The sequence below is a fragment of the Streptomyces sp. NPDC086077 genome, from assembly GCF_040686175.1.
GTDB lineage: Bacteria > Actinomycetota > Actinomycetes > Streptomycetales > Streptomycetaceae > Streptomyces.
This window is the reverse complement of the sequence record NZ_JBFBJT010000048.1, coordinates 1-47,738: the sequence shown is the minus strand read 5'-3', so window position 1 is coordinate 47,738 and position 47,738 is coordinate 1. Positions and strand designations below refer to the sequence as shown.

The following is a 47,738-nucleotide window of genomic DNA, read 5'->3' as shown; positions in this document are numbered from 1 at the left end:
GGGAGTCCTGGGGGACTCCAGGCGCCGGGCCGTCGGCGTCCCACGAGCCCGCCCCGCCCCGGTCCCAGACCCCGCGAGCCCGGTCCGCCCCGCACGGCGGATTCACTCCCACGGGTGACATGTGCGGCGGCGACGTACTCTGGAGACCCCCGGCCCGCACCGCGTGTCGGGTGGTTCGCGTTGCCCGCCCCGGACTCGGCCGACCACTCGTCCCGAGTCCGGTCAGTCATCAGCCCCTGTCATCCCGGACGGAAAGCCCCCCCATGAGCCTGCACGGTCTGCTCGACGCCGTCGTCAAGGACGCCGCACTCGCGGAAGCGATCAAGGCGGCCACGGACGGCAACCGGACGCACGTCGATCTGGTCGGCCCCCCGGCGGCCCGCCCCTTCGCCGTCGCCGCGCTGGCCCGCGAGAGCGGCCGCCCGGTGCTGGCGGTGACGGCGACCGGCCGTGAGGCGGAGGACCTCACGGCGGCCCTGCGGACGCTGCTGCCCCCGGACGGCGTCGTGGACTACCCGGCGTGGGAGACGCTCCCGCACGAGCGGCTGAGCCCCCGCAGCGACACCGTGGGCCGCCGCCTCGCCGTGCTGCGCAGGCTGGCCCACCCCCGCCCCGACGACCCCGAGACCGGCCCGGTCTCCGTCGTCGTGGCACCCGTGCGCTCCGTGCTCCAGCCGCAGGTGAAGGGCCTGGGCGACCTGGAGCCGGTCGCGCTGCGGAGCGGGCAGACCGCCGACCTGAACGAGATCGTCGACGCCCTCGCCGCCGCCGCGTACGCCCGCGTGGAGCTGGTCGAGAAGCGCGGCGAGTTCGCCGTACGGGGCGGGATCCTCGACGTCTTCCCGCCCACCGAGGAACACCCCCTGCGCATCGAGTTCTGGGGCGACGACGTCGAGGAGATCCGCTACTTCAAGGTCGCCGACCAGCGCTCCCTCGAAGTCGCCGAGCACGGCCTGTGGGCCCCGCCCTGCCGTGAGCTGCTGCTCACCGACGACGTGCGCGCCCGCGCCCGTGCCCTCGCCGAGGAGCACCCCGAGCTCGGCGAGCTGCTCGGCAAGATCGCCGAGGGCATCGCCGTGGAGGGAATGGAGTCGCTCGCACCGGTCCTCGTCGACGACATGGAGCTGCTGCTCGACGTGCTGCCGAAGGGCTCCATGGCCGTCGTGTGCGACCCGGAGCGGGTGCGCACGCGTGCCGCGGACCTCGTGGCGACCTCGCAGGAGTTCCTCCAGGCGTCCTGGGCGGCCACCGCGGGCGGCGGCGAGGCGCCCATCGACGTCGGCGCGGCGTCCCTGTGGTCCATCGCGGACGTCCGTGACCGGGCGCGCGAGCTGGACATGATGTGGTGGTCGGTGTCGCCGTTCGCCGCCGACGAGGAACTGGACGCGGCCACCCTCAAGCTCGGCATGCACGCCCCGGAGACCTATCGCGGCGACACCGCCAAGGCGCTCGCCGACACCAAGGGCTGGCTCGCCGACGGCTGGCGCACGGTATACGTCACGGAGGGCCACGGCCCGGCCGCCCGCACCGTCGAGGTGCTCGGCGGCGAGGGCATCGCGGCCCGGCTGGACACGGACCTGGGCGACATCTCCCCGTCCCTGGTGCACGTGGCGTGCGGCTCGATCGACCACGGCTTCGTCGACCCGGCACTCCGGCTCGCCGTGCTCACCGAGACCGACCTGTCGGGCCAGAAGGCCGCCGGACGCGACGGCCAGCGCATGCCCGCCCGCCGCCGCAAGACCATCGACCCGCTCACCCTGGAGGCGGGCGACTACATCGTCCACGAGCAGCACGGCGTGGGCCGCTACATCGAGATGGTGCAGCGCACCGTGCAGGGCGCGACCCGTGAGTACCTGGTCGTGGAGTACGCCCCCGCCAAGCGCGGCCAGCCCGGCGACCGTCTCTACATCCCCACCGACCAGCTGGAGCAGATCACCAAGTACGTCGGCGGCGAGGCGCCCACGCTGCACCGCCTGGGCGGCGCGGACTGGACGAAGACCAAGGCGCGCGCGAAGAAGGCCGTCAAGGAGATCGCGGCCGACCTGATCAAGCTCTACAGCGCGCGGATGGCGGCGCCCGGGCACGCGTTCGGCACGGACAGCCCCTGGCAGCGCGAGCTGGAGGACGCGTTCCCCTACGCGGAGACGCCGGATCAGCTGACGACCATCGCCGAGGTCAAGGACGACATGGAGAAGTCCATCCCGATGGACCGTCTGATCTGCGGCGACGTCGGCTACGGCAAGACGGAGATCGCGGTCAGGGCCGCCTTCAAGGCCGTGCAGGACAGCAAACAGGTGGCGGTCCTCGTGCCGACGACGCTGCTGGTGCAGCAGCACTTCGGGACGTTCAGCGAGCGGTACGCGCAGTTCCCGGTGAGCGTGAAGGCGCTGTCCCGGTTCCAGACGGACACCGAGGCGAAGGCGGTTCTGGAGGGACTGCGGGAGGGCTCGGTGGACGTCGTCATCGGCACGCACCGCCTGTTCTCCTCGGAGACGAAGTTCAAGGACCTGGGGCTCGTCATCGTCGACGAGGAGCAGCGGTTCGGCGTCGAGCACAAGGAGCAGCTCAAGAAGCTGCGCGCCAACGTCGACGTGCTGACGATGTCCGCCACCCCGATCCCGCGCACCCTGGAGATGGCGGTCACCGGCATCCGCGAGATGTCGACGATCACCACCCCGCCGGAGGAACGGCACCCGGTGCTGACCTTCGTCGGCCCCTACGAGGAGCGCCAGATCGGCGCGGCCATCCGCCGTGAACTGCTGCGTGAGGGCCAGGTCTTCTACATCCACAACCGGGTCGAGTCCATCGACCGCGCGGCGGCCCGGCTGCGCGAGATCGTCCCCGAGGCGCGGATCGCCACCGCGCACGGGCAGATGTCGGAGACGGCGCTGGAGCAGGTCGTCGTCGACTTCTGGGAGAAGAAGTTCGACGTGCTGGTGTCGACGACGATCGTCGAGTCCGGCATCGACATCTCCAACGCGAACACGCTGATCGTCGAACGAGGGGACACCTTCGGCCTGTCGCAGCTGCACCAGCTGCGCGGGCGGGTGGGGCGTGGACGCGAGCGCGGGTACGCGTACTTCCTGTACCCGCCGGAGAAGCCGCTGACCGAGACCGCCCACGAGCGGCTCGCCACCATCGCCCAGCACACCGAGATGGGCGCGGGCATGTACGTGGCCATGAAGGACCTGGAGATCCGCGGCGCCGGAAACCTCCTCGGGGGCGAGCAGTCGGGCCACATCGCGGGCGTCGGCTTCGACCTGTACGTCCGGATGGTCGGCGAGGCCGTCGCGGACTACCGGCGGCAGCTGGAGACCGGCGGGATCGAGGAGGAGCCGCCGCTCGAGGTCAAGATCGAGCTGCCGGTCGACGCCCACGTCCCGCACGACTACGCGCCGGGCGAGCGGCTGCGTCTCCAGGCCTACCGCGCGATCGCCTCCGCCAACTCCGAGGAGGACGTCAAGGCCGTACGGGAGGAACTCACCGACCGGTACGGCAAGTTGCCCGAGCCGGTGGAGAACCTGCTCCTGGTGGCCGGTCTGCGGATGCTCGCGCGCGCGTGCGGCGTGGGCGAGATCGTGCTCCAGGGGAACAACATCCGGTTCGCGCCGGTGGAGTTGCGCGAGTCCCAGGAGCTGCGGGTCAAGCGGCTCTACCCGGGGACGGTCATCAAGCCGGCGGTGCACCAGGTGCTGGTGCCGCGTCCGAAGACGGCGAAGGTCGGCGGGAAGCCGTTGGTCGGGCGGGAGTTGCTGGGCTGGGTCGGCGAGTTCCTGGCGTCGGTCCTCGGCTCGTAGGTCCTCGCCGAGCAGGCCCTCGGCTCGTAGGGGGCGCCGGTCCCGCGGTGCCCGTACCACGCACCTGGAGCCGTCCGCGGTCGTGGTGATCCGCGGACGGCTCTGCGTCCAGGTGGTTCAGCGGCCGGCCGGCGGGGCCCGCGCCCCTCGCTCGGCCCGGTCGCCTCAGTGGGACTTCGGGCCTACGGACGGTCGGGCCTGTCGTGGTCCATGCCGAACCTGCCCTCGATGTTCTGCTGGGCGGAGTCGACCTGTTCCTCGTACTTGTTGCCCGTGCGTTCGTTGGCCTTCTTCTCCGCGGCGTCGGACATGTTCTTCGCCTTGTCCTGCGCCGCCTTGTTCTTGAACCTGTCGAAGATGCCCATCCAGAGCTCCTTCCGGAGTGACTCAGAACCGACGATACGCCCGACTTGTGAGGTATGCAGAGTTGGGCACCGTATGGTCTGGACCTCTCGGGCGCTACCGTTGCGGCAGGCACAACCGCCCGTGCCCGGGCGAACGGAGCAGGCGAGGGGGAGGGCGCACCGTGATGCGTCTCAGGGGTGGGGCCGCGGCCGCCGCCGTGGTGATGTTCGCCGTGGCCGGCTGCACGGAGCGGACCACCGGCACCGACGGCCCTGGGGGGACGGCGGGAGGTGGAGGTGCGGCCCTCACGGCCGCGCGGTCGCTGCCCGTGAAGGGGCGGGCGCCCAGGACGGGTTACGACCGGGACCGGTTCGGCTCGCCCTGGGCCGACACCGACTCCAACAGTTGCGGCACCCGCGTTATCTCTATGGTTCGCGCTGTGGTGGGGCTGTTCTCGCAGCGTATGCAGGGTGTGGTCGCCTGTGCGTAGTGAGAGGCACATGAGCCACAGGCCGCTGTGTACGCGCGGGAAGAGGGTCGTCCTTACGGTCACCGTTGCCGTCACGCTCGTTGCAGGCTGTGATGGTTTGGAGCCGGGCGGAAGCTCCGCGGGATCCGGACCGGACGCCGCTGCCGGGCGGGCGGCGAGCCCGCTGACGAATACGGACGGAACGAAGCCGGGGCTCGGGGCGCTCGCGTCGGAGGCGGACAAGGCGAACGCGCGCAAGCTCGTCGACAAACTCACAGTCAAGGGGCGTGGGCCGAAGACGGGCTACGAACGGGACAGGTTCGGCTATGCGTGGATGGACACCGCAGATGGGGTGCCGCTGGCGAGGAACGGTTGTGACACCCGGAACGACTTGCTGAAACTTCATGGACACGACGTCGAGTTCCGTAGGGGTTCCGACTGCGTGGTCGTGTCGATGGACCTGTACGACCCCTACACCGGCAAGGACATCGCTTGGAAGAAGGCCAAGGCCACCGAGGTACAGATAGACCACGTGGTGCCGTTGTCGTACGCCTGGCAGATGGGTGCCTCGCGTTGGAGCAGGGAGAAGCGGCAGCGGCTGGCCAACGACGTGCTGAATCTTCTGCCGGTCTCGGGCTCCACGAACTCCGCCAAACGCGACTCCGGTCCGGCGTCCTGGCTACCGCCGAACAAGTCGGTCCGGTGCTCGTACGCAGTGCGGTTCGCCCAGGTGGCCCTCAAGTACGACCTCGCGGTGACGGCGGCGGACAGGGCGACGATGTTGAAGCAGTGCCAGGGCTGACAGCATCCCCATGGCTGTCCCGGCCTCGGCGTTGCGGGTTCTCTCTCGGACGTGGTGGCTAAGGTGCGCTGTTATGGACGCTGCCGATCTCGACCGTCAGGCCCGGACCTTGTCCGGGTGTATTCCTCCACTCCTGGTCTCCCGGCTTCTTGAGATCGGCCACAGTGATGAGGTGGAGGCCCAAGCCCGTCGCGGGGAATGGTTCTGCGCGCGGGCCTGGGCGCAACTGCTCAGTGACCAGGGTCGGCAAGCCGAGGCGCTGGAGGTGCTTTCTCCGTACGTTGCCACTGGCTGGTGGTCGGCAGCACGGACCCAGGCGGAGCTGCTGGAGAGCTGGGGGCGGGCAGAGGAAGCGATTGCGCTGGCCCTGCCGTACGCGAGCACGGGAGGGCTCCCGTCGGAGTATTACGCGCGCCTGCTGGCGCGGCACGGTCGTACGGACGAGGCAGTTACTCGGCTGAGCGCAGGAATTGAGGACCGGCTTCTTGCCGCCGCTCTGGTCGACGTCGCCGAGGGAGCAGGCCGGGACGAAGACATCGCCGCGCTGCTGGCTGCCCGTATCCCGGACCAGCACCGCTGTGACAGTCCATGGTGCTGCCACGGTATCGACCCCGACGACGCCATCGGGCTTCTTGCCACGATCCGCGAACGCCAGGGCCGCGTCGACGAAGCGATCACCCTGCTGCGCACCCGGCACATCACCTCGGTCAACAACCGGGATCAGCTGGCCGACCTGCTGGTGAGACACGGTCGGATCGAGGAACTGCGCGCGTACGCGGTGACCGATCGTCTCGGTCACGCCGCGCAGCGTCTGGCTGAGGCACTGGAGGAGTGCGGTGACGTGGAAGGCGCGATCGCCGTGTACCGGCAGTCGGGCGACTCGCAGGACTTCCGGTGCCACGGCACGGTGCGACTGGCGGAGCTCCTGGCACGGCATGGCCGAGGGGGCGAAGCGGTCGATGTGATGCGAGTCCTGGCCGAGGCCCACGACGGGGACGACTGGATCCTGCATACGTGGTCCAACCTGTGTCTCGCACAGGGCCGCCCCGAGGACGGCCTGGCGCACCTCGACGCCCTCGCCGCCGCCCGCGGGGGTGAGGAGGACTGGGACCTGTACTGGATACGATTGCCGCTCATCGCCGCTCGCGACGGCGTCGATGCAGCGGTCGCACAGGCCTGCTCCCACCCCGAGGGATCCACCTCATACGCGGCGCCGCACATCGCCGAGCTGCTCGTCGGCGCCGGACGCCCCGAGGAAGCTGTTGCCGTTCTCGAACAGCACGCCCCCAAGAACAGCAATGAACTTGCCCGCCACCTCATCGACCTGGGGCGCATCAACGACGCCGTCGCACTCCTTCAGCAGCGTGATTCCGAGCCGGTCTCACCTGTCCGGACCGGGTCGTTCTTCAACGATCCCCCATTCTGATTCCACCTCTCACGGCTGCCCGGCAGACAAGACTCAAGCCGGACAGCCGCAGGTCGTGGTGGAACGCGAGCTACGGGGACGGAACAGTCCGCATGGCACGGCGCAGACTGGCTCGCGCGGCGGTGAGGTCGTCCTCCGCCTCAAGCAGTTGGCCTTCCAGGGCGGCGATCCGATCCCTGGCCTCTGACAGCGCTTGCTCCAGCACGGTATTCCGCTGCTCGATCTGCTGTACCCGCTCGATCAGCTCGTACTGGTTCACGCCCTCCAACTCGGCGCCGAGAGAGAGCCTGACCCGGTTACGGAGCCGATCGCGCTCCTTCTTGAGGTCCTGGATCTCTTCGCGGGCCAGTGCAAGGTCCGTCCGCAACCCGGCCGGAGACATCGTCGCGCACGCGCACAGCGTCCCCTTCGCGCTCGACGCCGACGGCCGCGGCGAGCTGCCGGCCCGGGGCTGGGACGAGGTGCTCGGGTGGGCGTTCTCCGACCTGCGCCGCGGCGTCCGCCCCGACACCGTCAGTGCCGTCTCCGTCGTCGTCGCCCCACACGCCCAGGGGCACGGCCTGTCCGGCCGGATGCTCGCGGCGATGCGTGCCAACGCCGGCGCCCTCGGCTTCCGCGAGGTCGTCGCCCCCGTCCGCCCCAGCGCCAAGCACCTCGAACCCCGGACGCCCATGGAGGAGTACGCCCGCCGGGTCCGCCCCGACGGGCTTCCGCACGACCCCTGGCTGCGCGTGCACGCCCGCGCGGGCGCTACGTTCCACTCCGTGGCACCTGCCTCGATGACCGTGGCGGCCCCGCTGGAGGACTGGCGCCGCTGGACCGGGCTGCCCTTCGACGCGGCGGGCGACATCGAGGTGCCCGGGGCACTGGTACCGGTGCGGTGCGAGCCGGAGCACGGCTACGCGGTGTACGTCGAGCCCAACGTGTGGATGCGGCACTCTCTTTGAGCCACGGGCACGCCCGGAGGGGGCACGCTCCTCGCGCGAAGTGATCAGTGTGGCAACGGTTCGGTACAACCCGTGACGGGTTGTCGGTGTCGGGCTATACGCTCGAAGCGACCCTCTCACGACCGGCGTCGCCCGACGCCGGCCGACTTCGTCACCGCACTTCAGGCACCAGGAGCAGCCATGCATGGCCACGGCTACACGCAGCCGGTGAAGCAGCCGCCCCCGACGGCGTGGCTGGTGCTCGTGCGTGTGCTCTTCGTGGCGATCTCCGTCCTCAGTCTCGGCTTCCTGACCTGGACGATGCTGCTGCGCCTGGCCATCGTCACCCGCAGGCCGCTGGACTGGGGCCTGTTCGCGGCCGTGCTGGCCATCGACATCCTCGCCGTGGTCCTGCTCGGCACCGAACCCGGCGACGAGATCCACACCCCGGGCGGCTGGACCGGCCTCGCGCTGCTCCTGGGCACGCTGGTGGCGGTGCTGGCGTACTACCTCGCCGCGGAGGTACGCCACTTCCACCAGCTCCGCCACGGCGGCGGACACGCACCCGGGCCGGCGCGGGCGTACGGCTACCCGCAGCCGCCGTACACCAACGCGACGACGGTGCCGCAGACGTCGGTCCGGACCTCGCCGCCCCACCCCCCGCTCGGTCCGCACACCCCGCACCCCCAGCCCCCCGTACCCGCCCGGCCCCCGATACCCGCCCAGCCCCCGCAACGCCCGGCCCCCGCCCGCATCGACCAGGTCCGGGCCGAACTGGACGAGCTCAGCGACTACCTCCGCAAGCAGGACGGCCGACGCGACGGCGAGCACGAGGGCGGAAGGTGACCGTGACGACAGGACGTGTCGTCGCCGACCGCTACGAACTGGCCACGCTCATCGGGCAGGGCGGCATGGGCCAGGTCTGGACGGCGTACGACCGGCGGCTGGACCGGCGCGTGGCGGTGAAGCTGCTGCGGCCCGACAAGGTGGCCGGACAGGAGGCCGACGAGCTGCGCCGGCGCTTCGTGCGCGAGTGCCGGGTGACCGCGCAGGTCGACCACCCCGGCCTGGTCACGGTGCACGACGCGGGCAGTGAGGCCGAGGAGCTGTTCCTCGTCATGCAGTACGTCGACGGCGTCGACCTCTCCGGCCATCTCGCCGGGCGCGACCCGTACCCGTGGCAGTGGGCGGTTGCGGTCGCCGCGCAACTGTGCGCCGTGCTGAGCGCTGTGCACGCCGTGCCGATCGTGCACCGCGACCTCAAGCCGCGCAACGTGATGGTGAAGCAGGACGGCACGGTCACGGTCCTCGACCTGGGCGTCGCCTCGGTCATGGACACCGACACCACCCGCCTGACGCACACCGGCTCGCCGATCGGCTCGCCCGCCTACATGGCGCCCGAGCAGGCGATGAGCGGCGCGGTCGGCCCGTACACGGACCTGTACGCGCTCGGCGTGGTCCTGCACGAACTCCTCAGCGGCGAGGTGCCCTTCGCGGGCTCCACGGCGCTCGGGGTGCTCCACCGCCACCTGTACGAGCCCCCGGTGCCCGTGCGCAGGCTCCGCCCCGAGGTCCCCGAGGCCCTCGAAGCCCTGGTCCTGCGCCTGCTCGCCAAGGACCCGCAGCACCGGCCGGGCTCCGCGCAGGAGGTGTACGAGGACCTGTCGCCGCTGCTGCCCGCGCGCGGCACCCCCAGTGGGGCGGCACTCGACCCGACGCGCCCCTTCGTACGCCCGCACGCCCCCTGGCCGGACCGCGCCCGCACGCCCGCGCCCCAGCCCGCCCCCGTCCCGCCGGCCACCGGGAGACCGGACGTCGCGCGCGCTGTCGACGAGGTCAAGCGGCTCCTCGGCGAGGGCCGGATCACGCAGGCCGTCGACATCCTGGGTGCGATCCTGCCGACCGCGGCCGAGCAGCACGGCGAGCACTCCCCGGTCGTGCGCACGCTGCGCAAGCAGTACGCCGCGACGCTCATGGACGACGGCCAGTACCGGCGCGCGCTGCCCGAGCTGCGCCGCCTCGCCGACGAACGCGCCGCCGAGGCCGGCCAGGCCGACCCGCAGTCCCTGCGGTTCCGCTACGAGGCAGCCCAGTGCCTCGAACAGCTCGGCGAACCGGCGGCCGCGCTCGCCGCGTACCGGTCGCTGCTGCCGTACTACGAGAACCAGTACGTCTCCGGCGACCCCCAGCTCGCCCACGACGTCCGCCGCCGCATGGGCCACCTCCTGCTGGCCCTCGGGGACCGCGCAGCCGCGCACGACACGCTGGCGCGGCTGCTGCACGACGTCGAACGGACGAGCGGTCTCGGGCACCCGCTGGCGGTGGAGGTTCGGCGGACGCTGCAATGGCTGGGACAGGTGCGCGGATAGTCCCCCGGCAGCCGGATGGCGCGGCGGTGCCCGAAGTCCTGGTGAATCGTTGGTCGAATGGGTTGGCCAAAGCCGGACTGCTGCCTACCATCGATCACCGCAAGACTTTGTGCACCGCCGCACAATCTCCTCGGGAGGTTTCCTTGCACCGCCGTCGTCGCCGCACCGCGCTTCTCCTCTCCGCCGCGATCGCCTCGGCGCCCGCCCTCGCCGCCTGCGGGAACGACGCGCATCCCGGCGCGGCCGCCGTCGTCGGCGGTCAGCGGATCACCGTGTCCCAGCTGGAGACCCGGGTCAACGAGGTGCGCGAGGCGCAGCGGGCGGCGGTGGGCGACGAGGCGCAGTACGCGCAGGTGATCGCCAAGACCGGCACCCTGACCCGCGACACCCTGCACGGGATGGTCCTCGACCGGGTGCTGCACCGCGCCGCCCAGGACGCCGGCATCTCCGTCAGCCGCAAGGAGGTCCAGGAGATGCGGGGCGGTCTGCAGGAGCAGGTCGGCGGCGCGAAGGCGCTGGAGACGACCTGGCTGCAGCAGTACGGGGTGGCGCCGGAGCGCCTGGAGGAGAACCTCCGCCTCCAGCTGGAGGCCCAGAAGCTCGCCGCGAAGCTCGGCACCGACACCAGCCAGCCCGCCTTCTGGAAGGCCCTCTCGGACGCCTCCGAGAAGCTGAACGTCGACCTCAACCCGCGCTACGGCAGCTGGGACGTCCAGAAGAGCAGCCGGGTGGACGCGAAGACGCCGTGGGTACGGGAGATCACCGCCGGGCAGCAGCCCGCCTAGAGGGCCTGTCGCCGGGGGCGGCGGACAACCGCCCGCGGACGGCCGCCCGCGGGCGGCTCACGGGCCTGTCGGCGGCGTGGGTTACGTTCGGATCGTGAACGCAACCAGCTTCGACAGCGCTCCCGACGCCGGGCGCAGTGCCCCCACGCCCCCGGAGACCGGCCGCATCGTCCTGCTCACCACCAGCCACCGTGTGGCCCCCGGCCTGCTCTCCTGGCCCGCGTGGCAGGCGCTGCACGCCGCCGACCGCGTGCTGTGCGCCGACGGGGCCCACCCGCAGCTGCCGTATCTGCGGGAGGCGGGCATATCGGTGGAGGAGGCCGCCCCGACCGCCGAGGAACTGGTCGACGCGTGCGCCGGCGGGCGGACGGTGGTCGTCGTCGCCACCGGCGAGGGCGAGCCGGCCCTCACGGACGGCCTGGCGCGGCTCGCCGGCAGCGGGCGCTTCCACATGCCGGAGCTGGAGCTGCTCCCCGCCTCCTACGACCTGCCCGGCGCCCGCCTCCTCGACCTCGTCCAGGTCATGGACCGCATCCGCGCCGAGTGCCCCTGGTCGTCCCGGCAGACCCACCAGGGCCTGGTGAAGTACGGCATCGAGGAGGCGTACGAACTCGTCGAGGCGATCGAGGAGGGCGACCGCGACGAGCTCCGGGAGGAGCTGGGCGACGTGCTGCTCCAGGTGGTCTTCCACGCCCGGATCGCGGAGGAGGACCCCGACGCCCCGTTCTCCATCGACGACGTCGCGGGCACCATCGTCGCCAAGCTCGTCCACCGCCACCCGCACGTCTTCGGGGAGGAGAGCGCCGCCACCCCCGAGGAGGTCAAGGAGCACTGGCTGCGCACCAAGGCCGAGGAGAAGCAGCGGACCTCGGTGACCGAGGGCATCCCGCTGCACCAGCCCGGCCTGGCCCTCGCGGCGAAGCTGGCGTCCCGGGTACGCACGGCGGGCCTGGACGTGCCCCTGCCGGCGGGCGAGGGCGTCGGGTACGAGCTGCTGACGCTGGCGATACGCGCCGAGGCGGAGGGCGCGGACCCGGAGGCGGCCCTGCGCGCGGCGGCCCGCGCCTACCGGGACGCGGTGCGCGCGGCCGAGGGGGCCGAAGCCTAGGGTCGTTGCCCGAACGGGCGGGCCCGAGGTGTGGGGGCCGGAGCGGCAGGGGAGTTGGAGCTGCTCAAGGAGGCGCCGCTGCGGGCGGCCGGCGCCCGCGCGGCACGAGGACGGCGCCGCCGGATACCGTCAGGGAGTGACCGACCAGCACCACCCCGACATGGACGCGCCCGCCCCCACCCCGGCGCCCGAACTCTTCACCTGGGAGTTCGCGACCGACCCCTACCCCGCCTACGCCTGGCTGCGCGAGCACGCGCCCGTGCACCGGACCAGGCTGCCCAGCGGGGTGGAGGCCTGGCTGGTCACCCGTTACGCCGACGCCAAGCAGGCCCTCGCCGACCAGCGGCTGTCCAAGAACCCGGCGCACCACGACGAGCCCGCGCACGCCAAGGGGAAGACCGGTATCCCCGGCGAGCGCAAGGCCGAGTTGATGACGCATCTGCTCAACATCGATCCGCCGGACCACACCCGTTTGCGGCGGCTGGTCTCGAAGGCGTTCACCCCGCGCCGCGTGGCCGAGTTCGCACCGCGCGTGCAGGAGCTCACCGACGACCTCATCGCCCGGTTCGCCCGCGACGGCTCCGCCGACCTCATCCACGACTTCGCCTTCCCGCTCCCCATCTACGCCATCTGCGACCTGCTCGGCGTCCCCCGCGAGGACCAGGACGACTTCCGGGACTGGGCGGGCATGATGATCCGGCACGGCGGAGGACCGCGGGGCGGGGTCGCGCGGTCCGTGAAGAAGATGCGGGGCTATCTCGCGGACCTCATCCACCGCAAGCGCGAGTCCCTCCCCGCCGAGCCAGGGCCCGCCGAGGACCTCATCTCCGGCCTCATCCGCGCCTCCGACCACGGCGAGCACCTCACCGAGAACGAGGCGGCGGCGATGGCGTTCATCCTCCTGTTCGCCGGTTTCGAGACGACCGTGAACCTCATCGGCAACGGCACCTTCGCCCTTCTCACCCACCCGCGCCAACGCGCCCTCCTCCAAGGGTCGTTGGCGCGCGGCGAACGCGCCCTGCTGGAGACCGGCGTCGAGGAACTCCTGCGCTACGACGGTCCCGTCGAGCTCGCCACCTGGCGCTTCGCCACCGAGCCGCTCACCATCGGCGGTCAGGACGTCGCACCCGGCGACCCCGTCCTCGTCGTACTCGCCGCCGCGGACCGGGATCCGGAGCGGTTCGCGGACCCGGACACCCTCGACCTCGCCCGCCACGACAACCAGCACCTCGGCTACGGCCACGGCCTCCACTACTGTCTCGGCGCGCCCCTGGCCCGCCTGGAGGGCCGGACCGCGCTCGCCACTCTCCTCACCCGTCTCCCGGACCTGCGGCTCGCGGTGGATCCGGGCGAACTGCGGTGGCGGGGCGGGCTCATCATGCGGGGACTGCGGACGCTGCCGGTGGAGTTCACGCCCGTGCGGGAAACGTGACGCACTTTCAACTATGTGATCTTCACGTGATCTGTGCGGCATTAACTTGTGACAAGTGATCGTCTGCCTATACGTTCACCCATCAGCGCGGCCTCCCGGCTTCACCGGCCGCGCAGGTCCCCGCCGTCACGCGAAAGGTCCCCGCATGCTCTCCGGGAACGGTCGTCACCGTCGCCCCCGCCAGGCGCCCGCACTCGTCGTCGCCGCCGGTGTGACCGGCTCCGCCATCGCCATCCCCCTCCTTGCCGCCTCCGGTGCGAGCGCGGCAAGCGGGACGACCTGGGACCGCGTCGCGGAGTGCGAGACCGGCGGCTCCTGGAGCGCCGACACGGGCAACGGCTACTACGGCGGGCTGCAACTCTCCCAGCAGGACTGGGAGAAGCACGGCGGCCTCACCTACGCCGCGAGCGCGGACCAGGCCAGCCGTTCGCAGCAGATCGCCGTCGCCGAGAAGGTTCTCGCGGACCAGGGCGTCGGCGCGTGGGCGACCTGCGGCCCGCTGGTGGGGCTCGACGTGGACTCCGAGTCGGCCGCGGTCGACACGGGTGTGGCCGGTGACGCGTCCAGTACGCCGTCCCACACGAGATCCAGCGATTCGGGCAGTCTGTCCCGCTCGCTCGGATTGTCCAACTCGTCCGGCAGCGCCCGCGCCGACGACACGGGCCGGGACGACGACGCGAACGGGTCCGGCAGCTCCAAGGGCGCCGACGGGTCCCACGGGTCCGCCGCGCCCTCGGATTCCACCAGCCCCACGAACTCGGCGAATCCCACGCAATCCGGCGAATCCACTCCGTCCGGCGACGCCGGCTCCCCGGATGTCGGTGACCCGACCTCGCCCGGCTCCAGCGAAACCCCCGAATCGGGCGAATCCTCCTCAAGTTCCCCGTCCTCCGGCGTGCCTTCGAGTGCGCCGAGCACCTCGAGCCTCACGGACGCGGGTGTCCTCGGCACCGGCAAGCACCGGGGAAGCAGCGCCGAGGAGGGCGGCGACCGCGCCGGCGGGTCGGCCGGGCGCCACGCCTCGCGGGACGGTGCTGCCGCCCGTGCGGCCGGCGACGAGGCCTACACGGTCCGGGACGGCGACACGCTCTGGAGCATCGCCGACTCCCATGGCGTGCAAGGAGGATGGGCCGCGCTGTATGTCGTCAACAAGGAAGCCGTCGGCGGCGACCCCCACCACATCTTCCCCGGTCAGACGCTGGACGTAGGCGCGGAGTCGGCCGGCAGGTAGGTGCGGGAAACGGCCCGGGAACAACGGGAGTTCGCGTCACACTTCGAGCCGAATGTCCGATTTGGCGAAAGTGTGGGATGAGTCTCAGAAGCCCTGATCGTCTTTGAAATTCCGTCGATCGCCTGTCTACGGTCATGACCGCTCGCCAACACGAGCCCCGGTTGCCGCAACGCCGAATCCTGCCAGCGGCCGCCCGGGAACAGTCGTCGCGTAAAGCGCCGTAGGCAGGAGCGGGGGACCCAAGGTAAGTGCCGGGCCCGGCGGTTGAGGAGACTCAGCGCCGGAACCGGCTTGGGGTGAAGCCACGCCTCCCACGGAGGTGTGGCCGGGCAACTCAACCGGCCCGAACCCGACAGCTCACCTCGCAGGCGTCGGTGAGGGGATCAACCATGCTGTTTTCCAGCAAGGGCAAGCACCGTCGTTCGTCCAAGACCGTTCGCGCCATCGCCGCGGTCGGCGTCACCGGTGCCGCCGCCGTCGCCGCCCCGCTGATGGCGGCCGGCAGCGCCTCCGCCGCCACGGCCTCCGAGTGGGACGCCGTCGCCCAGTGCGAGTCCGGTGGCAACTGGTCCATCAACACCGGCAACGGTTACTACGGCGGTCTGCAGTTCTCCGCCTCGACCTGGGCCGCGTACGGCGGATCGCAGTTCGCCGGCACGGCCGACCAGGCCTCCAAGGAGCAGCAGATCCAGATCGCCGAGAAGGTGCTCGCGGGTCAGGGCAAGGGCGCCTGGCCCGTCTGCGGCACGGGCCTGTCGAACGCCGCCTACGCCGGCGGCTCCGCCGCGAACGAGTCGCAGAGCACCGACACCGGCACGCGCGCGACCGAGGAGCAGCCGGCCTCGCGTTCCGCGGAGCGTCCGGCCGCGAAGGAGACGGTCACCACGCCGACCGGCGACAAGGTGAAGAAGGGCGACGGCGAGTACGAGGTGGTCGAGGGTGACACCCTCAGCACCATCGCCGCCGAGAAGGACGTCAAGGGCGGCTGGGAGAAGCTGTTCCAGCTGAACAAGGACATCGTCGAGGACGCCGACCTCATCTTCCCGGGTCAGCAGCTGCACCTGAAGTAGAACGGTTCGCCGCCGACCCGCCGGAGGCCCCAGAGGCTCCCGTGAGGGTCACCCCCGTCCCCACGGGCTCCCCGCCCCGGTGCGTCCTCCCCCGTACGCACCGGGGCGGGGCTTTTCGTGTCCCGCTTCCCGCGCGGTGCACCCCCGTCTTTGTTTCGTTCGGAAACAATTTACTCTCGGTTCCGTCCACGAGATGGGCGACCGGCTGGCCGATCGCACGGAGCCGGTTAGGCTCGTCTCGCAGAGCCGCCGCGGTCCTGCTCAATAGCGTCACATCCACGAAGGAGATGCTCGTGCCGTCCATCGACGTCGTCGTAGCCCGGGAAATCCTGGACTCCCGAGGCAACCCCACGGTCGAGGTCGAGGTCGGCCTCGACGACGGCAGCACGGGTCGTGCCGCCGTTCCGTCCGGCGCTTCCACCGGCGCCTTCGAGGCCATCGAGCTCCGCGACGGCGACCCCAACCGCTACCTCGGCAAGGGCGTCGAGAAGGCCGTCCTGGCCGTCATCGAGCAGATCGGCCCGGAGCTCGTCGGCTACGACGCCACCGAGCAGCGCCTGATCGACCAGGCGATGTTCGACCTGGACGCCACCGACAACAAGGGCTCCCTCGGCGCCAACGCCATCCTCGGCGTCTCGCTCGCCGTCGCGCACGCCGCCTCCGAGGCCAGCGACCTGCCGCTCTTCCGCTACCTGGGCGGCCCCAACGCGCACCTGCTGCCGGTGCCGATGATGAACATCCTGAACGGCGGCTCGCACGCCGACTCCAACGTGGACATCCAGGAGTTCATGATCGCCCCGATCGGCGCGGAGTCCTTCTCCGAGGCCCTGCGCTGGGGCACCGAGGTCTACCACACCCTCAAGAAGGTGCTGAAGGGCAAGGGCCTGGCCACCGGCCTCGGCGACGAGGGCGGCTTCGCCCCGAACCTCGGCTCCAACCGTGAGGCCCTCGACCTCATCCTGGAGGCCATCAACGAGGCCGGCTACACCCCCGGCGAGCAGATCGCCCTCGCCCTCGACGTGGCCGCGTCCGAGTTCTACAAGGACGGCGTCTACACCTTCGAGGGCAAGGACCGCACGGCCGCCGAGATGACCGAGTACTACGCGGAGCTCGTCGACGCGTACCCGCTCGTCTCCATCGAGGACCCGCTGTTCGAGGACGACTGGGAGGGCTGGAAGACCATCACCGAGAAGCTCGGTGACAAGGTCCAGCTCGTCGGCGACGACCTGTTCGTCACCAACCCGGAGCGCCTGGCCCGCGGTATCGAGGAAGGCGCCGCCAACGCCCTGCTGGTCAAGGTCAACCAGATCGGCTCCCTGACCGAGACCCTGGACGCCGTCGAGCTCGCCCAGCGCAGCGGCTTCAAGTGCATGATGTCGCACCGCTCCGGCGAGACCGAGGACGTCACCATCGCCGACCTCGCCGTCGCCACCAACTGCGGTCAGATCAAGACCGGCGCCCCGGCCCGCTCCGAGCGCGTGGCCAAGTACAACCAGCTGCTGCGCATCGAGGAGATCCTCGACGACGCCGCGGTGTACGCCGGCCGCAGCGCCTTCCCCCGCTTCAAGGGCTGAGCGACGCCCTCGTAGGAAGCGTCGTCCGTACGTCCCCGCACCCGGTCCCGTACCGTGTGCGGGGACGTACGCGCGTGTGCATCACGCAGGCATGGGGAGGCGAGAGCCAGATGGCCGTGAAGGAACGGGACCGTTTCTCCACCGCGACCAGGCTCAGGCTGCTGGGCGAGCAGACCGCGGCCCGTGTCTACCGCTCCCAGACCCGCCGCCAGGCCCGCCGCTCCCGGCTGACCGGCCGCGCGGCCCTGCTCGCCCTCGTCGTCTGCTCACTGGTCGTCGCGCTCGCCTATCCGATAAGGCAGTACGTCGCCCAGCGCGCCGAGATCGCCGACCTGCGGGAGCAGAAGCAGCGGGCCGAGGCGCGGGTCGAGGAACTGCGCGACCTCAAGGCACGCTGGCAGGACGACGCGTACGCGGAGCAGCAGATCCGGCAGCGGCTGCACTACGTGATGCCGGGCGAGACCGGCTACGTCGTGATCGACCCGGACGCGGCCCGGCAGTCGCGCACCGACCAGGGCACGACCGACCGCCCCTGGTACGCGAACGTCTGGGACGGGGTCGACAAGTCCGACGCCGCCCACCATTAGCCGGACGCCTCCGGCCGGTGAACGTATAGAGAGACAGGTATGGAAACGCCCCCGCCGCCCACCCCGCGCACCGAGCCCACCGACGCCGACGTCGAGGCCTTCAAGCAGCAGCTCGGGCGGCCGCCGCGCGGACTGCGCGCGATCGCGCACCGGTGCCCGTGCGGGCAGCCGGACGTCGTGGAGACGGCCCCCCGGCTGCCCGACGGCACACCCTTCCCGACGCTCTACTACCTGACGTGCCCGCGGGCCTCGTCGGCCATCGGCACGCTGGAGGCCGAGGGCGTCATGAAGGAGATGACGGCCCGGCTGGAGACCGACCCGGAACTGGCCTCCGCGTACCGCGCCGCGCACGAGGACTACGTCCGGCGCCGGGACGAGATCGAGGAGCTGAAGAACTTCCCGAGCGCGGGCGGCATGCCGGACCGGGTGAAGTGCCTGCACGTGCTCGTCGCGCACAGCCTGGCCGCCGGACCGGGCGTCAACCCGCTCGGCGACGAGGCCCTGGCGATGCTGCCCGAGTGGTGGCGCAAGGGCGCGTGCGTGACCGTGGCGAACGAGGAGGACGGCAAGTGACGCGCGTGGCCGCCATCGACTGCGGTACGAACTCCATCCGGCTCCTGGTCGCCGACGTGGATCCGGCGACCGGTGAACTGGCCGACCTGGACCGCCGGATGACCATCGTGCGGCTCGGCCAGGGCGTCGACCGCACCGGACGGCTGGCCCCCGAGGCGCTCGAGCGGACCTTCGCGGCCTGCCGTGAGTACGCCGGGGTCATCAAGGAGCACGGCGCCGAGCGGGTCCGTTTCGTCGCCACCTCCGCCTCCCGGGACGCCGAGAACCGGGACGAGTTCGTGCGCGGGGTGGTGGAGATCCTCGGCGTCGAGCCCGAGGTCGTCACCGGCGACGAGGAGGCCGAGTTCTCCTTCGTCGGCGCGACCAGGGAGCTGACGGGGCGCGCGGATGTGCACCGGCCCTATCTCGTGGTGGACATCGGCGGCGGCTCGACCGAGTTCGTCGTCGGCGAGGAGCATGTCCGCGCGGCCCGCTCGGTCGACGTCGGCTGTGTCCGGATGACCGAGCGTCATCTGGTCCGGGACGGCGTGGTGTCCGACCCGCCGGCCGAGGAGCAGATCGCGGCGATGCGCGCGGACATCGAGGCCGCTCTCGACCTGGCCGAGAAGACGGTGCCGCTGCGCGAGGCCAGGACGCTGGTCGGGCTGGCGGGTTCGGTCACCACGGTGGCGGCGATCGCCCTGGACCTGGCCGAGTACGACTCCGCCCGCATCCACCACTCCCGGATCGGCCGGGACCGGGTCCGCGAGATCACCGAGTGGTTGCTGCACTCCACCCACGCCGAGCGCGCCGCCGTCGCGTCCATGCACCCCGGGCGTGTCGACGTGATCGCCGCGGGGGCCCTCGTACTGTTGTCGATCATGGAGCGGATCGGCGCCGAGGAGGTCGTCGTCAGCGAGCACGACATCCTCGACGGCATCGCCTTCCACGCGGCGGCCGAGCCGTCGGCCTAGGCGGCGGGCGACGCGGAACGGCCCCGGTTCCTCTTGGACAGGAACCGGGGCCGTTCGTGCCGGCCCGTGCGGGCCGACCGTCAGTTGCAGAGGAGGACGATGACTCCGCTGCACTCCTCGTCGCCGCCGCCGCCGTAGCGGTGGTGGGCCGAGACCGACTGGACGGCCGTGGCCTTCGTGGCGACGTGGTGGACGGGCGTGGCGGCCGCGGCGGAGGCGGCCGTCACCGCCCCCGCACCGAGGGCGATACCCAGGGCAGCGCCGACCGAGATTATGCGCGAAGTGGCCCGCATGAGGGCCCTCTGTGAGGTGATCATGTCTGCACGCTATGTGTAGTTCCAGCCGATTTCGCATGGAGTGTGGCCGACCGGGTGACGCGGTGTGCGGCCGTGGGTCCGGGGCGCTTTCGCGGGGTGGTGAGGGAGCGGCGCACTACCGCCCGGTAGCTGTCGGCCGAGCAGGTCGACCGGCGTATGAGCGCTGCGGGAGGGGGCTTCCGGTCTCGTCGCCGACACCTTCGAGGTACCCGCCGGGGAAAGTTCGTGAAGTTCTTCACAAGGAAATCGGCCCGGTGGAGGCACGAAGAGCAGTCGGTTGACCCATCCGAGGCGTGAACAGGGTCTTGAACATGTTCAGATGGACCGTGTATGGAGGGCCGTAAAGGCTTCCCGCGCGGGGATCTCCCGTCCGCTCGCAGGGGGCCCGAGGGGCAGAGAGGCAGCTCACGCGGCATTGACAACGGGGCGTATCGCGCCGCGGTTCCCGATCGTGACCATGAGATGGCTCACGTGGGCCGGGGAGTGTAGCACAGGCACCGGAAGTGCTTGTGAAGGGGCGCACGAGCTCCCCCTCGGGAGTGGGTGGATACTCGATGGCATGAGCACCACGGAGCGTCCCAGGATCCTCGTAGTAGGCGGTGGGTACGTAGGCCTGTACGCAGCTCGGCGCATTCTCAAGAAGATGCGCTACGGCGAGGCGACCGTCACGGTCGTCGACCCCCGGTCGTACATGACCTACCAGCCCTTCCTCCCCGAAACCGCCGCCGGCAACATCTCCCCGCGCCACGTCGTCGTCCCGCTGCGACGCGTGCTGCCCAAGGCGGAGGTCCTCACCGGCCGGGTCACCACCATCGACCAGGACCGCAAGGTCGCCACGATCGCGCCGCTGGTCGGCGAGGCGTACGAGCTGCCGTTCGACTACCTGGTCGTCGCGCTCGGCGCGGTCTCCCGCACCTTCCCGATCCCCGGCCTCGCCGAGCAGGGCATCGGCATGAAGGGCGTCGAGGAGGCCATCGGTCTGCGCAACCACGTCCTGGAGCAGCTCGACAAGGCCGACTCCACCACCGACGAGGAGATCCGCCGCAAGGCGCTCACCTTCGTCTTCGTCGGTGGCGGCTTCGCCGGCGCGGAGACCATCGGTGAGGTCGAGGACATGGCCCGGGACGCGGCCAAGTACTACAACAACGTGTCCCGTGAGGACATGCGCTTCATCCTCGTCGACGCCGCCGACAAGATCCTTCCCGAGGTCGGGCCCAAGCTCGGCAAGTACGGCAAGGAGCACCTGGAGAGCCGGGGCGTGGAGGTCTACCTCTCGACGTCCATGGACTCCTGCGTCGACGGCCACGTGGTGCTGAAGAACGGCCTCGAGGTCGACGCCAACACCATCGTCTGGACGGCGGGTGTCAAGCCGAACCCGGCCCTGTCCCGCTACGGCCTCCCGCTCGGCCCGCGCGGTCACATCGACTGCGAGCCCTCGCTTCAGGTCAAGGGCACCGACTACATCTGGGCCGCGGGCGACAACGCCCAGGTGCCGGACCTCGCCGCCCGCAAGGCCGGTGTGGAGAACGCCTGGTGCCCGCCGAACGCCCAGCACGCGCTGCGCCAGGCCAAGGTGCTCGGCGACAACGTGGTCTCCGGTATGCGGGGCTTCCCGCAGAAGGACTACAGCCACGCCAACAAGGGCGCCGTGGCGGGTCTCGGCCTGCACAAGGGCGTGGCCATGATCGTCATGGGCAAGATGAAGATCAAGGTCAAGGGCCGTCTCGCCTGGTACATGCACCGTGGCTACCACGGCATGGCGATGCCGACGTGGAACCGCAAGATCCGCGTCTTCGCCGACTGGACACTCGGCATGTTCCTCAAGCGCGAGGTCGTCGCCCTCGGCGCGCTGGAGTCCCCGCGCGAGGAGTTCTACGAGGCCGCGAAGCCCGCGCCGGTCGCCGCGGCTCCCAAGACCGAGGAAAAGGCCAAGGCTTCCTGACGCCCGTCCCCGGCTGAACCCCCGAAGGACCCCCTGCCATCCGTGGTGCAGGGGGTCCTTCGTCGTTCCCGTCCGGCGGGACCGGCGGAGGGTTTTGCCCAGACATGACGCGAACAGGGGACTGCGTTCGGGGCCCGTAGGTGTTTACGTGGTGTTGGATCACCGTCACGGAGGTGTGCGCCATGGCTGACGCCGCGTCGCGGCTGAAGGGGCTGCTCGAGCAGGTGGGGGGAACTCCGCTCCCGGTGCGTATCCGCGCCTGGGACGGTTCGCAGGCGGGTCCACCGGACACGCCGGTCATCGTCGTACGCAACCGGCGCGCCCTGCGCCGGCTGCTGTGGAAGCCCGGCGAACTGGGCCTCGCCCGCGCCTGGGTGGCCGGGGACCTGGAGATCGAGGGCGATCTGTACACGGTCCTCGGTCTGCTCGCCGGCCTGATCTGGGAGCGCGGAGAGGACGCCCGTGGCCTCGCCGAGGCCCTGCGCGACCCCGAGGTGCGCGCCGGCGTCCGCGGTCTGGTGCGGCTCGCCGGACCCGCGCTGCCGCCCGCCCCGCCCCCCGAGGAGGTGCGCAGGCCCCGCCGCAACCTTCACACCAGGCGCAGCGACAAACGCGCCATCAGCCACCACTACGACGTCGGCAACGACTTCTACGAGCTCGTCCTCGGGCCGTCCATGGTGTACTCCTGCGCCTACTGGCCCACCCCGGACAGCACCCTGGAGACCGCCCAGCACGACAAACTCGAACTCATCTGCCGAAAGCTCGCCCTGACTTCCGGTCAGCGCCTCCTGGACGTCGGCTGCGGCTGGGGCTCCATGGCCATCCACGCCGCCCGCGAGCACGGCGTGAGCGTCGTGGGCATCACGCTGTCCCAGGAGCAGGCCGCGTACGCCCGTAAACGCGTCGCGGACGAGGGCCTGACCGACCGGGTGGAGATCCGGGTGCAGGACTACCGGGACGTCACCGACGGGCCGTACGACGCGATCTCGTCCATCGGGATGGCCGAGCACGTGGGCGCCGAGCGCTACCTGGAATACGCCGAGCACCTGCACGCCCTGCTGCGGCCGGGCGGGCGGCTGCTCAACCACCAGATCGCCCGGCGACCCCAGCGGGACGAGTCCGCCTACCAGGCGGACGACTTCATCGACGCCTACGTCTTCCCGGACGGCGAGCTCGCCCCTGTCGGCACCACCGTCACCCAGCTGGAGCGCGCCGGCTTCGAGGTGCGGGACGTCGAGTCGATCCGTGAGCACTACGCCCTCACGCTGCGCCGCTGGGTCGCCAACCTGGAGGCCGGCTGGGCCGAGGCGGTCAAGCTGACCAGTCCCGGCCGGGCCCGCGTCTGGCAGCTGTACATGGCCGCCTCGGCGCTGGCCTTCGAGCGCAACCGCATCGGCGTCAACCAGGTCCTGGCGGTCCGGACCCCCGAGTCCGGTGCCTCCGGAGTGCCGCTGCGCGCCCGTACCTGGGGCTGAGAGGCCGCGCCGCCGCAACACGACGGGCCCCGCTCCCTCCCGGGAACGGGGCCCATCCGCTCGTACGGCTATTCCGCCTTGATCGCGTTCAGCATGTTCAGCCTCGCGGCGTTGCGGGCCGGCCACAGCGCGGCCAGCACGCCCACCAGTCCGGCCAGCACCAGGAAGATGCCGATCCGGTCCCAGGGGATGACCAGCACGTAGCCCGGGATCTGCTCCGCGATGGTCTCGCCGATCGCCCAGCCGAGGAACGAGCCGAGGCCGATGCCGACCACCGCGCCGAACACCGAGATGACCACGGCCTCCAGCCGGACCATCCGCTTCACCCGGCGCCGGTCGAGACCGATCGCCCGCAGCATGCCGATCTCCTGCTGCCGCTCGAAGACCGACATCGCGAGGGTGTTGACGACGCCCAGCACCGCGATGATCAGGGCCATCGCCAGCAGGCCGTACATGATGTTCAGCAGGGTGTTGATGGCGCCGCCGAACTCGTCGCGGATGTCCTGCCGGTCCATGACGGTGATGGCGGGGTTGTCGCCCAGCGCGTCGATGAGGACCTTCTCGTTCGCCGGGGACTGGCCGCCGTCCACCTTCACGAAGATCTGCCGGATGGACGGATTCACCTCGTGCGCGTCGACGATCTTCCTGTCGACGAGGACGGGCGAGAGGAACTCGCTGTCCTTGTAGACCGCGCCGACCGTCAGCGTGGCCTTCTTGTCGTCACCGAAGGTGACGGGGACGGTGTCACCGGGCTTCCAGCCCTTGCTCTTGGCCGTCTTGTCGGCGACCGCGATCCGGCCCTGGGCGAGCGAGCCGATGTCGCCGCTGACGACGTCGACGGCGAGGACCTTCTCGATGTCGCCCGGGGTGACCGCCGAGGCCGACACGTAGTCGTCCTTGCCAGTCATGAAGTAGGCGTCCTGCTGCGGGGAGACGGCCGACACGCCCTTGGCCTTCTCCAGCGCGGTCAGCGCGGACTGGTCGAGATCCCCGCCGTTCGCCATCGAGACCATGTAGTCGGCCTTGATGTTGTCCGTGGTCATCTTGTCGATGGCCGTGCCGACCGTGATGCCGAGCACCGACAGGCCGGTCACCAGCGTCAGTCCGATGGCCAGTGCCGAGGCGGTGGCTCCGGTACGGCGCGGGTTGCGGACCGCGTTCTGGCCGGCCAGCTTGCCGGCCACCCCGAACGGGCCGACGAGCAGCGGACGGACCAGCGCGATCACCGGCCGGGACAGCAGCGGGATCAGAATGATCACGCCGATCAGCGCGAAGAACGCGCCCGCCCCGATGTACATCCGGCCGTCGTCGCCGCCGGTCGAGGCACCCGCCACGATGCCGGCCGCGCCGATGGCGGTGATGGCCGCGCCGATGGAGTTGCGTACCACCAGCGACTTGGTGGTCGCCGCCGCGTGGACGCTGTTCATGGCGGCCACCGGCGGGATCTTCGCGGCCCGGCGGCCGGGCAGCCAGGCGGCGAACATCGTGATCAGCACACCGACGCCGACCGCGGCGAGTACCGGGGTGGCGGACAGGACCAGCGGGCCGTCCGGGATCTTCATCTCGAACGCGGCCATGCCGGAGCGCAGTCCGACCGCGAGACCGACGCCGAGGACGAAGCCGATCACCGAGGCGACCAGGCCCACCACCGCGGCCTCGGCGAGCACCGAGCGGGTGATCTGCTTGCGCGACGCACCGACGGCCCGCATCAGGGCGATCTCCTTGGTGCGCTGGGCGACCAGCATGGTGAAGGTGTTGGAGATCAGGAAGATGCCGACGAACAGCGCGATGCCCGCGAAGCCGAGCAGGACCTGCTTGAGGTTGCCCAGGCCCTGCTCGATCTGCTTGGCCTGCTCGTCCGCGAGCGCCTTGCCCGTCTGGGCCTCCGCGGACTTCGGCAGCAGCGGCTTGACCGCGTCCAGGATCTTCGCGTCGTCCGCGCCGGAGGCGGCGGTGACGGTGGCGCTTTCGAAGTAGCCCGGCTTGAGGTACTGCTTCTGGGCGACCGGGGTGTCGAAGAGGACGAGGCTGCCGCCGGCGTTGACGGCGCCGTCCTCGGTGGTGAAGACGCCGCTGAGGGTGAACTCCTTCACCGGCCCGTTGGTCGCGACCCGGACCCGGTCGCCGACCCGGTACTCGCCCTTGGCCGCGGACTCCTCGTCCAGGGCGATCTGATCGTCCTTCAGCGGGCCGGTGCCGTCGGTGAACGTGTAGGCGGGGTCCTTGCCGTCCTTGCCGGGGGCGAAGTTGGAGCCCTTGTTGGACCAGCCGACGCCGATCAGCTTCCCGTCGGGGTCGGCGACCCCGGCGAAGCCGTCGACGCGGCCGTAGGTGGCGGCGACGCCGTCCACCGCGGAGATCTTGTCGAGGGTCTTCCCGGTGAGACCGGGCTCCTCCTTCGGATCGTCCGGGTCGGCGTAGGAGGTGACCGAGACGGCGACGTCGTCGTAGCTCTTCGCCGACTGGTTGCGGAAGGCGTTGGAGAGGGTGTCGGCGAAGACCAGGGTGCCGGAGACGAACGCGACGCCGAGCATCACGGCGAGCACGGTCATCAGCAGCCGGGCCTTGTGCGCGAGTACGTTGCGCAGGGCGGTGCGGAACATCAGCTGGTGCGGCCCTTCGCGTCGAACTGCTTCATGAAGTCGAGCACGTTGTCCGCGGTCGGGCCGTACATCTCGTCGACGATCCGGCCGTCCGCCAGGAACACCACGCGGTCCGCGTAGGCCGCGGCCACCGGGTCGTGGGTCACCATCACCACGGTCTGCCCCAACTCCCGTACGGAGTTGCGCAGGAAGCCCAGCACCTCGGCGCCGGAGCGCGAGTCGAGGTTTCCGGTCGGCTCGTCGCCGAAGATGATCTCGGGCTTGGAGGCCAGCGCGCGGGCCACGGCGACGCGCTGCTGCTGGCCGCCGGAGAGCTGGGCGGGGCGGTGGCCGAGCCGGTCGGCGAGGCCGACCATCCGGATGACCGAATCCACCCACTGCTTGTCGGCCTTGCGGCCCGCGATGTCCATCGGGAGGGTGATGTTCTCCAGGGCGGTCAGCGTCGGCAGCAGGTTGAACGCCTGGAAGATGAAGCCGATCTTGTCGCGGCGCAACCTGGTGAGCTGCTTGTCCTTCAGCGAGCCCAGCTCGGTGTCGCCGATGCGCACCGAACCGGAGGAGAAGGTGTCCAGGCCGGCGACGCAGTGCATCAGGGTGGACTTGCCGGAGCCGGAGGGGCCCATGATCGCGGTGAACTCGGCCTGCCGGAACTCGACGGAGACCCGGTCCAGGGCGACCACCTGGGTCTCGCCCTGTCCGTAGATCTTCGACAGATCCGTGGCGCGCGCGGCCACGGCGGTGGTCCGGCCGGCGACGGGTGTGGTGGTCACGGGGTGGCGCTCCTGTAGGGACGACGGGGGTGGTTCTCGGGACGTGCTCCATCGTCTCGGCCGATCGGCGCCGTGTAGTCAGCCGTTGTTCCGGTTCCTGGGGCAGTCTCCAGTCGCACTGCGGGTGCCCGCGTCATACCTGGGGATGACGGGCGGGCCCTACGGGGTCCGTCGTGCGGACCATCTGTCGAGAACGGGTGGAGCCCCCTCGTTCGGGCGGTGAAATTCCGTCATTCCGCATGCGCGGCCGACAGTCGCACGCAAGGCTGTCGGCCAAGTGCGGACGGCTTGTTCCGAGTGCTGATGCACCCTCAGGCGTCAATAAAATAAGACAACATGGGGCCGTCCTTCCGCTGTTCGGGGGACGCGTCCCGATAGGCTCGGGACCTCGACGCGGAACCCATGGCCTGCCCGGATGGTGGAATGCAGACACGGCGAGCTTAAACCTCGCTGCCCCTCGCGGGCGTACCGGTTCAAGTCCGGTTCCGGGCACCACCCCGTCTGGCCGACCCCCGTCCCCTCTGCTGGGGAGCCGGGGGTCCGTTCGTCTCCGGTGTCGCCGGACGGCCGGCGGCCGACGTGGTCCCACGGCGGCATGGCAGTCGGTGTCGCTCCCGCGTATACCCCTCCTTTGCGCGGCCCGTCAAGTCCCGAGTTCCCGGAACGTGACCTGCTCGCGCTGTTCCGGCCTACTTGAAGTGCGGGCCTCACCGGGATCACCGAAGAAAAACGAGGCACCGGCCAGGAAAATCACGGAACTGAAATTCCACACTTCTTAGGAGTAGAGAAATGGCTCGGAACATCAGCACCCGCGAAAACGTCATTCGCAAGCGCCGGACGATTATCGGCACCACGGTGGCGTCCGCCGTGGCAGTCGCCGGAGGCGTCCTCCTGCCGACCGCGGCTGCGTCGGCCGCTCCGATGCAGGAGACCTCGGCCACGACCCTGGTCGACGGCGATCACAAGGACAAGCACAAGAAGAAGGGCAAGAGCAAGGGTAAGGGAAAGGGGAAGAAGTACTGCTGGAAGAAGAAGAGCAAGCGCTCGTGGGACAACAAGCACAAGCAGTGGTACTGCTGGGGCAAGTACAACCACAAGTTCTATTGGGACGAGCACTTCGAGGTCTATTACATATGGAAGGGCCCTAAGCGGTATTACTGCTGGGAGTCGCGGAACGACTACTACTACTGGGAGAGTCACCGCGTCAGCTACAAGTACTGGGATGTCGAGAATCACGACATCTGGAAGCCGGGCAAGCATGACTGGCCGGAACGCCCGGACCATCCGAAGCATCCGGACGAGGGCAAGCATGACGACAAGCATCCGGACGAGGGCAAGCATGACGACAAGCATCCGGACGACGGCAAGCATGACGACAAGCATCCGGACGACGGCAAGCATGACGACAAGCATCCGGACGACGGCAGCGACGCCGGTACGGATGACGACACTGACGCCGGTACGGATGACGGCAGCGACGCCGGTACCGACGACGGCACGGATGACGGCACTGACACCGGTACCGATGACGGCAGCGACACGGGTACGGACGACGGCAGCGACACCGGTACGGACGACGGCAGCGACACCGGTACGGATGACGGCACTGACACCGGTACGGATGACGGCAGCGACACCGGCACGGATGACGGCAGCGACACCGGCACGGATGACGGCAGCGACACCGGCACGGATGACGGCACTGACACCGGCACGGACGACGGCAGCGACACCGGCACGGATGACGGCAGCGACACCGGTATCGACGACGGCAGCGACACCGGCTCCGATGACGGCGCGGTCGACATGGGCGGCTCCGACGACGGCGGTGCGGACGACATGGGCGGCTCCGACGGCGGCGGCGACACGGGCGGCTCCGACTCGGGGGAGGGTGAGTGAGTAAGTGAGGCAGAGATGCGAGCCCCCGCCACCGAAAGGTGGTGGGGGCTCGTCCCGTGTGCGGAACTCGCATGCGCGGCCAGTGACACGGACGGACTGCCTACGCAGACCGGCCAAAGTGAAGGAAAGTTCACTCAGTGAACGCCCGGACCGCAACCAGTAAGCACGTCCACCGAAGGGACGCCCGATGCGTACCACCGTCGGCATCATCGGCGCCGGCCCCGCCGGCCTGCTGCTCGCGCGGCTGCTGTACAACGCCGGCATCGACTCGGTCGTCCTGGAGAGCCGCGACCGGGCCTACGTCGAACGGCGGCAGCGGGCCGGGATCCTGGAGCAGGGGACGGTGGACGTCCTGCGCGCGGCCGGGGCCGGGGAGCGCATGGACCGGGAAGGGCTGCGGCACGACGGCGTCGAACTCCGCTTCGACCGACGCCGCCACCGCGTGGACTTCCCCGCCCTCACCGGCGGCCGCTCCGTGATGGTGTACGCGCAGACCGAGGTGTGCAAGGACCTCATCGCCCTTCAGTTGAAGGAGGGCGGTCCGCTGCTCTTCGAGGCGGAGGCGCTCGCGGTCGAGGACGCGGAGAGTGAGCGGCCCCGCGTGCGCTTCCGGCACGAGGAGCCGACGGGGACGGGAGCCGCCGCGAGGACGTACTGCAGTGCGACTACGTCGTCGGCTGCGACGGCTACTGGGGCGTCGCCCGAAAGGCGGTACCGGCGTCACTCTCCCGTGCGTTCGAGCGGACGTACCCGTTCGGGTGGCTCGGCATCCTCGCCGACGTACCGCCCTCGCACGACGAACTGGTCTACGCCCGGCACGACCGCGGCTTCGCCCTGCTGTCCATGCGGTCGCCGTCGGTGTCGCGCCTCTACCTCCAGGTGCCGGACGGCACGGACGCCGGGGAGTGGGACGACGAGGAGATCTGGGCGGAGCTGGAACGCCGCTTCGAGACCGCCGACGGCTGGCGGCTGCGGCGCGGCCCCATCACCCAGAAGTCGGTGACGCCGATGCGGTCCTTCGTGCACGAGCCGATGCGGCACGGACGGCTCTTCCTCGCCGGTGACGCCGCGCACATCGTGCCGCCGACCGGCGCCAAGGGCCTCAATCTCGCCGTCGGCGACGTGGTCACCTTCGCGCGGGCCCTCGTGCACCGGCGCGAGACGGGTTCCGCCCGCCTTCTCGACGCCTACTCGGAGACCTGCCTGCGCCGCGTCTGGCAGGCCGAGCGGTTCTCGTACGACATGACGACGCTCCTGCACCGGGCCCCCGGCGCCACGCCCTTCGAGGACCGGCTCCAGCTGGCCCGGCTGGAACGGATCGCCTCCTCGCGGTCCGCGGAGACCGACCTCGCCCAGGCGTACACGGGTCTCCCGTTCCAGTGACCTTGCGCACCGGCCGTCCGGGTTGATCACCGGCCGGTTCCGGCCATGTACCGAGTTCGTCAGGAACGAAGCCCTCCGCTGGCGGGAATCACGCACCCGGCTAGCGTGTTGCGCAGCACGAGGGGGGAAAGATCCTCCCCAAGCACTAGGGTCATTCCTTTGCCTGTCTATTACTCTTGAGCCAAGGCTACGCAGGGTGGCCATGGAGGAGTGAAATGAGGAGCAGCAACCCGGTCTTCTCGCGACGGGGGTTCAGCCGCGACAACGGCTACGCGGGCTTCAACACCGCGCCGCAGGCCGGGGGCGCAGCTGTAGGCACCCAGGGCAACCCGTACGCCCAGCCCGGCGCCGGCAACCCTTACGCCCAGAACCCTTACGCGCAGCAGGACCTCCAGTACGGCGCGCCGCCGCAGGCCCCCGCCGGCACCGGCCGGATGACGATGGACGACGTCGTCATGCGTTCGGCGATGACGCTCGGCACGGTCGTCGTCGGTGCCGTCCTCGCCTGGGCGCTGCTGCCGGTGTCGTCCAGCAGTTACGGCCTGGCGATCGGTGCCGCGCTCATCGCCTTCGTCCTGGCGATGGTCCAGTCGTTCAAGCGCAAGGCCTCGCCCGCGCTGATCCTGTCCTACGCCGCGTTCGAGGGTGTCTTCCTCGGCGTCTTCAGCGAGATGTTCAACGCCCGGTGGTCCGGCGCGCCCTTCCAGGCGGTGCTCGGCACGATGGCGGTCGCCGGCGCCACGCTGCTCATCTACAAGGCCGGCTGGATCCGTGTCACGGCCCGCTACGCCCGGATCGGTATGGCGATCGCCATCGCCTTCATCCTGGTCACTGCGGTCAACCTGCTGCTGGTCGTCTTCGGCGTCGCCGAGAACGGCGGTCTGCGCAGCATGGGCCCGCTCGGTGCGATCGTCGGCATCATCGCGATCGTGCTCGGCGCGTTCTTCCTGACGCTCGACTTCAAGCAGATCCAGGACGGCATCGCCTACGGCGCGCCGCGCGAGGAGTCCTGGCTGGCCGCGTTCGGCCTGACCATGACGCTCGTGTGGATCTACGTCGAGATGCTGCGCCTGGTCGCCATCTTCAGCGGCGACGACTGAGCGGCACAGCGGCTGACGCCGACGCGTGACGATGCGTGAAGGGGCCCCGGGTTCTCCCGGGGCCCTTTCGCTGTTCTCGTCGTCGGGCGCGCTCAGAGCAGTTTGCGCGCGGCCCTCCTCAGGTCGTACTCGTGGATGATCGCTTTGGCGTGGCCGTACGCGAGGTCGTATTCGTGACGCAGCCAGCTGACCTTGTCCTCGAAGCGGAGGGCGGGGCCTTCTTCTACGGTCCGCAGCCAGTCGGCGACTTCACGACCGGTGCAATGGGGGATACGGGCGAGCAGATTGCGGTGGGTCTCCTCGGAGAAGACTTGGGACATCGGCGCCTCCGGATGCAATCGGGTGTAAGCCGGTCCTTCAGGTCACCGTGCCTGAGCGTTCGTCTGTTGGCAACAGTGCGGGTAGCCTGCCGCCGTGGTGGATACGACGCGTCTGATCAGTGCGATTGATCAATTTGCCGATCGGTTGAGGGCGGCACCGCAGAGCCGGTTGCAGCGGGGAGCCTCGGCGGAGGCGTTGGCGCTGGCCAGGGAGCTGGCCCGGTGGACGCAGTCGGTGGAGGAGCCGGGCAGGGAGCCTCGTGAGATGCCGGACGCGGGGATGTTCGCGGCGGCGGACCAGATCAGTGTCGCGGGGCGGGATCTGGCCGTCGTACTGACGACCGAGGCCGAGGTCGAGGAGGCCGTACGGGTGGTGGGGGAGGCTCAGAAACGGGCCGGGGTGTGACCCGCCGGCCGAAGCAGGCCGCCCTCGCGGCATCGTCCGTCCGGGAGCCGGGTCACCGTCCGCCCGGAGCGAGATCACCCTTCCGCCTAGAGCGACGCGATGACCCTGTCCGCCAGGATGTACACCGTCTCCTCACCGCACGTGAACGTCAGCGTGTACGCGCCCGAGATGCCCGAGCCGCCGAGGAGGGTCGGGGTCTCGCCGGAGCGCAGGGCGGCGGCGAGCCGCTCGGCGGTCTCGCGGTGGCCGGGGGTCATGCAGAGGGTCGTACCGTCGGCGAAGACGTAGACGTCGAGGGTGCCCAGGGGGCCGGGGCGGACGTCGGTCAGTTCGACGTGGGTCGAGGCCAGTTCCTCCAGGATGGACACCGTGCGTTCGTGGTCGTTGACGACCGGTGACGGGGCCGGTGTGAAGTCCGGGTGGGAGGGGTGGCGGCGGCGGGCGGCGGCCAGTTCGGGCGAGTCGCCGGCGAACTCTTCCGGCTCCGGGCCGGGCTCGGACACCGGCTCCAGCGGCTCCAGGCCCGCGAAATCGGCCTGCCGGGGGACGAACAGGTCGTTCTCGGTCAGGCCCAGCAGCGAGGGCGCGTCGGACACGTCACGGGCCTCCTGGGCGGCCCAGAAGGCGCGCGCCTCGGCCAGCTCCCGCTCCCGTTCCTCGGCCAGCGCCTCGGCCACGGCGGCCCGTATCTCCTCGGCGTCGGCCGCGGTGCGGGCCGCTGGCACCAGCGCATGGGCGGGGTTGCGGCCCGCGGCGAGCTCGTGGTGCAGGGCCGCGATCTGGCGGCGCAACTGCATCAGGGTGCGCAGGACGGCTACGCCCACGGCGCCTGTGGCGACCGTGGTGACCAGCAGGGCGATCGGCATGGCGCTCACTGACGTACTCCCGGTTCAAGGTCGACCCCCGACTTCCTACATCAGCTTGATGGGTGAACTAACCAGCTGTCAGTGCGTAACGTCACGAAACGGACAGGTCTTTGGGTCAGATGTTCAGTGTGGAACTGCTCTGACCTGCGGAGATCTCTGTGGCGAGGGAGATAGGTCACATCCTGGGGGAGATTGGATCACAAAACGGCCCAGAACCCCGGTTGTTGCGGGGTTCCGGGCCGATGCGTGACGCCTGGTGGTGTGCCCGTCACGCAGGGGTCACGGAAATCAGCTGAGGCGCTCGATGACCATCGCCATGCCCTGGCCGCCGCCGACGCACATCGTCTCCAGGCCGAACTGCTTGTCGTGCCACTGCAGGGAGTTGATGAGCGTGCCGGTGATCCGGGCGCCGGTCATGCCGAAGGGGTGGCCGACGGCGATGGCGCCGCCGTTGACGTTCAGCTTCTCCAGCGGGATGCCCAGGTCGCGGTAGGACGGGATCACCTGGGCGGCGAACGCCTCGTTGATCTCGACCAGGTCGATGTCGCCGATCGTCAGCCCGGCGCGGGACAGGGCCTGCTGGGACGCCGCCACGGGGCCGTAGCCCATGATCTCGGGCGACAGGCCCGAGACGCCGGTGGAGACGATCCGGGCGAGCGGGGTCAGGCCGAGCTCGCGGGCCTTGGTGTCCGACATGATGATCAGGGCCGCGGCACCGTCGTTGAGCGGGCAGCAGTTGCCGGCGGTGATCATGCCGTCGGGGCGGAAGACCGGCTTCAGGCCCGCGACGCCCTCCATGCTGACGCCGGCGCGCGGGCCGTCGTCCTTGCCGACGACCGTGCCGTCGGGGAGTGTCACCGGGGTGATCTCGCGCTCCCAGAAGCCGTTCTTGATCGCTTCCTCGGCGAGGTTCTGCGAGCGGACGCCGAACTCGTCCATGTCCTGGCGGGTCACGCCCCACTGCCGGGCGAGGTTCTCGGCGGTCTGGCCCATCGCGATGTACGGGTCGGGGACGAGGCCGTCCTCGCGCGGGTCGTGCCAGGTCGAGCCCTCGCTCTCGGCGACCGCGGCGGTGCGGGCCTCGGCTTCGGCGAAGATCGGGTTGCGCGTGTCGGGCAGGCTGTCGGAGTTGCCCTTGGTGAAGCGGGAGACGGTCTCGACGCCGGCCGAGATGAAGACGTCGCCCTCGCCGGCCTTGATGGCGTGCAGGGCCATGCGGGAGGTCTGCAGCGACGAGGAGCAGTAGCGGGTGATCGTGCAGCCGGGCAGATGGTCCATGCCCATCTGCACGGCGACGATCCGGCCGAGGTTGTTGCCCTGCTCGCCGCCGGGCAGGCCGCAGCCGAGCATCAGGTCGTCGATGTCCTTCGGGTCCAGCTCGGGGACCTTGGCGAGGGCGGCCTGGATGATCGTGGCGGTGAGGTCGTCGGGGCGCAGGTCCTTCAAAGAGCCCTTGAAGGCGCGGCCGATGGGGGAGCGGGCGGCAGAGACGATCACGGCTTCGGGCATCACGGCTCCAGACGGCGTGGGAAGGGTGTACGGGGGAAGTTACCCGTACGTAGGCTGCCGGTCACCGGCATCCTCGTGTGACGCGGACCTCTTTTCCAAGCGCTTGCTTAGCGTATCGGACGAGTCCGTCGTCGTCTGCTGGGCGGGCCGCCGGGCGAAGAGCCAGTTCACCGGCGGCCGGGTCAGCGGCTGAGCCAGCCGCCGTACGAACGCGGAGCCGAGCAGGGCCGCGAGCAACACGCCGGCCAGCATCAGGCCGAGCAGTTCCAGGCGGGTGTCGGCGCGCTGGATCCAGCCCATCTCCCGCACCGGCAGGATGACCAGCGGATGCAGCAGGTAGATGGTGAAGCCGCCGGCGCCGAGCGCGGAGATCATCGGGAGCCGCTTCCTCGGCGTGACGCGCAGCAGGCACAGGGCGAGGCCCACGGCAGTGGCCAGGACGGCCAGCCGGATCAGCCAGGCGCCTTCGAGGCCGAGCCGGGTGTCGGCGACGTACGGGTGGCGCATCGACGTCCAGTTCCCCTTGACGTCGGCGTGCCACAGCCAGGACACCACGCCCCAGGCGAGGATTCCCGCGACGGCCATCGGCAGGCTCCAGCGGCTCTCGAACCACTCCCGCAGCGCCCCCTGGCCCAGCCGCCAGCCGATGTAGAACAGCGGCAGGTACACGAGGGTCCGGCTGGCCGAGTACATCAGGCCGAACTCCTCCAGGTACCCCACGCTCAGCGACACGATCGTGGTGATCAGCAGCGGGTGGCGCAGCTGGACGACCAGCGGCAGGAGCAGCCGCCAGAAGAAGAGCGACATCAGGAACCACAGCGTCCACGGCAGCTGGGCGATGTGCAGCTTGAAGGGGCTGCCGAGCGCGTACATCTCCAGGGAGAACAGCAGGCTGCACAGCAGGGCGGGTATCGCGATGTTGCGCAGGAGCGTGCGCAGATGGCGCGAGCCGAGCGGGCCCGCGCCGCTGAAGACGCCCGCCAGCACGACGAACATCGGGACGCGGAAGGCCCAGGTCGCGACGTTGAAGGCGTGCAGCGAGTCATGGCGGCTCATGATGCTGCCGATGGTGTGCAGGACCACGATCAGGGCGGCGGAGACGAAGCGGGTGTTGTCCCACCAGGGATCCCGGCTCCGGCTCTGGGAGCCGGCGGGTCTCGGAAGCGGCTTTTCCATCGCGGCGTGGTGCTCCTGACAGACGCATGACAGTGAAGGGATGTGGGGGGAGTGAAGACGTCACCTTCGCCGCGTCCGGAAGTGCTGGGGTTACATCAGGCGACTCCTGTGGTGAACGCTGCGTGTACGGAAGGGGATGCGGACCGGGACGCGGCCCCGGCGGCGGGCCGCGTCCGGCGCGGTCAGGGCTGCGACGTGTGGCTCGTCGGTTCCGTCGCGGCCGTCTCCGGTTCCTGCACCCGGCGCCGGCGGCGGCGCTTCAGCAGGGCCCACGGTCCCCGGGGCCCCGTCGGCAGGGCTGCCGTGACCTCCGTGCCCGCCTCGGAGGCCGCCTCGGCGGCGGCTCGGGCGACGGGGAGGAAGCCCTCGCGGCGCGAGACGTCCGGGCGCTCCTCCTCCGGCCACAGGCCGAGCGCCGCACAGAGCGTGGGCAGCACCGCCATCGCGGCGGTCGCGTAGCCCTCGGCGGAGGGGTGGTAGTTGTCGGGGCCGAACAGCTCGCGCGGGTTCGCGGCGAACTCGGGGCCCAGCAGGTCGCCCAGCGACACGGTGCGGCCGCCCTGCTCGACGACTCCGATCGTCTGGGCGGCCGCCAACTGGCGGGAGGCGCGTCTGGCCAGCCAGCGCAGCGGCTGCTGCACCGGCTCGATCGTGCCGAGGTCGGGACAGGTGCCGACGACCACCTCGGCGCCGGCCGTGCGCAGTCGCCGTACCGCCGACGCGAGGTGGCGCACCGAGCGGGTGGCCGGGATGCGGTTGGTGACGTCGTTCGCGCCGACCATGATCACGCAGATGTCGGGGATCCGGTTCTGGTCCGCGAGGGTCAGCGTCACCTGGCGGTCCAGATCGTCGGACATCGCGCCGGGCAGGGCGACGTTGCGCAGGTCGACCGGGCGTTCGGCGACCGCCGCGAGGCCCGAGGCGAGCAGCGCGCCCGGGGTCTGTCCGGCCCGGTGGACGCCCTGGCCGGCGGCTGTGGAGTCGCCCAGTATGGTCAGCCGCAGGGGCGGGCCGCCCGGGTTGTCGTACGTCCGTCCGTACCGCCCCTCCGCGTTCGGCACGTACGGCGTGGAGCCGTTGCCCACCTGGCGCCGGGCCAGCTGCACCTCTGCCAGCACCAGGCCGACGACCGCCGCACCGGCCAGGCCGATGCCTCCACCGCCGTATGCCGCACCGGCTGCGATGCGCCGGGCCACCCTCGCCCTCGACATCCTGGTCATCCCTCGACGCCACCTCCTCGCACCCGTACATCCACTCCTTGCCCCGAAGCGAGCCCCCGCCAATCTCAACGACGAGTGAACGCCGGTGACGGGCGTCGAGGTGATCACCGCCTTTGGTTGTCCTGAGGCCCGATCCGCCGGGCAGGCCATAGGCTGGCCGCATCACCCAGACCACTACTTCTGCGGCATCCGGAGACAACGGTGCAGTTCCACGACTCGATGATCAGTCTCGTCGGCAACACCCCGCTGGTGAGGCTCAACAACGTGACCAAGGGCATCAGGGCGACCGTCCTGGCCAAGGTCGAGTACTTCAACCCCGGCGGTTCCGTGAAGGACCGCATCGCGCTGCGCATGATCGAGGCGGCCGAGGAGAGCGGCGCGCTCAAGCCCGGCGGCACGATCGTCGAGCCGACCAGCGGCAACACCGGGGTGGGGCTGGCGATCGTGGCGCAGCAGAAGGGGTACCAGTGCATCTTCGTGTGCCCGGACAAGGTGTCCACGGACAAGATCAACGTGCTGCGGGCGTACGGCGCCGAGGTCGTCGTCTGCCCGACGGCCGTCGACCCCGAGCACCCCGACTCGTACTACAACGTCTCCGACCGGCTGGTGCGTGAGACGCCGAACGCCTGGAAGCCGGACCAGTACTCCAACCCCAACAACCCGCTCTCGCACTACCACTCGACCGGCCCCGAGCTGTGGGAGCAGACCGACGGGCGGATCACCCACTTCGTGGCCGGCGTCGGCACCGGCGGCACCATCTCCGGGACCGGCCGCTACCTGAAGGAGATCAGCGACGGCGCGGTCAAGGTCGTCGGCGCCGACCCCGAGGGCTCGGTGTACTCGGGCGGGTCCGGGCGGCCGTACCTCGTCGAGGGCGTCGGTGAGGACTTCTGGCCGACGGCGTACGACCGGACCGTCGCCGACGAGATCGTCGCCGTGTCCGACAAGGACTCCTTCCAGATGACCCGGCGCCTGGCCAAGGAGGAGGGCCTGCTGGTGGGCGGATCCTGCGGCATGGCCGTCGTCGCGGCGCTGCGGGTGGCCGAGCGGCTCGGCGAGGACGACGTGGTGGTCGTGCTGCTCCCGGACAGCGGCCGCGGCTACCTCAGCAAGATCTTCAACGACGAGTGGATGGCCGACTACGGCTTCCTGGAGGACGCCGGCCCCAGCGCCCGCGTCGGCGACGTGCTGAACGACAAGGAGGGCGACGCCATCCCCACCCTCGTCCACATGCACCCGGACGAGACGGTCGGTGAGGCCATCGACGTGCTGCGCGAGTACGGCGTCTCGCAGATGCCGATCGTCAAGCCGGGCGCCGGGCACCCGGACGTGATGGCCGCCGAGGTCGTGGGCTCGGTCGTGGAACGGGAGCTGCTGGACGCGCTGTTCACCAAGAGCGCCTCGCTCGACGACCCGTTGGAGAAGCACATGTCGTCGCCGCTGCCCCAGGTCGGCTCCGGCGAGCCGGTCGCGGACCTGATGTCCGTGCTCGGTTCGGCGGACGCGGCGATCGTCCTCGTCGAGGGCAAGCCGACCGGTGTGATCAGCCGGCAGGACCTGCTCGCCTTCCTCGCCAGGAGCGCGAAGTAGCGGCCAACCGGCGGTCAACGCGCCATGTCGGCGGCGAACTCGCGGTGACGTGCGCGTTTGTGGACTTCTCGGAAGTGGTACGAGCGCGTCACGTGCGCGCAGCACCGGCTTAACACGGATCCGGCACATTGGTGGGTGTCGGCAGGGCGGGAGCGGCTCCCCGCCCAGGCCGGCCCGTACGGCGCCAGGGAACCTCCGGAGCGGCTCCCGGACCTCCATGGACGCCACGGACGCGCAAGCCCGGCCCTGACCGGCCCGCGTCCTTCGCGGGGACCGCCGTCGTCCCGCCCCCCGGCAACGGGGGTGCGGCGGTCCCCGCGCACACTCTTCCCCGGAGGTCAGTCCTCCCAGTCGCCGTCCTGCCCGGACGTGCGGCGCCCGCCGAACAGCCCCGGGTTCACGCGGCTCGCCTGGAAGACGTTGACGCCGACGATGCCGGCCCAGGCGACCAGCAGACCGGGCAGGTTGGCCACGCCGCCGCCGATCGCCGACAGCGGCACCGCCAGCACCAGCGAGACGATGCCGAAGCCGAAGCGCTCGCCCCAGGAGTCGGTCGGCCTCGGTGACCGCGAGTCCCGCGCCACCACCATCTGCTGCTCGGCCAGGTGGCGCCGCACCCGGCGGTCCACGGCCCCGTCGATGCGCTGCTCGACCTTCTCCAGGAACGAGTCGACCAGCGCGGAGTCGTACTCCTCGCCCAGTTCCCTGCGGGCCTGCAGGGTGGCGTCGAGTTCCTTCTTCAGCTCGGTGTCCCGCGCGTCCATTCCGCTCATGCGCTTCACGGTAGGGAGCGCGGCCGCCGGCCGCACTGGGGATAGCCCCCCTGTCGTCGGCGGGGTCAGCCGGTGGCCGCCAGGCCCTTGCGCGCGGCGTAGTCGTCGGCCACGTCCTGGGGGTCCTTCTTGTCCTTGTCGACCAGGCGGTTGAGCTCGGTGAGGTCCGCCGTGGTCAGGACGTTGCCGAGTTCGGCGAGCGCCTTGCGGACCGTGGCGTCGGCCTTGCGGTCGGCGATGAGGGGGACGACGTGCTGGCCGGGTATCAGGTTCCTGGGGTCGGTCAGGACCACCCAGCCGTTCTCCTGGATGTCGGTGTCGGTGGTGAAGAGGTTGGCCACGTCGACGTCGCCCTTCTTCAGGGCGCCCTTGACGAGCGGTCCGGAGGAGTCGAGCGACTTGAACTCCTTGAACTCGACGCCGTAGACGTCCTTGAGGCCGACGGCCCCGACCTGTCGCTTCTTCACCTCTGGTGCCGCGCCGATGACCAGCTTGCCGTTCTGCTTCTTCAGGTCGGCCAGCGAGGCCAGGCCGTACTTCTCGGCCGTCTCCCGGGTCACCGCGAAGGCGTCGGAGTCCTCCGCCATGCCGTACGGCAGCACCTGGAGGCCGGCCGGGAGGGCCATGGTGAGGGCGTTCTGCATCGCGCCCTCCTCCGTCGCCGTGGCCTTGGGGTCGACGTAGTGCAGGAGGGCGCCCTGGTACTCGGGCAGCAGGTCGATGTCCCCGCCGCGCAGGGCGGGGATGAGGATCTCGCGGGTGCCCAGGTTGGGGCGCACGGTGACCCGGACGCCGGCCGCGGTGAGCACCGCCGCGTACAGGTACCCGAGCACCTGGTTCTCGGTGAAGTTGGCCGTGCCGATGGTGAGGCCGCCCTTGCTGGAGCCGCCGCCCGAGGTCGTCGTGCCTTGGCTGTCGAGGCTGGTGATGCCGCTGGAACAGGCGGAGAGGGCGGTGACGGAGCCTGCGGCGAACAGGCCGCCGAGGAGCTTACGACGGTTCATGTCAGGGGTTCCCTACGCGGTGCGGTGGCGGAAGAGGGCGCGCTGGAGGGCGGACAGGGCGAGGTCGAGGGCGACGGCGACCACGGCGACCAGCACGGCGCCGCCGAGCACCTGCACGAGGTCGCGCTGGGCGAGGCCGTCGAAGACGTACCGGCCGAGGCCGCCGAAGGAGACGTACGCGGCGATCGTCGCCGTGGCCACGACCTGGATGAGGGCCAGGCGCAGGCCGGTCATGATCAGGGGCAGGGCCAGCGGCAGTTCGACCTGGAGCAGCACCTGGTGGCCGCGCATGCCCTGGCCGCGGGCCGCGTCGCGGACGTCCGGGTCCACCGCCGTCATGCCGGCGTAGGTGTTGGTGACGATCGCCGGGACCGCGAGGGCGACCAGCGCGACGTAGACCGGCCACATGGACAGGCCGCTGGCCAGGAAGACCAGCACGACCAGGCCGACGGTGGGCAGGGCGCGGCCGAAGGACGCCAGGTTGATGGCGAGGAAGGCGCCCCGGCCGGTGTGGCCGATGAGCAGGCCCAGCGGGAGGCCGATCGCGGCGGCGACGAGGGTGGCCAGCAGCGAGTACTGGAGGTGCTCGGCCAGGCGGTGGGCGATGCCGTCCGGACCGGACCACTGCTCGCCGCTGGTCAGCCAGGAGCCGAGGTTCGTGAAGAGTTCGTACATCTCAGGCTCGCCGCCTCGTCCACGGGGTGAGTACGTACTGGACGGCGACCAGCAGCGCGTCCGCGACCACCGCGAGCAGCAGTGTGAGGACCACGCCCGCGATCACGGGGGTCGGGAAGTTGCGCTGGAAGCCGTCGGTGAAGAGCTGGCCGAGGCCGCCGTCGCCGATGTAGGTGGCGACCGAGACCAGGGAGATCGACATGACGGTGGCGATGCGGACGCCTGCCATGATCACGGGCAGGGCCAGCGGGAGTTCGACCGTGAGGAGGGTGCGCAGCGGGCGGGTGCCCATCGCCTGCGCCGCCTCCTTGGTCCTGGTCGGGACCGAGTCCAGGCCCTCGACCGTGTTCCGGAGCAGCACGACCAGGGTGTAGATCGTCAGGCCGGTGACGGTGGTGGTGCGAGTGAGGCCGCTGACCGGGAGCAGCAGCACGAAGACCGCGATCGAGGGGATGGTGAACAGGACGTTCGACATGCCGAGCAGCAAGCCGCGCAAGGGCCGGATCCGGTGGGCCACGACGGCCAGCGGAAGCGAGATCAGCAGGCCGGACAGGACTGCCGCAAGGGCCGCCTGGAGGTGCGAGACGGTCAGGGCGGTGAGGTCGTCGGTGTGGTCGGATATCCACGACCAGTCGATGGTCATGCGGCCGGCACCTCCCCGTGGGCCCGGTTCGCGTGCTCGTGGATGTCGTCGCGGGACGAGACGCCGGTGAGGACGCCGTCCGCGTCGACGCGTGCGACGAGGCCGGTGGGGGAGGCGACCGACTCGTTGAGCGCGGACAGCAGCGAGTCGCCGTCCTGGAGCGGCCGTACGGGGACCGTGGTGTCGTCCGCGGCCCAGTGCAGCGGCCTGCGCGCCTCGTCGAGGGCGAGGGTCCAGGTGCCGCCCTCCGGTGCCGGGCCCTGCGGTACGGCCGCCAGGGTCCTGAGCGAGAGCAGCTTCAGGCCGCGTTCGGCGCCGAGGAAGTCCGCCACGAAGTCGTCGGCCGGGCGGGCGAGGAGTTCGGCGGGCGGGGCGCACTGGACCAGGTGGCCGCCGGTGCGGAAGATCGCGATCCGGTCGCCCAGGCGGACGGCCTCGTCGACGTCGTGGGTGACGAAGACGATGGTCTTGTGCAGTTCCTTCTGGAGGCGCAGCAGTTCCTGCTGGAGCTGGTTGCGGACCACCGGGTCGACCGCGCCGAACGGCTCGTCCATCAGCAGCACCGGCGGGTCGGCGGCGAGCGCGCGGGCGACGCCGACGCGCTGCTGCTGTCCGCCGGAGAGCTGGTGGGGGTAGCGGCGGCCGGTCTCGGCGGACAGGCCGACGGTCTCCAGCAGCCCGGCCGCCTTCGCGCGGGCCTTGCGCCTGCCCCAGCCGAGCAGCAGCGGGACGGTGGCGATGTTGTCCAGCACCGTGCGGTGCGGAAAGAGGCCCGACTGCTGGATGACGTAGCCGATGGAGCGGCGCAGTTCGGCGGCGTCCTGCTGCTGGACGTCCTTGCCGCCGACCCGGATGGTGCCGGAGGTCGGCTCGACCATTCGGTTGATCATCCTCAGGGTGGTCGTCTTGCCGCAACCGGAGGATCCGACGAGGACGGTCACGCCGCCTTCCGGCATCCGGAGGGTGAGGTCGTGGACTGCGGTGGTGCCGTTGGGGAAGCGCTTGTGGACCGCGTCGAACTGGATCATGAGATGTCCCTTGCCCGCCTGTATAACGTCATGCAGAGTTCTTGGTGTCTGAATAGGTTGTCAATGCTCCGGCGGCAATCCGCGGTGGCCAATGGCCGGTAGGCAAGATCGTGTGTCCGGTTCGAGGAGGGTTTGCGCGTGATGTCGTCTCGCATCGTGGACGCCCCGGAGGGGGCAGTGAGCACCCTCGTGGTGCTGGACGGACGCGGGATGGGCGTCACCGACGTCGTCCGGCTGGCCGACGGGGCCGCGCGGCCGGTGCCGGGGACCGAGGCGATGAAGCGCGCGGAGGAGTCCTGGGACGCCGCCCGCATGATCGCCGCGACCGGGCGCGTGTACGGCCGCTCCACCGGAGTCGGCGCCAACCGGAACGAGGACGTGCCCACCGAGGCCGCCGCCGCGCACGGGCTGCGGCTGCTGCGCAGTCACGCCGGGGCCATCGGCGAGGAGCTGCCCGCGCGGCAGGTGCGGGCGATGCTCGCCGTCCGGGCCAACCAGCTGCTGGCGGGTGGCGCCGGCCTGCGGCCGTCCGTCGTCACCGCACTGTGCGAGGCGCTGGACGCCGGGGCCTACCCACAGGTCAACGAGTTCGGTTCGGTCGGCACCGGGGACATCGCCGCGCTGGCCCAGATGGGGCTCGCGCTGGCCGGGGAACACCCCTGGCGGGGCGCGGGCGCCCCCGAGGCGCAGCCGCTGGACAACAACGACGCCCTGGCGCTGATCAGCAGCAACGCCCTCACCCTCGGCCAGTCCGCGCTCGCCCTGCACGAGCTGCGCGGACTGCTCGCCGCCACCCAGGTCGTCGCCGCGCTGTCCCTGCTGGCCGTCGACGGCTCGCACGAGGCGTACGCCGCCCCCGTGCACACCGCCCGGCCGCACCGCGGCACGGCCGACGTCGCCCGCCGGATGCGGCGGCTGATCGGCGCCGCCGACCGGCCGCACCCGCCGCTCGGCCGGCTCCAGGACCCGTACGGCTTTCGCTGCCTGCCCCAGATCCACGGCCCCGCCCAGGACGCCGCCGACGCCCTGGAGGACGTCCTCACCGTCGAGATCAACGCGGCCGCGGAGAACCCGCTGATCTCCCCCGAGGACATGGCCGCCTACCACCACGGCGGCTTCTACCAGGCCCAGCTCGCCCTCGCCCTGGACCACTTCCGGCTGGCCATAACGCAGGTGGCGCGCCTGTCCACGTCCCGGCTGTCGACGCTGAACGAGCCCGCCTACACCCGGCTGCGCCCCTTCCTCGCCGACCACGAGGCCGCCTCCTCCGGCGTGATGATCCTGGAGTACGCCGCCGGGGCCGCCCTCGGCGATCTGCGGGCCTTCTCCGCGCCCGCGTCGCTCGGCCACGCTGTACTCTCCCGAGGCGTCGAGGAACAGGCCAGCTTCGCCTCGCTCGCCGCACGTCAGACACTGCGCCTGTGCGACGCGTACCGTCTGGTCGTCGGCTGCGAACTCGTCGCCGCCGTACGGGCGTTGCGCCAGCGCGGCCTGCGCCCCGAACCGGAGCTGCCGGCCGGCCGGGCGCTGGAGCTCGCCGAGTCGGTGCTGGACGCGGACCCGGCCGACCGGCCGCTCACGCACGACGTGACGGCGGCGGCCGGCCTGCTCGACCGGTTCACGGACATCTGGAGGGGGAGCACGTCATGACCGGGGACATGAACACGGGTGTGCCGGACAGCCCGGCCGCACGGCTGCAGGCGCTGTTCGAGGGGCACCGGCTGACGCCGACCCAGCGGCGCATCGCGCACAGCATGGTGCGGCGCGCCGCCGACGTGCCGTTCCTGTCCAGCGTCGAGCTGGCCGAACTCGCCGGGGTCAGCCAGCCGTCCGTGACCCGCTTCGCGGTCGCCCTCGGCTTCGACGGCTACCCCGCGCTGCGCCGGCACCTGCGCGAGGTCGCGCCCGCCGAGCAGCCGGCGGACGCGGCGTCGTACAACGAGTACCAGCAGGCCGTCGAGGCCGAGATCGAGAACCTCCGGCACCTCGCCGAACTGCTCGCCGATCCCCGGCCCGTGCACGAGGCCGGGCGGCTGCTGGCCGCTTCCCGCCCGCTGCCGGTACTGGGACTGCGCGCGGCGGCCTCCCAGGCGTACGGCTTCGCCTACTTCGCCGCCAAGGTCCATCCGGACGTCTGGCTGCTCCACGAGGGCGGCACGATGATCCACGACCGGATCGACGGGGCCGTACGGGCGGGCGCCTCGGCGCTGCTCTGCTTCGCGCTGCCCCGGCATCCACGGGAGGTCGTGGACACGCTGGCGTACGCCAAGGGGGCCGGGCTGACCGTGGTGACCGTCGCCGACTCGGCCTTCGCACCGGTCGCCAAGGTGTCCGACCTGCTGCTGCCCGCCGCCGTCGGCACCGGACTCGCCTTCGACACGGCGTGCGCGCCGATGCTGCTGGGGCGGGTGCTGCTGGAGGCGATGTGCGACGACCTCCCGGACGCGCAGGCGCGGCTGGAGGAGTTCGACGCGCGGGCGGCGGCGCGAGGGCTGTTCGTGGAGTGAGCGGGCGCCCGCGTCCGCCGCGGCCCGCGGTTTCTCAGACTTGTCTCACTTTCCCTCGCTAGCCTGCGTTTTCCAAGAACTGAGACGGCGTGGGACAGGTGGGACAGGAGGCCGAACATGGTGCGCGGAGGTCAGGGACTGGCCCGGGTGGCCTGCGTCGTGCGGGCGGGGGCAGCGCCCCTGTGGTGGCTCGGGGTGGTCGCGGCCGGCATCGGTGTGCTGGTGCCGGGGCTGACGGGGCGCCGGATCGGCGTCCTGGCGGGGGCCGTGCTGTTCGTCCTGGCGGCGGCCTTCGTGGCCGGCACGCGCCGCAAGCGGTACGCCGCCCTCGCCCGCGGCGCCGCCCGCGCCGCCAAGCACGACGTGCTCCAGGACCGCGCCGTGACCGTGCGCAACTGGCGGCGCAGGCACCGCTGGTGGCTGTTGCTCGCCTTCCTGGCCGCGCTGGGCGGCTCGTTCGCCGCGCCCGCCGCCGGCGGCATGCTGCTCGCCGGGTGCGGTGCGGGGCTGTGGTGGAAGGCGGGGTGGCTCGGGCGGCGCGAGCGGGCCGAGGAGACGCTGCTGTGGGTACGCGTCGACTGGCTGCGCGGCGGCGGCCGCCCGGCCGGCAAGGCGGTCGGGGCGTACCGCGCCACGGGTGTCGCGGCGGGCGACGCGGCACCTGGTGGCGCGCGTCGCCGTACCGCCGCACCGGTCTGAGCCGAGGCCTCAGACTTCGAGGTCCTCCTCGATCCGCCGCAGCTGGTGACGGGCCATCGCGAGGTTGGACCGCTTGGCGTCCAGCACGAGGTAGAGGAAGAGCCCGTTGCCGCTGCGGCCGCTGAGCAGACGGATCAGGTGGTACTGGTCCGACAGCGTGATCAGGATGTCCTCGATCTGGCCCTTGAGCCCGAGGTGCTCCATCGTGCGCATCTTGGCGCGGACCACGTCGGTGTTGCCGGCCGCCGCGACGTTCAGGTCGAAGGTCTTGCTGCCGCCCATCGTGCCCAGCGCCATGCCGGTGGTGTAGTCGACGAGGGCGACTCCGGTGGCGCCCTCGATCGAGGCGAGGGCTTCCTTCAGGGTGGTCTCGGTGTTCGCCATGGTGGTGGTGTTTCCTCTCAACTTTCCGTGGTGGTGGATGTGTTCGTGGGGGTGCGGGGAGTGCGGCGGACGGGCTTCTGGCGCGTCGTGGGGGCCGTCTCGGGTTTCGCGGGGAGCAGGGGCGGCGGGGCCGGTGGCAGGGCGTCGACCAGCTCGCCGATGCGGGCGCCGGTGCGGCGGCCCTCCAGGTGCAGCCGGCCGACGTTGACGCGGTCCTCGGCGAGCAGGGTCAGTACGGCGGTGTCACCCGCGGCGTACGTCGCCACATAGCCGCGCATGCCGCGCACCAGCAGTTCGCGCAGCTCGCCCCGGCCGGTCGCGTCCGTGACGCGCACCGCGACGCCGAGCGCGGCGGCGGTCAGCGCGGCGAGCCCCTCCGGCTCGACGCCGGGGGTGTCGTGGGCGATGACCAGGCCGTCCACGCTGGCGGCGAGGGCGCCGGTCAGCTGGGGGACGCGGGCTCTCAGCCGGTGCAGTTCGTCGAGGATCGGGGGTTCCACCGCCATCAGGGCTCTCCTCTCGGCGGGCGGGCGAGGCGGTTGCCGCGGCGTCGCTTGTCGTGGTGCGAGTTGGCCCTGCGCCGGCTGTCCCTGCGCGGACTGTCGCGGTTGCTGCCGTTCAAAGGGCCTCCAGCGCATCCCTGACCCTCTTCAGCAGTGCGATGTCGGGGTGTTCGAGGGAGCCCGGCCCGAGCGGGGTGCCGGGCAGCGTGCGGCCGGGGGTGCGGGTCGTGAGCGGATCGGCGGGTGCGGGGCCGGCGGGGGGAGGGTGGCCCACGGGGGCCGGCGCCGGGTGCTCGTGGCCGCGCGGGGTCGGGTGTCCGGAGGTGGCAGGGTTGCCGGGGCCCGGGTGTTCGGAGGCGGCGGGGCCGCCTGGGGCCCTGTCTACGAAGGCGGCGGAGTCACCTGGGGCCCTGTCCATGAAGGTGGCGGGGTTACCGTGGGCCGGGTGTCCCAACGCGGTGGGGTCGCCGAGGGCGGTGGGGTCGCCCGGGGCCGTGTGCTCGGCCCAGGGGCCGCCGTCCGTGCCGGGGTGTGCCGTGCGGGGTGCCACCAGGCCGGCCGCTGCCAGCCGGCGTATGGACACCAGGGTGTGGAAGGCCGGTCTGCCCAGGTCGCGGGCGATGTCCGTGGCCGTGCGCAGACCGTCCACGCGGGCCAGCACCGCGCTCTGCCGGGGCGGGACCGCCGGCGCGGCGGCGGTGTCGAGCCGCTCCAGGGGTGCGCTGTCGGTCGCCGGGTCCGGCCAGATGCGGTGCAGCAGGGCACGGCGGCGCAGCGTCTCCTGTTCGACGGAGCCGACCGGCACCGGGTGCACGGAACCGAGCCAGTGCGTGGGGCCGTACCGGAAGCGCCCCGGGGTGCTGCTGGGCGCGAGGGCGAAGTACGCGGCGTCGTACAGCGCGCTCAGGTGGCACAACTCCAGTGCGCCGGGCGCGAGCCGGCCGCCGTCCAGGAGGGCGCGGTCGGCGCCCTCCGGCTCGTCGGCCCGCTCGACGGCGTCCTGCCAGTCCCGGGCGTCGAGGGTGCCGTGCGCCGTGAGAAGGATGTCGAGGCCGGGCGCGAGCGGGCTCTCGGCGTGCACCACCCGGCCCTCGGCGAGGTACAGGGTGCCGCTCGCGCGGACCAGGACGCCGGTGGCGCGCTCGGCGGCCAGGCGGGTCAGCATCGGGGAGACGCCCCCGGTGCGGTGCCGGGCCGCCTTGTCCCGTATCGGCAGTCTGGGAGGCGGTGTCGTGTCGACCATCGTCATCCCAGCACCAGCCGTCCGGCCATCTCGCCCAGCCGGATCCGGGCCAGCGCGAGGTTGCCGTCCGCCCGGCCCAGCCACAGATGCAGGAAGACGCTGCTGTCGAACGACGTCCGCACGAACCGCAGCACGTGATAGCTGTCCCGGTTGCTGAGGATCAGGTCCTCGACCGGTGGGTCGGCGGCGTCCGGCGCGTCCTCGCCGTCCGCGCCGCCGACGGGCGCGAACGCCCGCTGCGCGGCGGCCAGCCGGG

The 47,738-nt window shown here is 71.1% G+C and carries 42 protein-coding genes, 1 tRNA gene, 3 pseudogenes and 1 riboswitch; of the genes and pseudogenes, 27 read left to right on the top strand and 19 right to left on the bottom strand.

The genetic code is table 11. The features are described from left to right. The first annotated feature begins 263 nt into the window (after nucleotides 1-263). Nucleotides 264-3,797 carry a transcription-repair coupling factor gene (gene mfd, locus AB0O67_RS16510; protein WP_365450529.1) on the top strand — a complete coding sequence of 1,178 codons (3,534 nt, stop codon included), beginning with the start codon at nucleotides 264-266 and terminating at the stop codon, nucleotides 3,795-3,797. 182 nt (nucleotides 3,798-3,979) lie between these two features. Here the strand turns inward: mfd and AB0O67_RS16505 are convergent, their stop codons facing one another. Next, a complete protein-coding gene (locus tag AB0O67_RS16505) occupies nucleotides 3,980-4,162 on the bottom strand; it encodes an antitoxin (protein ID WP_365450527.1) in 183 nt (60 codons plus the stop codon). Between the two features lie 161 nt (nucleotides 4,163-4,323). On the opposite strand from AB0O67_RS16505, the pseudogene AB0O67_RS16500 reads away from it, so the two are divergent. The 3 genes and pseudogenes from AB0O67_RS16500 to AB0O67_RS16490 form a co-directional block, all read left to right on the top strand. Further along, nucleotides 4,324-4,560: pseudogene (locus AB0O67_RS16500) on the top strand (hypothetical protein); the annotation flags it as partial. 82 nt (nucleotides 4,561-4,642) lie between these two features. Continuing rightward, the gene (locus AB0O67_RS16495) at nucleotides 4,643-5,413 is read left to right on the top strand and encodes an HNH endonuclease family protein (RefSeq protein WP_365450524.1); all 771 of its coding nucleotides are present in this window, start codon (nucleotides 4,643-4,645) and stop codon (nucleotides 5,411-5,413) included. A gap of 73 nt (nucleotides 5,414-5,486) precedes the next feature. Continuing rightward, nucleotides 5,487-6,839 (top strand): hypothetical protein, encoded by a 1,353-nt coding sequence (locus AB0O67_RS16490; RefSeq protein WP_365450522.1) that lies wholly within the window; start codon nucleotides 5,487-5,489, stop codon nucleotides 6,837-6,839. Between the two features lie 70 nt (nucleotides 6,840-6,909). Here the strand turns inward: AB0O67_RS16490 and AB0O67_RS16485 are convergent, their stop codons facing one another. Further along, complete coding sequence (locus AB0O67_RS16485) at nucleotides 6,910-7,098, bottom strand: hypothetical protein (RefSeq protein WP_365450520.1); 189 nt, start codon at nucleotides 7,096-7,098, stop codon at nucleotides 6,910-6,912. Nucleotides 7,099-7,159: 61 nt separating this feature from the next. On the opposite strand from AB0O67_RS16485, the gene AB0O67_RS16480 reads away from it, so the two are divergent. The 12 genes from AB0O67_RS16480 (at nucleotide 7,160) to AB0O67_RS16425 (ending at nucleotide 19,447) form a co-directional block, all read left to right on the top strand. Then, nucleotides 7,160-7,786, top strand: coding sequence for an N-acetyltransferase (locus AB0O67_RS16480; RefSeq protein ID WP_365450518.1), 627 nt, complete (start codon nucleotides 7,160-7,162; stop codon nucleotides 7,784-7,786). Between the two features lie 180 nt (nucleotides 7,787-7,966). Beyond that, the gene (locus AB0O67_RS16475) at nucleotides 7,967-8,611 is read left to right on the top strand and encodes a hypothetical protein (RefSeq protein ID WP_365450516.1); all 645 of its coding nucleotides are present in this window, start codon (nucleotides 7,967-7,969) and stop codon (nucleotides 8,609-8,611) included. A gap of 38 nt (nucleotides 8,612-8,649) precedes the next feature. After that, nucleotides 8,650-10,134, top strand: coding sequence for a serine/threonine-protein kinase (locus AB0O67_RS16470; protein WP_365450534.1), 1,485 nt, complete (start codon nucleotides 8,650-8,652; stop codon nucleotides 10,132-10,134). A gap of 143 nt (nucleotides 10,135-10,277) precedes the next feature. Beyond that, the gene (locus tag AB0O67_RS16465; RefSeq protein WP_365450513.1) at nucleotides 10,278-10,919 is read left to right on the top strand and encodes a SurA N-terminal domain-containing protein; all 642 of its coding nucleotides are present in this window, start codon (nucleotides 10,278-10,280) and stop codon (nucleotides 10,917-10,919) included. A 94-nt stretch (nucleotides 10,920-11,013) separates the two neighbouring features. Then, the gene (locus tag AB0O67_RS16460) at nucleotides 11,014-12,027 is read left to right on the top strand and encodes a nucleoside triphosphate pyrophosphohydrolase (RefSeq protein ID WP_365450511.1); all 1,014 of its coding nucleotides are present in this window, start codon (nucleotides 11,014-11,016) and stop codon (nucleotides 12,025-12,027) included. A gap of 160 nt (nucleotides 12,028-12,187) precedes the next feature. Continuing rightward, on the top strand, nucleotides 12,188-13,459 hold the full coding sequence (locus AB0O67_RS16455) for a cytochrome P450 (RefSeq protein WP_365450533.1): 1,272 nt from the start codon (nucleotides 12,188-12,190) through the stop codon (nucleotides 13,457-13,459). Nucleotides 13,460-13,604: 145 nt separating this feature from the next. Next, nucleotides 13,605-14,690 (top strand): transglycosylase family protein, encoded by a 1,086-nt coding sequence (locus AB0O67_RS16450; RefSeq protein WP_365450508.1) that lies wholly within the window; start codon nucleotides 13,605-13,607, stop codon nucleotides 14,688-14,690. Between the two features lie 206 nt (nucleotides 14,691-14,896). After that, nucleotides 14,897-15,076, top strand: a riboswitch (cyclic di-AMP (ydaO/yuaA leader). A gap of 3 nt (nucleotides 15,077-15,079) precedes the next feature. Next, nucleotides 15,080-15,760: a transglycosylase family protein gene (locus AB0O67_RS16445; protein ID WP_365450505.1), complete on the top strand. Its 681-nt coding sequence runs from the start codon at nucleotides 15,080-15,082 to the stop codon at nucleotides 15,758-15,760. Between the two features lie 293 nt (nucleotides 15,761-16,053). Then, the gene (gene eno, locus AB0O67_RS16440; RefSeq protein WP_365450502.1) at nucleotides 16,054-17,334 is read left to right on the top strand and encodes a phosphopyruvate hydratase; all 1,281 of its coding nucleotides are present in this window, start codon (nucleotides 16,054-16,056) and stop codon (nucleotides 17,332-17,334) included. A 110-nt stretch (nucleotides 17,335-17,444) separates the two neighbouring features. Beyond that, nucleotides 17,445-17,921, top strand: coding sequence for a septum formation initiator family protein (locus tag AB0O67_RS16435; RefSeq protein ID WP_365450500.1), 477 nt, complete (start codon nucleotides 17,445-17,447; stop codon nucleotides 17,919-17,921). A 39-nt stretch (nucleotides 17,922-17,960) separates the two neighbouring features. Beyond that, on the top strand, nucleotides 17,961-18,494 hold the full coding sequence (locus AB0O67_RS16430) for a DUF501 domain-containing protein (protein ID WP_365450498.1): 534 nt from the start codon (nucleotides 17,961-17,963) through the stop codon (nucleotides 18,492-18,494). Continuing rightward, a complete protein-coding gene (locus tag AB0O67_RS16425) occupies nucleotides 18,491-19,447 on the top strand; it encodes a Ppx/GppA phosphatase family protein (protein WP_365450495.1) in 957 nt (318 codons plus the stop codon). The genes AB0O67_RS16430 and AB0O67_RS16425 overlap by 4 nt, the downstream gene beginning before the upstream one ends. Nucleotides 19,448-19,527: 80 nt before the next feature. On the opposite strand, the gene AB0O67_RS16420 is transcribed toward AB0O67_RS16425, so the two are convergent. Further along, entirely contained in the window at nucleotides 19,528-19,764 is a 237-nt protein-coding gene (locus AB0O67_RS16420) for a hypothetical protein (RefSeq protein WP_365450492.1), read from the bottom strand. 559 nt (nucleotides 19,765-20,323) lie between these two features. Between AB0O67_RS16420 and AB0O67_RS16415 the strand changes: the two genes are divergently transcribed. Further along, complete coding sequence (locus tag AB0O67_RS16415) at nucleotides 20,324-21,706, top strand: NAD(P)/FAD-dependent oxidoreductase (protein WP_365450490.1); 1,383 nt, start codon at nucleotides 20,324-20,326, stop codon at nucleotides 21,704-21,706. A 182-nt stretch (nucleotides 21,707-21,888) separates the two neighbouring features. Then, nucleotides 21,889-23,181 (top strand): cyclopropane-fatty-acyl-phospholipid synthase family protein, encoded by a 1,293-nt coding sequence (locus tag AB0O67_RS16410; protein WP_365450488.1) that lies wholly within the window; start codon nucleotides 21,889-21,891, stop codon nucleotides 23,179-23,181. Between the two features lie 68 nt (nucleotides 23,182-23,249). On the opposite strand, the gene AB0O67_RS16405 is transcribed toward AB0O67_RS16410, so the two are convergent. Together AB0O67_RS16405 and AB0O67_RS16400 are read right to left on the bottom strand one after the other, a co-directional pair. Continuing rightward, entirely contained in the window at nucleotides 23,250-25,784 is a 2,535-nt protein-coding gene (locus AB0O67_RS16405) for an FtsX-like permease family protein (protein WP_365450486.1), read from the bottom strand. Further along, nucleotides 25,784-26,554 carry an ABC transporter ATP-binding protein gene (locus AB0O67_RS16400; RefSeq protein ID WP_365450484.1) on the bottom strand — a complete coding sequence of 257 codons (771 nt, stop codon included), beginning with the start codon at nucleotides 26,552-26,554 and terminating at the stop codon, nucleotides 25,784-25,786. The genes AB0O67_RS16405 and AB0O67_RS16400 overlap by 1 nt, the downstream gene beginning before the upstream one ends. 409 nt (nucleotides 26,555-26,963) lie before the next feature. Between AB0O67_RS16400 and AB0O67_RS16395 the strand changes: the two genes are divergently transcribed. The 4 genes and pseudogenes from AB0O67_RS16395 to AB0O67_RS16380 all read left to right on the top strand — a co-directional run bounded on the left by AB0O67_RS16395 (nucleotide 26,964) and on the right by AB0O67_RS16380 (nucleotide 30,936). Then, nucleotides 26,964-27,049: transfer RNA gene (locus tag AB0O67_RS16395), tRNA-Leu, on the top strand. Between the two features lie 294 nt (nucleotides 27,050-27,343). After that, complete coding sequence (locus tag AB0O67_RS16390; RefSeq protein WP_365450481.1) at nucleotides 27,344-28,453, top strand: hypothetical protein; 1,110 nt, start codon at nucleotides 27,344-27,346, stop codon at nucleotides 28,451-28,453. Nucleotides 28,454-28,640: 187 nt separating this feature from the next. Further along, a pseudogene (locus tag AB0O67_RS16385) lies at nucleotides 28,641-29,836 on the top strand (4-hydroxybenzoate 3-monooxygenase). A 215-nt stretch (nucleotides 29,837-30,051) separates the two neighbouring features. Then, entirely contained in the window at nucleotides 30,052-30,936 is an 885-nt protein-coding gene (locus tag AB0O67_RS16380) for a Bax inhibitor-1/YccA family protein (protein WP_365450478.1), read from the top strand. Between the two features lie 92 nt (nucleotides 30,937-31,028). Here AB0O67_RS16380 and AB0O67_RS16375 read toward each other — a convergent pair whose 3' ends face one another. Then, nucleotides 31,029-31,256 carry a DUF4287 domain-containing protein gene (locus AB0O67_RS16375; protein ID WP_365450476.1) on the bottom strand — a complete coding sequence of 76 codons (228 nt, stop codon included), beginning with the start codon at nucleotides 31,254-31,256 and terminating at the stop codon, nucleotides 31,029-31,031. A gap of 94 nt (nucleotides 31,257-31,350) precedes the next feature. Between AB0O67_RS16375 and AB0O67_RS16370 the strand changes: the two genes are divergently transcribed. Further along, nucleotides 31,351-31,662, top strand: a complete 312-nt coding sequence (locus AB0O67_RS16370) for a hypothetical protein (RefSeq protein ID WP_365450474.1) — start codon at nucleotides 31,351-31,353, stop codon at nucleotides 31,660-31,662. 86 nt (nucleotides 31,663-31,748) lie between these two features. Here the strand turns inward: AB0O67_RS16370 and AB0O67_RS16365 are convergent, their stop codons facing one another. The 4 genes from AB0O67_RS16365 to AB0O67_RS16350 all read right to left on the bottom strand — a co-directional run bounded on the left by AB0O67_RS16365 (nucleotide 31,749) and on the right by AB0O67_RS16350 (nucleotide 36,433). Further along, on the bottom strand, nucleotides 31,749-32,537 hold the full coding sequence (locus AB0O67_RS16365) for a hypothetical protein (protein ID WP_365450472.1): 789 nt from the start codon (nucleotides 32,535-32,537) through the stop codon (nucleotides 31,749-31,751). 279 nt (nucleotides 32,538-32,816) lie between these two features. Continuing rightward, nucleotides 32,817-34,037 carry an acetyl-CoA C-acetyltransferase gene (locus tag AB0O67_RS16360; RefSeq protein ID WP_365450471.1) on the bottom strand — a complete coding sequence of 407 codons (1,221 nt, stop codon included), beginning with the start codon at nucleotides 34,035-34,037 and terminating at the stop codon, nucleotides 32,817-32,819. A 39-nt stretch (nucleotides 34,038-34,076) separates the two neighbouring features. Beyond that, nucleotides 34,077-35,213: an acyltransferase family protein gene (locus tag AB0O67_RS16355; protein WP_365450469.1), complete on the bottom strand. Its 1,137-nt coding sequence runs from the start codon at nucleotides 35,211-35,213 to the stop codon at nucleotides 34,077-34,079. Between the two features lie 182 nt (nucleotides 35,214-35,395). Next, on the bottom strand, nucleotides 35,396-36,433 hold the full coding sequence (locus tag AB0O67_RS16350) for an SGNH/GDSL hydrolase family protein (RefSeq protein WP_365450467.1): 1,038 nt from the start codon (nucleotides 36,431-36,433) through the stop codon (nucleotides 35,396-35,398). A gap of 201 nt (nucleotides 36,434-36,634) precedes the next feature. On the opposite strand from AB0O67_RS16350, the gene AB0O67_RS16345 reads away from it, so the two are divergent. Continuing rightward, nucleotides 36,635-38,023: a cystathionine beta-synthase gene (locus AB0O67_RS16345; RefSeq protein WP_365450465.1), complete on the top strand. Its 1,389-nt coding sequence runs from the start codon at nucleotides 36,635-36,637 to the stop codon at nucleotides 38,021-38,023. A 338-nt stretch (nucleotides 38,024-38,361) separates the two neighbouring features. Here the strand turns inward: AB0O67_RS16345 and AB0O67_RS16340 are convergent, their stop codons facing one another. The 5 genes from AB0O67_RS16340 to AB0O67_RS16320 form a co-directional block, all read right to left on the bottom strand. Beyond that, nucleotides 38,362-38,787 (bottom strand): hypothetical protein, encoded by a 426-nt coding sequence (locus AB0O67_RS16340; RefSeq protein ID WP_365450532.1) that lies wholly within the window; start codon nucleotides 38,785-38,787, stop codon nucleotides 38,362-38,364. 74 nt (nucleotides 38,788-38,861) lie between these two features. Next, a complete protein-coding gene (locus AB0O67_RS16335) occupies nucleotides 38,862-39,800 on the bottom strand; it encodes an ABC transporter substrate-binding protein (protein WP_365450463.1) in 939 nt (312 codons plus the stop codon). Between the two features lie 12 nt (nucleotides 39,801-39,812). Beyond that, a complete protein-coding gene (locus AB0O67_RS16330; protein WP_365450460.1) occupies nucleotides 39,813-40,475 on the bottom strand; it encodes an ABC transporter permease in 663 nt (220 codons plus the stop codon). Between the two features lies 1 nt (nucleotide 40,476). Next, the gene (locus AB0O67_RS16325; RefSeq protein ID WP_365450457.1) at nucleotides 40,477-41,118 is read right to left on the bottom strand and encodes an ABC transporter permease; all 642 of its coding nucleotides are present in this window, start codon (nucleotides 41,116-41,118) and stop codon (nucleotides 40,477-40,479) included. Beyond that, entirely contained in the window at nucleotides 41,115-42,146 is a 1,032-nt protein-coding gene (locus AB0O67_RS16320) for an ABC transporter ATP-binding protein (protein ID WP_365450455.1), read from the bottom strand. Before AB0O67_RS16320 ends, AB0O67_RS16325 begins: the two co-directional genes overlap by 4 nt. A 141-nt stretch (nucleotides 42,147-42,287) precedes the next feature. On the opposite strand from AB0O67_RS16320, the gene AB0O67_RS16315 reads away from it, so the two are divergent. From AB0O67_RS16315 to AB0O67_RS16305, 3 genes are all read left to right on the top strand, one after another. After that, nucleotides 42,288-43,796, top strand: coding sequence for an aromatic amino acid ammonia-lyase (locus tag AB0O67_RS16315; RefSeq protein WP_365450453.1), 1,509 nt, complete (start codon nucleotides 42,288-42,290; stop codon nucleotides 43,794-43,796). Continuing rightward, nucleotides 43,793-44,653, top strand: a complete 861-nt coding sequence (locus tag AB0O67_RS16310) for a MurR/RpiR family transcriptional regulator (protein ID WP_365450450.1) — start codon at nucleotides 43,793-43,795, stop codon at nucleotides 44,651-44,653. Before AB0O67_RS16315 ends, AB0O67_RS16310 begins: the two co-directional genes overlap by 4 nt. Before the next feature lie 117 nt (nucleotides 44,654-44,770). Then, the gene (locus AB0O67_RS16305) at nucleotides 44,771-45,352 is read left to right on the top strand and encodes a hypothetical protein (RefSeq protein ID WP_365450448.1); all 582 of its coding nucleotides are present in this window, start codon (nucleotides 44,771-44,773) and stop codon (nucleotides 45,350-45,352) included. 9 nt (nucleotides 45,353-45,361) lie between these two features. On the opposite strand, the gene AB0O67_RS16300 is transcribed toward AB0O67_RS16305, so the two are convergent. The 4 genes and pseudogenes from AB0O67_RS16300 to AB0O67_RS16285 form a co-directional block, all read right to left on the bottom strand. Then, complete coding sequence (locus AB0O67_RS16300; RefSeq protein WP_365450446.1) at nucleotides 45,362-45,736, bottom strand: hypothetical protein; 375 nt, start codon at nucleotides 45,734-45,736, stop codon at nucleotides 45,362-45,364. Between the two features lie 17 nt (nucleotides 45,737-45,753). Next, nucleotides 45,754-46,242, bottom strand: coding sequence for a roadblock/LC7 domain-containing protein (locus AB0O67_RS16295; RefSeq protein WP_365450444.1), 489 nt, complete (start codon nucleotides 46,240-46,242; stop codon nucleotides 45,754-45,756). Between the two features lie 112 nt (nucleotides 46,243-46,354). Further along, nucleotides 46,355-47,488, bottom strand: coding sequence for a hypothetical protein (locus AB0O67_RS16290; protein ID WP_365450441.1), 1,134 nt, complete (start codon nucleotides 47,486-47,488; stop codon nucleotides 46,355-46,357). After that, nucleotides 47,485-47,738, bottom strand: a pseudogene (locus AB0O67_RS16285) (hypothetical protein); the annotation flags it as partial. The gene AB0O67_RS16290 and the pseudogene AB0O67_RS16285, both read right to left, overlap by 4 nt.

Excerpts from the sequence above, each read along its gene's own strand:
- mfd (WP_365450529.1), top strand. The coding sequence starts at position 264 with ATGAGCCTGCACGGTCTGCTCGACGCCGTCGTCAAGGACGCCGCACTC.
- AB0O67_RS16505 (WP_365450527.1), bottom strand. The coding sequence starts at position 4,162 with ATGGGCATCTTCGACAGGTTCAAGAACAAGGCGGCGCAGGACAAGGCG.
- AB0O67_RS16495 (WP_365450524.1), top strand. The coding sequence starts at position 4,643 with ATGAGCCACAGGCCGCTGTGTACGCGCGGGAAGAGGGTCGTCCTTACG.
- AB0O67_RS16490 (WP_365450522.1), top strand. The coding sequence starts at position 5,487 with ATGGACGCTGCCGATCTCGACCGTCAGGCCCGGACCTTGTCCGGGTGT.
- AB0O67_RS16475 (WP_365450516.1), top strand. The coding sequence starts at position 7,967 with ATGCATGGCCACGGCTACACGCAGCCGGTGAAGCAGCCGCCCCCGACG.
- AB0O67_RS16455 (WP_365450533.1), top strand. The coding sequence starts at position 12,188 with ATGGACGCGCCCGCCCCCACCCCGGCGCCCGAACTCTTCACCTGGGAG.
- AB0O67_RS16450 (WP_365450508.1), top strand. The coding sequence starts at position 13,605 with ATGCTCTCCGGGAACGGTCGTCACCGTCGCCCCCGCCAGGCGCCCGCA.
- AB0O67_RS16445 (WP_365450505.1), top strand. The coding sequence starts at position 15,080 with ATGCTGTTTTCCAGCAAGGGCAAGCACCGTCGTTCGTCCAAGACCGTT.
- AB0O67_RS16435 (WP_365450500.1), top strand. The coding sequence starts at position 17,445 with ATGGCCGTGAAGGAACGGGACCGTTTCTCCACCGCGACCAGGCTCAGG.
- AB0O67_RS16430 (WP_365450498.1), top strand. The coding sequence starts at position 17,961 with ATGGAAACGCCCCCGCCGCCCACCCCGCGCACCGAGCCCACCGACGCC.
- AB0O67_RS16420 (WP_365450492.1), bottom strand. The coding sequence starts at position 19,764 with ATGATCACCTCACAGAGGGCCCTCATGCGGGCCACTTCGCGCATAATC.
- AB0O67_RS16415 (WP_365450490.1), top strand. The coding sequence starts at position 20,324 with ATGAGCACCACGGAGCGTCCCAGGATCCTCGTAGTAGGCGGTGGGTAC.
- AB0O67_RS16410 (WP_365450488.1), top strand. The coding sequence starts at position 21,889 with ATGGCTGACGCCGCGTCGCGGCTGAAGGGGCTGCTCGAGCAGGTGGGG.
- AB0O67_RS16405 (WP_365450486.1), bottom strand. The coding sequence starts at position 25,784 with ATGTTCCGCACCGCCCTGCGCAACGTACTCGCGCACAAGGCCCGGCTG.
- AB0O67_RS16390 (WP_365450481.1), top strand. The coding sequence starts at position 27,344 with ATGGCTCGGAACATCAGCACCCGCGAAAACGTCATTCGCAAGCGCCGG.
- AB0O67_RS16380 (WP_365450478.1), top strand. The coding sequence starts at position 30,052 with ATGAGGAGCAGCAACCCGGTCTTCTCGCGACGGGGGTTCAGCCGCGAC.
- AB0O67_RS16375 (WP_365450476.1), bottom strand. The coding sequence starts at position 31,256 with ATGTCCCAAGTCTTCTCCGAGGAGACCCACCGCAATCTGCTCGCCCGT.
- AB0O67_RS16360 (WP_365450471.1), bottom strand. The coding sequence starts at position 34,037 with ATGCCCGAAGCCGTGATCGTCTCTGCCGCCCGCTCCCCCATCGGCCGC.
- AB0O67_RS16355 (WP_365450469.1), bottom strand. The coding sequence starts at position 35,213 with ATGGAAAAGCCGCTTCCGAGACCCGCCGGCTCCCAGAGCCGGAGCCGG.
- AB0O67_RS16350 (WP_365450467.1), bottom strand. The coding sequence starts at position 36,433 with ATGACCAGGATGTCGAGGGCGAGGGTGGCCCGGCGCATCGCAGCCGGT.
- AB0O67_RS16340 (WP_365450532.1), bottom strand. The coding sequence starts at position 38,787 with ATGGACGCGCGGGACACCGAGCTGAAGAAGGAACTCGACGCCACCCTG.
- AB0O67_RS16335 (WP_365450463.1), bottom strand. The coding sequence starts at position 39,800 with ATGAACCGTCGTAAGCTCCTCGGCGGCCTGTTCGCCGCAGGCTCCGTC.
- AB0O67_RS16330 (WP_365450460.1), bottom strand. The coding sequence starts at position 40,475 with ATGTACGAACTCTTCACGAACCTCGGCTCCTGGCTGACCAGCGGCGAG.
- AB0O67_RS16325 (WP_365450457.1), bottom strand. The coding sequence starts at position 41,118 with ATGACCATCGACTGGTCGTGGATATCCGACCACACCGACGACCTCACC.
- AB0O67_RS16320 (WP_365450455.1), bottom strand. The coding sequence starts at position 42,146 with ATGATCCAGTTCGACGCGGTCCACAAGCGCTTCCCCAACGGCACCACC.
- AB0O67_RS16315 (WP_365450453.1), top strand. The coding sequence starts at position 42,288 with ATGTCGTCTCGCATCGTGGACGCCCCGGAGGGGGCAGTGAGCACCCTC.
- AB0O67_RS16310 (WP_365450450.1), top strand. The coding sequence starts at position 43,793 with ATGACCGGGGACATGAACACGGGTGTGCCGGACAGCCCGGCCGCACGG.
- AB0O67_RS16305 (WP_365450448.1), top strand. The coding sequence starts at position 44,771 with ATGGTGCGCGGAGGTCAGGGACTGGCCCGGGTGGCCTGCGTCGTGCGG.
- AB0O67_RS16300 (WP_365450446.1), bottom strand. The coding sequence starts at position 45,736 with ATGGCGAACACCGAGACCACCCTGAAGGAAGCCCTCGCCTCGATCGAG.
- AB0O67_RS16295 (WP_365450444.1), bottom strand. The coding sequence starts at position 46,242 with ATGGCGGTGGAACCCCCGATCCTCGACGAACTGCACCGGCTGAGAGCC.
- AB0O67_RS16290 (WP_365450441.1), bottom strand. The coding sequence starts at position 47,488 with ATGACGATGGTCGACACGACACCGCCTCCCAGACTGCCGATACGGGAC.